Below are 54,570 nucleotides of genomic sequence, written 5' to 3'. Positions count from 1 at the left end.
CGGATCGTCGTAGGTGGCGCTCTGGATATCGATGAGCCCCGGCAATGTCTTCGCATTGTCGTAGAAGAGCCCGGTGCCGCAGTCGGGGCAGAAATGCCGCCTTCCGTGCTCCGACGAGGCGTAGACCCTGGGCGTGCCCTTGGTCACCTTGACCGCATCGTGCGGGTACATCGTCCAGCCCACCATCGGAGCTCCGGAGTGCCGCCGGCAGTCCGTGCAGTGGCACAGCGCGTGGTGGAGGGCGTCGCCCTCGGCCTGATAGCGAATCGCGCCGCAATGGCAGCCACCTGTAATCATCGTGTGCTCTCCTTCGTTGGGATGTCAGTCTACAGCAGCGGTTCGAGGGCCTCGCGCGTGGTCTTGCCCTCGACGACGGGCACGACCTCGAACTCGACGACCTCCTGCCAATCGGCGATCCAGCGCTGGAAGGTCGTGATGTCGTCGGTTTCCATGAGCTGGAAGCAGCGGCCGAGATCGGCCGTCACGTAGCTTGCTACGAAGGTAAGACCGTCCGGCAGCGCGCGGCCCTTGTCGCGCAGCTTGCGATACACGGCCTTGCCGTCCTGGTTCTTCAGTTTCTCGACCACCATGAAGAGCATCTCTGCCTCCCGTTTTGTCTGATGTAGAGTATTGTCGGACGACATTTACGACAGGAACCACACAAATGAAGATCGCCGTCGTCGGCGCCGCCGGGCGCATGGGCCAGATGCTGATCCGACAGATTGCACGCACCGAGGGCGTGTCGCTGGCTGCCGCCAGCGAAGCGCCGAGCAGCAAGGCGATCGGCAAGGATGCCGGCGAAGTCGCAGGTCTCGAGGCCAACGGCATCAAGATCGGCGGCGACAGCGCCGCCGCCATCGCCGCGGCCCAGGTCGTCATCGACTTCACCGTGCCGGCGGCCACAGTGGCCCATGCGAAGGTCGCCCAGGACAAAGGCGTGGCGATGGTGATCGGCACCACAGGCCTCGACCCGCAGCAGACGGCGCTGATCCACGAGGCAGCGAAGAAGGTGCCGATCATGTGGGCGGCCAACATGGCGCTGGGCGTCAACGTGCTGCTGGCGCTGGTCGAGAAGACCGCCGCGCTGCTCGATCCCAGCTACGACATCGAGGTGCTGGAAATGCACCACCGCCACAAGATCGACGCGCCGTCCGGCACGGCGCTGGCGCTGGGCCGTGCCGCTGCGGCCGGCCGCAAGGTCAAGCTCGAGGATGTCTGGCGCAAGACCCGGGACGGCCATACCGGCGCGCGGCCCGTGGGCGAGATCGGCTTCGCTACCCTGCGCGGCGGCGAAGAAGTGGGCGTGCACACGGTCTATTTCGCGACGGGCGGCGAGCGGCTGGAGCTCAATCACCGTTCCTTCAGCCGCGAAGGCTATGCATCAGGGGCCGTCACCGCCGCCAAGTGGCTGGAGGGCAAGAAGCCCGGTCTCTACGGCATGAAGGACGTGCTGGGGCTTTAGCCTCAGCCCGGCTCCTCGTCCCAGGCGTGGCGGTAGCGCGGCGCGCGCATCTCGACCAGCGCCGCCTTGAGCTGTTCGCCCACATGCAGGCGCTCGACCGGCGACAGGAAACGGCCGATCACGGTCCGGTTGCCGCGCGAGCTGACGACCAGACGTTCCTCGGTCAGGTCGATCTTCAGCCAATAGGCATCGAGGCGCTGCTCCTCGCGCTCGCCGTCGGGCGCGACGCGGGACACGATCAATTCGAGGTCGGTCAGCAGCAGGGTCTCGCTGCGCCGTGCGTCGAGGTAGCTGCGCTTGAACAGCCACCACAGCAGCAGGACATCGAGGCCCATGAAGCCGAACACCGGCCAGGCGCCGATGATCATCATGGGCAGGCCGACCAGGAGATTTGCCGCAACGGCGCCCACGATCAGCCAGCGGAAGGCCTCTGGCGGGAGGCTTCGATGCGGCGTGAGCGAAGTGGCGAAATGAACCGCCGGAAGGGGCGTTTCAACCATGGTATGAGGCTATATGGCCCTGATGAAGTCCGCCGTCATCCCCGAGTTTTTTGCCCGCCTGCGGCAGGCAATCCCGGAGCCAGAGACGGAACTGGAATACGATAACGTCTACCAGCTCCTGGTCGCCGTCGTGCTTTCCGCCCAAGCGACGGACGCCGGCGTCAACCGTGCCACCAAGCCCTTGTTCGAAAAGATCAAAACGCCCGCCCAGATGGTGGCACTGGGCGAGAAGAAACTGATCGACTACATCAAGACCATCGGCCTGTTCCGCACCAAGGCCAAGAACGTGATCGCACTCAGCCAGCTGCTGATCGAGCGGCACGGCGGCGAGGTGCCGCACACCCATGCCGAATTGCAGGACCTGCCGGGCGTCGGCCGCAAGACGGCGAACGTGGTGATGAACGTGGCCTATGGCGAGGCGACCATCGCCGTCGACACCCACATCTTCCGTGTCGGCAACCGTACCGGCCTGGCGCCGGGCAAGAACCCGCTGCAGGTCGAGCTGAAGCTGCTGAAGCGCGTGCCCGAGGAATTCCGCCTGCACGCGCATCACTGGCTGATCCTGCACGGCCGCTACACTTGCAAGGCACGCACGCCAATGTGCCCAACCTGCGTCGTGAACGACCTCTGCACCTTCAAAGGCAAGACGGTCGCGGTCTAGCGAACAAACATCGTCGCGATTCGCGATCGCGGCCGGCGCTTGCGATCGGCGCGCCAACCACCTCGACCGCTAGGCTGCCTCGTCGATCTGGCCACTCGCATTGTCGACGATAACCGCCGTCTCGAAGTAACGGATATCCGGCAGTTCGCCGTAGCGCTCGGCGATGTAAGCCCGCCATTGCGGCGTGTAGACCGCCTCGGCATCGATGCGACTCTCCCAGAGATAGACGCCGCCACCGACCCCCGTCTGCTCGTCGAACAGATAGTATTTGCGGACCAAGCCCTTCACACCGCGGTAGTTCGGCGCCGACATCTTGAAGAGCTCGGTCGCCTGCTTAGCATCGATTCCGGCCGGCAACTTGAAGTTCACGATGGCGGTGATCATGGCGGACCTCCTTCAGTGTTTTGCGCGTTCCTCGCGTACGCTCCAGAGCAGGATGAAGCCTAGCACCAGAAAGGCCAGCACGCAGGCCATGCCGATCCGCGTGGACCCGCTCGCCGCGGTGACGATGCCGATGGCGAGCGGCGCCATCCAGGCCGTCGCGCGGCCGGAGAGGGCGAAGAGGCCGTAGAACTCGCCGGTCATCCCTTCGGGCGCAATCCGGCCGATCATGGTCCGGCTGGCCGCCTGCATTGGCCCCATGCAGAAGCCCAGGATCAATGCGAAGCCCATCAGGGTCTTTTCCTGGAGCGAGCCGAACAGACCACGCGTCGGATCAAGGGGTTCTGCGGGAATGACGTAGAAGACGCGATCGGCCGTGACGCCCACGATACCCAGGGTAGCGACGATGACGCCGGCGATGGCGAGCTGGACCGTGCGCTTGCTGCCGATCATGTCGTCGAGGCGGCCGCCCAGGAACGCGCCGGGGATGGCGAACACCGTCAGGATGATGCCGAAGATGCCGAGCGTCACCGTGCTCCAGCCGAAGGTCGCGGCGGCATAGACACCGCCGAAGGCGATGATGGCCGCGAGCCCGTCATTGTAGAGCATGAAGGCGATCAGATAGGTGAGCGCGTTGCGGAAGTGGCCGAGCTTGCGGACTGTCGTCAGCAGCGATGCGCCGCCCTGCTTGGCGGCGACCCACAGCGACTGGCGCCGCGCGCCAGCGGAATCGGGCGTGAACAGGAACATCGGCAGCACGAAGATCGCGAGCCACAGCGCCGAGGCCGGGCCCACCAGCCGTTCGAGTTCGTGCGTCTTGGGATCGAGACCGAACAGCGGCTGATCGCCCGTGCCGAGGCCGAACATCGACGGCATCGAAACCGCCAGCACGATGAACAGCGAGATGAGGCCGCCACAGTAGCCCAGCCCCCAGCCGAAGCCGCTCAGCCAGCCCATGCGCTGGGGCCGCACGATGTTGGGAAGCTGCGCATTGTTGAACACGATCGACATTTCCGCGCCGACCGTCGCCGCGACCACCGCCCAGCTGATCGGCATGATGAGATCTGGCCGGTCGGGATAGGCCCACCACAGGCCGGCGCATCCTGCCGCCAGCAGGAGCTGGAAGGCGAAGATGTAGGGCTTGCGTCGCCCGCCGGCGTCGGCCATGGCGCCGAGAAAGGGACTCATCAGCGCGATCAGGACGCCCGAGGTCGACTGGGTGAAGGCCCAGGCCGACTGGCCCTTCACCGGATCGCCGACCAGCACGTTGGCGAAGTAGGGCGCAAAGATGAAGGTGGTGATGATGGTGAAGAAGGGCTGGTTGGCCCAGTCGAACAGGGCCCAACTGAATTGGCCGAGCTTCGACGCTTCCTTGTGAGCGACGGTCATGTGTCGCCAGTATGCCTCAGAACCCGCCGTTGCAGTTGCCAGATCGCGTCACGGTTCGTGGGCGAGAAGGTCTTTTCCATCGCCTCCTGCCAGGGCAGCCAGAGCTGGTTCGTATGCTCGCTGGGATCGAGGGTGGCCAGGACCGGTTCCGGCACGGTGAAACCGTAGACATGTTCGACATTGTGCGTGACGCCGGGCGCATAGCGGCTCTGCCATTGCGCCCAGATCTCGTAGCGGTTGATGAGCCGCCAGTCGGCAAGCGTGCCCTGGGAAAGGCCCGTCTCTTCCAGAAGCTCGCGGCGGGCCGTTGCTTCGAGGTCGGGATCGTCCGGTTCGCGCGAGCCGGTCACGGACTGCCACAAATCTTGCCCGGCTCTTTCCAGCAGCAGCACGTCGAGCCGCGGCGTGTGGATCACCACCAGCACGGATTCGGGGATCTTGAAGGCCTTCTCGGACAGCATCCGGCCAGCATAGCCGGAACATTGACACCCCGCCCCCCGCCGCTATGGTCCGGCGGCATTTTTCGAGGGATTTCGATGAGCAAGCAGCTTCAAAGCGCAATCGACGCGGCGTGGGAAAAGCGTGATGGCATCAACAGCGCCACCAAGGGCGAGGTCCGCGATGCGGTCGAGGCAGCAATCGCCGGCCTCGACGACGGCACCTTCCGCACCGCCGAGAAGTTCGGCGAGGAATGGGTCGTGCACCAGTGGCTGAAGAAGGCCGTGCTGCTTTCCTTCCGCCTCTACGATTCGGTGCCGATGGATGGCGGCGCTTCTTTCCCGGGCATGGGCGCGGCCCCGTGGTTCGACAAGGTGCCGCTCAAGACCACGGGCTGGGACGCTGCACGCTTCGCCAAAGCTAACTTCCGCGCCGTGCCGGGTTCTGTCGTGCGCCGCGGCTCATACATTGCGCCGTCGGTCGTGCTGATGCCGTCCTTCGTGAACCTCGGCGCCTATGTCGACACCGGCACCATGGTCGATACCTGGGCTACCGTCGGCTCGTGCGCCCAGATCGGCAAGAACTGCCACCTTTCAGGCGGCGTCGGCATTGGTGGCGTCCTTGAGCCGCTGCAGGCCAACCCGGTCATCATCGAGGACAACTGCTTCATCGGCGCGCGCTCGGAAGTGGTCGAAGGCGTGATCGTCGGCACCGGCGCGGTGCTGTCGATGGGCGTGTTCATCAGCGCCACCACCAAGGTGGTCGATCGCGCCACCGGCCAGATCCACATCGGCAAGGTGCCGCCCTATTCGGTCGTGGTGCCAGGCAATATCGGCGGCGGCCCGGACCGGCCCTCGACCTATTGCGCGGTGATCGTGAAGACCGTCGACGAGCGCACGCGCTCGAAGACGTCGATCAACGAACTGCTGCGGGACTAGGCCAGCCTCAGCCGGCGTGGCGTTTCCACTCCGGCTGTTTCTTCAGGTGCGCCCCTTCCTTGGCCAGGATCTTGGAGGTGCGCTCCGGCGAGAAGCCCAGGTCGACGAAGGCAGGACCGACATTGGCGACCTCGCGATATTCGGCGATCTTGCCGTCGCGCAGGCTCATCATCGACACGCCCTCGAAGCCGACCCGCCGGCCCTCGGCTTCGGGCAGCTTCGAGACGTAGCTGAATGTGTAATAGGCATAGAGCAAGCGGCCGTCGCTGACCGGCCGGTGCATGTCCCAGCGGAATTCGTGCGCCGTGCGATAGAACCAGTCGTCGATCAGCTCGGCGATCTTCTCGCGACCGCGGAAGGCTCCGTAAAACACGTCGTGATAGACGCCGTCCTCGGTGAACAGGTTGGCGAAGCTCCTGCCGTCGCGACGCTCCACAGCCGAGCAGAACGCCTTCAGCAACGCTGACGTTTCCATTGATGACCCTCCCGTAGGGCCGCAATCATGACTAAAGTAGCGGCAGCGGCCAAGACCGCCGCCGGGGAGACTTCCGCATGAGCTTCTGGATCGTCATTGGCATTATCGCCGCCATCGGCCTGTGGCTGATCGCCGTCTACAACGGCCTGGTCGGCGCCCGGAACCAGGGCCAGACCGCTTGGAGCCAGATCGACGTCCAGCTCAAGCGCCGGCACGATCTCATTCCAAATCTCGTGCAGGTGGTGAAGGACGCCATGGGCTACGAGCAGGAGACGCTCACCAAGGTGATCCAGGCGCGTAACGCCGCGGTCGCGGCGAGCGGCAACCCGGCGCAGGCCGGCCCCGCCGAGGCGGCATTGTCGGTGGCGACACGCGGCCTGCTCGGCCTGGTCGAGAACTATCCGCAACTCAAGGCCAACGAGAACGTGATGCAGCTCCAGGAAGAGCTGACCACGACGGAGAACAAGATCGCCTTTGCGCGCCAGTTCTACAACGACTCGGTCAACACCTATAACACCCGCCGCCAGAGCTTCCCGGCCGTGCTCGCCGCCGCATCGCTAGGCTTCGGACCGATGGATCTTTTCACCATGCCCGATACCGAGCGCGAAGTGCCCAAGGTCGCGCTGCGCTGAGCGTTCCGTCCGGAAAGGGCGCGCGGCTTTGACGATCAGCACTGCCACCACCGACTTCGTTGCTGCGCAGAGGGTCAATCGGCGCAACACGTTCCTGCTGCTCGCCATCCTGACTCTGCTGGCCGCATCGATTGGCTACCTGGTCGGTTGGTTTCTCGGCGCCGACGACAGGGGCCCGCGATTGTTGAGCCATGGCGGTGTGATCGGGGCCGCGCTGATGGCATCTGCCAGCATCGGCTGGAGCCTGGTATCCCTCGCCGTCAGCGACAAGATGGTCCTCGGCATGGCGAGCGCCAAGGACATCGACAAGGCGGACGCTCCGCAGCTCTTCAATGTGGTCGAGGAAATGTCGATCGCCGCCGGCGTGCCGATGCCTAGGGTCATGGTTCTCGAAACCGATGCGCTCAACGCGTTCGCCACCGGCGCATCGGTTCAACGCGGCACCATCGTCGTGACACGCGGCCTGCTGAATACGCTCAGCCGCGACGAACTGCAGGGCGTCGTGGCGCACGAAATGGCCCATATCGCCAATCTCGATACGCGCTACATGGTGATGGTGGGCGTCACCGTGGGTCTGATCGCCCTAGTCTGCGACATGGCCTTGCGCACGCTCAACTGGGGCGGTTCGGCGCACAACCGCTCTTCCAGCGGCAACAAGAAAGATTCCGGCGGCGCGGCGATCCTGATCATTCTCCTCCTGGTGATCGCCATCCTGGCGCCGCTGGCCGCCAAAGCCGTGCAATTCGCCGTCTCGCGCCAGCGCGAATATCTCGCCGACGCCACGTCGGTGCAGTTCACACGCAATCCCAACGGGCTGATCTCGGCACTGCAGAAGCTCGCCGACAAGGCCGCGCCCTTTCCCGGAGTGAGCCATGCGACGCAGCATCTCTTCATCGTCAATCCCGTCCAGGACTTCACCAAGGACACGCCCGCGCTCCTGGCAACTCACCCCGATATCGAGGATCGCATCGCTCGCCTGCGCAATCTGGGCAGCTAGCGCTGGGTTCGCCGCCGCTTTCGATCTGCAGGGTCATCGCGGCGCCCGCGGCCTCGCGCCCGAGAACACGCTGGCCGGCTTCAAGGCGGCGCTCGACCTTGGCGTCACTACGCTTGAGACCGATCTCGCGATCACCAAGGCCGACGAGGTGATCATCAGCCACGATCCGCTGCTCAATCCCGACCTGACGCGGCAACCGGATGGGCAATGGCTGGCTCGACCCGGCCCGCCGATCCGTACGCTCACCTATGACGAGCTGAAGCGCTACGACATCGGCCGCATCAATCCAGCCAGCAAGTACGCCCAGCAGTTCCCCGAGCAGAAGCCGGTCGACGGCCAGCGCTTCCCGATGCTGGCCGATCTCTTTGCGATGGCGGGGCCTTCCGTGCGCTTCAACATCGAGATCAAGACGGACCCGAACAAACCCGACCTCACGATCGACCCCGTGCGATTTGCCGGCCTCGCCGTCGAGGCGATCCGCAAGGCCGGAATGACGGCGCGCAGCACGGTGCAGTCGTTCGATTGGCGCAGCCTTCTCGAAGTGAAGAAGCTGGCGCCCGAGATCGCCACGGCCTGCCTCACCATCGAGAGCAACAACTTCGACACGGTCGGCCGGAACGGCAGCCGGCCCTCGCCTTGGCTGGCCGGCCTCGACCTGGCCGCGCATGGCGGCTCGGTACCGCGGTTGGCCAAGGCCGCCGGCTGCGCGACCTGGTCGCCCTTCTGGCGCAACGTCACGGCGGACAATGTGAAGGAGGCCCAGGCACTCGGCCTCAAGGTCGTGCCGTGGACGGTGAACGTGCCGGCCGAAATGGCGCGATTGATCGATCTCGGGGTCGATGGGCTGATTACCGACTATCCCGACCGCGCCTTGCCGGTTATCGCATCAAAAGGGCTGAAATACCGCTAGGCGGTTGACTCGCGCGGTCGCGTGTTCTGTATACAGAGATATGCGCCCGATCATTCCCGAACCGGATCTATCCGAACGTATTCACGACTCCGTCCTCGAAGCGATCTGCTCGGGCGAACTGAAATCCGGCGCGCGCATCACGCAGGAAGAGTTGGCGCAGCAGTTCGGCGTGTCGCGCCAGCCGGTCCTGCAGGCGATGATGCTGCTGCGACGCGAGGGCTTCCTGATCGATGCCGGCCGCAAGGGTGTCTGCGTGGCGCCGCTCGACGTCCAGCAGGCGCGCAACCTCTATGCCGTGCGCGCCGCGCTCGACGGCGCGGCCGCTCGCCATGCCGCCGCCAACTACACGCCGCATCTCGTGCAGCGCGGCCGCCAGCTTCTCGATGTCGGCCGCCGCGCCGTGGCGAGCGGCTACGTGCCCTCTGTGATCGAAGCCGATATCGATTTCCATCTCTTCATCTACGAAGCCTCGGGCAATCCGCTGTTCGGGGAAACGGCGCAGCCGCACTGGCAGCATCTGCGGCGCGTGATGGCCGCCGCGCTGAGCGAAGAAGACTTGCGTATCAGCGTCTGGGACGAACACGAAGGCATCCTGCGCGCGCTCGAAGCCGGCCAGGCCGCGGAGGCCGAAGCGCTCTGCCGCGGCCATGCCGAGCAGATGGCCGATATTCTCACGGGACGACTGAAGGTCGTCATTTCACGCGCCGCCTGACAGCGACGCAAACGACAAGGCAAGGAGGAACCGCCATGAAGCTCACCTCTGAGCAGCTCCGGCAATTCGACGAAGAGGGTTATCTCTTCTTTCCCGACTATTTCTCGCCCGAGGAAACGCAGATCCTGAAGAACTCGGTGCCCGAAGTCTTCGCGCAGCGCCGCGAAGAGAATGTGCGGGAGAAGACCGGCGACGTGGTGCGAACCGCCTTCGCCGTCCACACCTATCATCCGGTGTTCGAGGCGTTGATCCATCATCCGCGCTTCGTGGAGCCTGCCGAGCAGCTCCTGAAGGACAAGACCTACATCCACCAGTTCAAGATCAACGGGAAGGCCGCGTTCGACGGCGACGTCTGGCAATGGCATCAGGACTACGGCACCTGGAAAGCCGACGACGACATGCCCGAGGCCCGCGCCATGAACCTCGCGGTGTTCATGGACGAGGTGACGGAGTTCAACGGCCCGCTGTGGTTCATCCCGAAGAGCCACAAGAAGGGCGCGATCGAGGCCAGTCACGACCTCACCACGACCTCCTATCCACTCTGGGTGATCGACAACGACACGATCTCCAAGCTGGTGAAGCAGGGCGGCATCGTCTCGCCCAAGGGCGGACCGGGCTCGGCGATCTTCTTCCATGGCACTCTTGTCCACGGGAGCCCGCCCAACATGTCCCCCTACGACCGCCAGATCATCTACGTGACCTACAACGCGGTCTCCAACGCCATCCGCCGCTTCAAGCGGCCGGACTATATCGCCCATCGCGACTTCACGCCGATCGACGCCTGGGAAGACGACGCCGTCGCGCGCGCCGCCCGGCGCAAGGCCGCCGCGGAATAATCAGAAAAGCTCGGAGGAAACGATGAGTCTCCATCGCATGCTCATGGCGCGCGCGGCCGAAGCCAAGCCGCTGCGCATCGGCGTGATTGGCGCCGGCAAGTTCGGCTCGATGTATCTGTCGCAGATCCCGACGACGCCGGGCATTCATTTGCTGGGCATCGCCGACCTCTCGCCCGACCGCGCCCGCGAAAACCTGGCGCGGCTGGGCTGGAAGCCCGACGTCACGGCCGCCACCTCGTTCGCAGACGCGCGCAAGCACGGCAGCACCTACCTCACCGACGACTGGCGTGCGCTGGTCAGCCATCCCGAAATCGACATCGTGGTTGAATCCACCGGCGATCCCATCGCCGCCGTCGAGCACGCGCTCGAAGCCTTCCGCAACGGCAAGCATGTGGTCATGGTGACGGTCGAGGCCGATGCCTTCTGCGGCCCGCTGCTCGCGCAACGCGCGGCGCAGGCCGGCGTGATCTACAGCCTCGCCTATGGCGATCAGCCGGCGCTGATCTGCGAACTGGTCGACTGGGCGCGCACCTCGGGCTTCGAAGTCACCGCGGCCGGCCGCGGCCACAAGTGGCTGCCGCACTTCGCGCAGTCGACGCCGGAAACCGTATGGAAGTACTGGGGCCTCAACGAGGAGCAGGCCAAGCGCGGCGGCCTGAACCCCAAGATGTTCAACTCCTTCCTCGACGGCTCCAAGCCCGCCATCGAGAGCACGGCCGTGGCCAACGCGACCGGGCTGACGCCGGCGCCGGACGGCCTCGCTTTCCCGCCCTGCTCGGTCGAGGACCTGCCCTTCGTGATGCGGCCGATCTCCGAAGGCGGCCAGCTCCATCACAAGGGCCAGGTCGAAGTGGCCTCGTCGCTGGAGAAGGACGGCCGCGCGATCCCCTACGAAATCCGCAAGGGCGTGTGGGTCGTGTTCGAGGCGGCGACCGAGTACCAGAAGAACTGCTTCGAGGAGTACATGCTCTGCACCGACCCGTCGGGCCGGTACTCGGTCATGTACAAGCGCTGGCATCTGATCGGCCTCGAGGTCGGCATGTCGGTGGCCTCGATAGGCCTGCGCAAGGAGCCGACCGGCTGCCCGATCGGCTTCCATGCCGACGTGATTGCCACCGCCAAGCGCGACCTCAAGCCGGGCGAGATCCTGGACGGCGAGGGCGGTTACACGGTCTACGGCAAGCTGTTCCCGTCGGAGAAGTCGACGGCGCTGGGCAGCCTGCCGCTCGGCCTCGCGCACAACGTCAAGCTCCTGAAGCCGATCAAGGCCGGCCAGTCGCTGACCTACGCCGACGTCGCCATGGACGAGACGCTGACCGCCGTGAAGCTGCGCCGCGAGATGGAGCAGGCCTTCGCGCCGGCCGCTTCCAAGATCGCCGCCCAGTAGGAGTGCCGCAGTAGGGGCCGGGGCGAGTTCATTTGACGTCACCAAATGTTCATGTGAAAGTCATATGAACAAAATGAAGGCCCTGCAGTGTTCATTTGAACATGCAGACTCAACGGGACGGCAAACGGGCTCAGGAATCGGCAATGCTGGCGGAAGAACGCGCGCGCGCGATTGTGGAGCTCGTCCGGAGGGACGGGTTCCAGGCCATCGACGCCCTGGCACTCCAGTTCAGCGTAACGCCGCAGACGATCCGGCGTGACGTCAATCTGCTCTGCGATCGCGGCCTGCTGCGACGACGCCACGGCGGAGTCGAACTGCCGCCCGAGGGCGAGAACCTTGCCTATCCCGCCCGCCAGGTCCTGAACATCGACGCCAAACGCCGCGTCGCGCAGCTTGTCGCACGCGAAGTGCCGGAGGGCGCTTCGCTTTTCTTCGGGATCGGCACCACGCCCGAGCAGTGCGCATTGGCACTTGCCGACCATTCGGGCCTGCGCGTGATGACCAACAATCTCAACGTTGCCCTGGCGTTCAGCCGCAACACCTCGTGCGAGATCACCGTGGCGGGCGGACGCGTGCGCAATCTCGACCGCGACGTGGTGGCGGGCGACGCCCATGGCTTCTTCAGCCGGTTCGCCGTCGACATCGGCATCTACGGCGTGGGCGGCGTCGCCGAAGATGGCACACTGCTCGACTTCAACACCGACGAGGTGACGATGCGCAGCGAGCTGGCCCGGCATTGTCGGCAGCGCTTCCTCGTGCTTGATCATTCCAAGTTCGGCCGCGGTGCCACGGTGCGCGGCGGCCATGTCACCGAAGCGAGCGTGGTGTTCACCGATCGCCCGGTTCCGACCGCCATCGCCGACCAGTTGCGCGATGCCGGCGTGCGTCTTGTTTCCTGGTCCCACGACGTCGCGTCCACAGACACTTCAAGTCAAACAAGGAGGAGGGGCTGATCCCATGTTGAAACATCTCGCTTTCGCCGCCGCGCTCGGCATCGCCGCATTGGCCAACGTCACGGGCGCCGCCGCCCAGCAGCGCGCCATCTGCTACAATTGCCCGCCCGAATGGGCCGACTGGGGCTCGCAGCTCAAGGCCATCCAGGCCAAGCTCGGCATCCAGGTGCCGCCCGACAACAAGAATTCGGGTCAGGCCATCGCCGCGCTGATTGCCGAAAAGAACAATCCCGTCGCGGACGTGACCTATCTCGGTGGCATCGCCGCCGATCCGGCCAAGGATGCGGGCGTGCTGACGCCGTACAAGCCCAAGAACTGGGAGAAGATCCCGGCCGACCTGAAGGACCCCGACGGCAACTGGTTCACGATCCACTCCGGTACGCTCGGCCTGTTCGTGAACAAGGCGGCGCTCGGCAACAAGCCGGTGCCGCAGAGCTGGGCCGACCTGCTGAAGCCCGAATACAAGGGCCTGGTCGGCTATCTCGACCCGACCTCGGCCGCCGTCGGCCAGCTCGGTGTGATGGCGATCAACCTCGCGCTGGGCGGCACCTACGACAACCTCGATCCGGCGATCAAGTTCTTCAAGGAGCTGGCCAAGAACCAGCCGATCGTGCCGAAGCAGACCTCCTACGCCCGCGTCATCTCGGGCGAGATTCCGATCCTGCTCGACTACGACTTCAACGCCTATCGCGGTCAGTACACCGACAAGGCGCCCGTGCAGTTCGTCATCCCGAAGGAAGGCACCTTGGTGTTTCCCTACGTGATGGGTCTGGTGAACAAGGGCCCCAACCCGGACAACGGCAAGAAGGTGCTCGACTTCGTGCTGTCGGACGAAAGCCAGGGCATGTGGGGCAATGCCTACCTGCGCCCGGTGTTCGCCGACAAGCTCTCGCCCGAGGCCAAGGCCAAGTTCCTGCCGGACGCCGAGTACGCGCGCGCCAAGCCCGTGGACCTCAAGGCTCTGGCCAAGGCCCAGCCCCAGATCGTCGAGCGCTACCGCAAGGAAGTGAACTGACCGACGGCCCGACACCGAAGGCGCGGCGGGGCGGCGATGCCGTCGTCCCGCCGGCGCTCGTTTGAGGAAATGCCGACATGCGGCGCGACGCCCAACGATTGATCTTCCTGCTGCTGCCCGCCGGCATCTTCTTCGCGGCCTTCTTCCTGCTGCCCATGGCGAAGCTGTTCTTCATCGGCGGCAGCGGCAAGACCGGCTGGGCGGCCTATGCCGCGATCCTCGTCGACTCCAACTATTTCGGCAGCCTCGTCTCGACGCTCGCGGTGGCCGCGGCGACGACGGTGGCCACGCTGATCATCAGTGGTATCTCCGGCGTGTTCCTGCAACGCCACAAGTTTCCCGGCAATGCCGCCCTCGTCGCTATGCTGACCTTCCCGCTGGCTTTCCCCGGCGTGGTGATCGGCTTCATGGTGATCATGCTGGCCGGCCGCCAGGGCCTGATCGGCCAGGTGACGGAGGCCCTGACCGGCGACAAGCTGGTCTTCGCCTACACCCTGTCCGGCCTGTTCATGGGCTACGTCTACTTCTCCATCCCGCGCACCATCCTCACCGTGATGGCGGCGGCCGAGAAGCTCGATCCGAAGCTGGAGGAAGCGGCCCGCTCGCTCGGCGCCTCGCCCTGGCGCGTCGTGCTGGATGTCATCATTCCCGGCCTGAAGCCCGCCTTCATCTCCGCCGGCGCGATCTGCTTCGCAACGGCCGTCGGCGCCTTCGGCACCGCCTTCACGCTCGCGGCCAGGATCAACGTGCTGCCGATGGTGATCTACACCGAGTTCACCCTGTCGGCGAACATCGCCATGGCGGCCGCGCTGAGCTTCGTGCTGGGCGCGGTCACCTGGATCGTGCTGGCGCTGGCGCGTACGGCCGCCGGCTCCACCGTCGCGGCGGCGGGCTAGGAAGAGGGCAGCGCCATGAAGCATCGCGGCCTCTTCCTGCTGCAGCTCGGGTTCACCCTGCTGGTCACCGCCTTCCTGATCGTGCCGGTCGTCCTGTCGATCCTGGCAGGGCTTACGGTGAACTACTTCGTCGGCCTGGAGAGCGGCCTCACCCTGCGCTGGGTGATCGAGGTCTGGACCGGCTATCGCGAGACGATCTTCCTCTCCATCGGCCTCTCGCTGGCCTGCCTCGTCGTCACCCTGGTGTTAGGCGTGCCGACGGCCTATGTCCTCGCCAAGCGGCAAACCGCCCTGACCCGCGCCATCGAGGAGCTGTTGGTGATGCCGGTCGCCGTGCCGGGGCTGGCAACCGCGCTGGCGCTGATCGTGACCTATGGCAGCGTCTCGGGCTTTCGCACCTCGTGGCTTTTCATCCTGGTGGGCCACGTCCTGTTCACTCTGCCCTTCATGGTGCGCAGCGTACTGGCCGTCCTCAGCGCCATCGACCTGGAGACGCTCGAAGAAGGTGCCGCTTCGCTGGGAGCAAGCTTCTGGCAGCGTTTCTGCCACGTCGTGCTCCCCAACTGCCGGTCAGGCATCCTCGCCGGCTCGCTGATGGTGGTCACGCTGTCGATGGGCGAGTTCAACATGACCTGGCTGCTGCACACGCCGTTGACCAAGACACTGCCCGTCGGCCTCGCCGATGCCTACGCCTCGCTGCGTCTGGAGGTCGGCAGCGCCTACACCCTGGTATTTTTCCTGATGATCATGCCGCTGCTGCTGGCCCTGCAGGCTTTCGCCAAGCCGCGCACGCCGAAATTCGTGGCGGAGGAAGCCGAATGACCGACACAGCCCAACCGCTCGCCATCGCGCTCGAGAACTGCGCGAAGACCTTTGCCGACGGGACGAAGGCGCTCGAACCGCTCGACATGACCATCCACGCCGGCGAGACCATCGTGTTTCTCGGTCCGTCGGGCTGCGGCAAGACGACGACGCTGCGCATCATCGCCGGACTGGAAACGCCCGACGCCGGCGGCAAGGTACTGTTCGACGGCCTCGACGTGACCCGCCAGCCCATCGAGCAGCGCAACGTCGGCATGGTCTTCCAGTCTTACGCGCTGTTTCCCAACATGACGGTGGCCGGGAACATCGGCTACGGCCTGAAGATCCGCCGGACGCCCGAGGCGCAGATCCGTGCCCGCGTGGCCGAGATGCTGGCGATGATGCGCATCGAAAAGCTCGCCGACCGGCAAATCGACCAGCTATCCGGCGGTCAGCGCCAGCGCGTGGCGCTGGCCCGCGCCATCGCCGTACGGCCGCGCGCGTTGCTGCTGGACGAGCCGTTGACGGCCCTGGATGCCAAGCTGCGCGATACGCTTCGCCTCGAGATCGACTCGCTGCTGCGATCGCTCAAGATCACCGCGATCTACGTGACCCACGATCAGGCCGAAGCGATGGCTCTGGGTGACCGCATCGTCGTGATGGACCACGGCCGCGTCGCCCAGATCGGCAAGCCACGCGAGATCTATCAGCGTCCGGCCACCCGCTTCGTCGCCGAGTTCATCGGCACCATGAACCGGCTGTCCGGCGTCGTGCGCAACGGCGCGTTCACTTGCCGCGCCGGCGAACTTCCGTGGGACGCCGCCCGCGGAAATGCGACCGAAATCCTGTTCCGGCCGGAGGATATCCGTGTCGCCGACAGCCAGGAGGCTTCCGGCCTGCAGGGTACGGTGGCAGCCGCCTTCTTCCTCGGCGACCGCACACGATTGTTCGTCGATGTCGGCGAGGCGCAGCCGCTGGTGATCGAAAGCACGGCGCGACGCGATTTCAGCCACGGTGAGACCGTGCGCCTCGCCATCGATCCGCGCGGGCTGCTGGTGCTGTAGAGGAGTTCGCGATGCTGATCGCCCAGATAACCGACACCCACATCAAGCTTCCCGGCAAGCTGGCCTACAAGAAGGTCGACACGGCGGCAATGCTGAAGCGCTGCGTCGACGAACTGCTGACGCTCGACCCGCAACCCGATCTCATCCTGCTGACCGGCGACCTCGTCGATCTGGGCCGGCCGGCGGAATACGACCACCTGAAATCCATCCTGGCGCCGATCCGTCAGCGCATCATCGCCATCCCCGGCAACCACGACGACCGCGAAGCCATGCGCGGCGCCTTCCATGCCGAAGGCTACCTACCGACGGAGGGCAAATTCCTGCAGTTCGTCGTCGAGGACTACCCTCTGCGTATTGTCGGACTGGATACACTGATCCCCGGCGAGGGCGGTGGCGAGCTTTGCGCCGAAAGACTGGAGTGGCTGGACCGGACCCTTGCGCAGAAGCCCGACGTCCCCACGCTCGTCCTGATGCATCACCCGCCCTTCATCACCGGCATCGGCCATATGGACAAGATCGGCCTGAAAGGCTCGGACGGCTTTGCCGCCGTCATGGAACGGCACCGGCACGTCGAGCTGATCCTCTGCGGCCACCTGCATCGGACCATCCATGCCCAGGTCGGCGGCCGGCCGGCAATGACCTGCCCGAGTCCGGCCCATCAGGTTGCGCTCGACATCGACCCCGAAGCGCCCAGTTGCTTCACGATGGAACCGCCGGGCTTCATGCTGCACTGGTGGAACGGACGAAGGCTCGTCACCCACACGGCCGTCATCGGCAGCTACGACGGACCGCACCCGTTCTTCGATGCCAACGGCAAGCTGATCGACTGACGGTCAGCGGGTGAGCTGCCCCCGGGATGGCGGTGGCAGCGACGCCTACAAGGCGTGTTCGGGGTCCTTGGCTTTGACCGAAGGCCTGCCCTCGGCTTCGTCGCGCTCCTTCTCCTTCCGCGCCTTGAGAAGCTTGCGCAGGATCATGTTCCGCTTGAGTGCCGAGATATGGTCGATGAACAGGATGCCATCGAGATGGTCGATCTCGTGCTGCAGGCAGGTGGCGAGCAGACCCTCCGCGGCGATCTCCTGAGTCTTGCCCTCACGATCGAGGTAGCGAACGGTGACCTTCGCCGGGCGAACGACGTCCGAGTAATGCTCCGGCACCGACAGGCAGCCCTCCTCGTAGGAGGCGTCCTCGTCCGACGCGTCGATGATCTCCGGGTTCGCCATGAACAGCGGCCCGGTCTTGGTGTCCTCGCGCTCGATGTCGAGCACCACCACGCGCTTCAGCACGCCGACCTGCGGCGCCGCCAGACCGATGCCGGGCGCGTCGTACATGGTCGCCAGCATGTCGTCCATGAGCTGGCGCACGCCGTCGTCGACAGCCTCGACCGGCAGGGACTTCTTCTTGAGACGCGGATCGGGCGCCGTGAGGATGGGCAAAAGTGCCATGGTGCTTAGATATGCGGCAGATTTGGCGGTTTCAAGATCAGGTGCGGGTAACCATCGTGCCGACGCCGGCCTCGGTGAAGACCTCCAGCAGCAGGGCATGGGGCACCCGGCCATCCATGATCACGGCCGCCTCGACGCCGCTGTTCACGGCATCGATGCAGTTCTCGACCTTGGGGATCATGCCGCCCGAGATGGTGCCGTCGGCGATCAGGGCCCGCGCCTGCTCGACCGTCATGTCCTGGATGAGCTTGCCGTCCTTGTCGAGCACCCCGGGCACGTCGGTCAGGAACAGGAGGCGCTTGGCCTTCATGGCGCCGGCGATGGCGCCCGCCGAGGTGTCGGCATTGATGTTGTAGGTAAGCTCGTCGTCGACGCCGAAGCCGATCGGCGCCACCACGGGAATGACGTCGGCGCGGCGCAGCTGGTCCAGCACCATGACATTGATCCTGGCCGGCTCGCCGACCTGCTTGAGATCGACCTTCAGGAGTTCGCCGGTCTTGGGGTCGCGCATCTCGGTCACCTTGCGCGCCAGGATCAGGTTGCCGTCCTTGCCACAGATGCCGACGGCGATGCCGCCGCATTCGTTGATGTCCGCCACGATCGCTTTGTTGATCGAACCGGCGAGCACCATTTCGACAATTTCCATGGTCTGCGCGTCGGTCACGCGCAGGCCGTTCACGAACGTGCTCTTGATGCCGACCCGCTCCAGCATCTTGTTGATCTGCGGGCCGCCGCCATGGACCACGATCGGATTCATGCCGACCTGCTTCATCAGCACGACGTCGCGGGCGACCAGGTCGCCGAGCTTGGGATCGGTCATGGCGTGGCCGCCATACTTCACCACGAAGGTGGCGTCGTTGTGCCGGCGCATGAAGGGCAGCGCCTTGGAGATGGTCTCCGCCATGCGGATGAGCCGCTTCTGCTCCTTGTCGGTCTGGACCGGCTCGGCCATTTCTTCGCTTCCCGTAATGTCGGCTCAAGTTGGCAAAAGCCCCCTCCCGGTGTGGGAGGGGGCTAAGACGGCATCATATATCAGGCGGGCCGCGGATAGAAGAAGTGCCCAGTCCGCGGCAGGATGTCCGCATGATGGATTATGACGCTTTGGCGGCGCGCGGCTTTGCCGTCGCGCGAAACCTGATCGGCCCGGCGGAGTGCCGTACGCTCGCGGCTCTCTGGCCGGACCAGGCCCAATTTCGCAAGCACATCGTCATGCAGCGCCATGGCTATGGGCAGGGCGAATACCAGTATTTCACCTATCCTCTGCCCGAGCCGGTCGAGCGCCTGCGGCAGGCGCTCTATCCCGAGCTCGCTCGCGTGGCCAATGCATGGAACGAGCAGCTCGGTCGCCCGCAGCGTTTCCCACCGACCCTGAAAGGCTGGTTGCAGCACTGTCACGAAGGCGGTCAGAAGCGGCCGACGCCGTTGCTGCTGCGCTACGGTCCCGGCGACTACAACTGCCTGCACCGCGACCTCTACGGCGAGCTGGTGTTCCCGCTGCAGGCGACGGTCCTGCTGAGTGCTCCGGAGCGCGACTTCTCGGGCGGCGAATTCATGCTGGTCGAACAGCGGCCGCGCATGCAATCCCGCGGCGAGGTGGTTCCTCTCGCGCAGGGAGATGCCATCATCTTCGCCGTGAACGAACGGCCGGTGAAAGGAACGCGCGGCTGGCACCGCACCGCCATGCGTCACGGCGTGTCGAGCGTGCGCGAAGGTCAGCGCTTTACCTTGGGCATCATCTTCCACGACGCGGCGTGAGGAGCGTCAGACGCCGGCGACCGCCTTGATCTCGGCCCGCAGCTCAGGGATTCCGAAGCCGGTTTCGCTGCTGGTCGGCAGCACCACGGGATGGGCGGCGCCATGCTTGCGGGCGACCGCCTCGGCGGCCGCGACGGCCCGCGGCACGTCGGCGGCCTTGAGCTGGTCGACCTTGGTCAGCACGATCTGATACGAGACAGCGGCCTTGTCGAGGTTTCGCATCGTCTCGCGGTCGCTCTCCTTCACGCCGTGGCGCGAATCGATCAGCAGGCAGACCCGCACCAGGGTCGGACGGCCGCGCAGATAGGCCGAGGCGAGATCCTGCCACGTCTCCTTCATCGACCTGGAGACCTGGGCGAAGCCGTACCCCGGCAGGTCGACCAGGACCAGCCGGTTCGCGAGATCGAAGAAATTGATCTGCCGCGTATGGCCGGGCTTGGCCGAGACACGCGCCAGGGTGCGCCGGCCGGTCAGCGCGTTCACGAGGCTGGACTTGCCGACATTGGAGCGGCCGGCAAAGGCCACCTCCGGCCAGGTCGTCGGCGTCAGCGATTCGAGCGACGCCGCGCCCGAAATGAAATCGCAGGGGCCCGCGAAAAGCTTGCGCGCCGCCTCGATTTCCTCCGGGCTGCGCCCCTCCGACGCGTCTCCCTCTCGCTTGTCCCTGGACATCAGCTCTTCTTGCCGGAGCCCTTGCCGCTCTTCTTGTTGCCGCCGGCATCGGCCACCGGCGCCGGCGTGGCCGCGACCGGCGCCTTGCCGCCGCCGATCGGCGTGCCATGGCGACGCATGATCATGTACTGCTGGGCAATCGACAGGATGTTGCTCCACGCCCAGTAGATCACCAGGCCGGCCGAGAACGGCGCCAGCATGAAGGTGAACAGGATCGGCAGGAACTGGAACACGCGTGCCTGCACCGGGTCGGTCGGCTGCGGGTTCAGCTTCTGCTGCAGGTACATCGTGATGCCCATGATGATGGGCCACAGGCCGATGTTGAAGAAGTGCAGGAAGTCCGGCACGTGCCACGAGAAGAGACCGAAGCCGGTCAGGATGGTGAGCGGATCGGGCGCCGCCAGGTCCTTGATCCAGCCGTAGAACGGCTGATGGCGCATTTCGATGGTGGTGTAGAGCACCTTATAGAGCGCGAAGAACACCGGGATCTGCACCAGGATCGGCAAGCAGCCCGCCGCAGGATTCACCTTCTCGCGGCGATAGAGCTGCATCAGCTCCTGGTTCATACGCTGGCGGTCCTCGCCGTAGCGCTCCTTGAGCTTCTCCATCTCGGGCTGCAGCTTCTTCATCTTGCTCATCGCCGCATAGGACTTGTTGGCCAGCGGGAAGAACACGAGCTTGACGATGACGGTCAGCACCAGGATCGACAGGCCGAAGTTGCCGAGTTGCACGTAGAGCCACTCGAGCAGCCAGAACAGCGGCTTGGTGAAGAACCAGAACCAGCCCCAGTCGATCGTGAGATCGAACTTCTCGATGCCGTACTTCTTTTCGTAGTCGTCGATCACGCGCACGATCTTCGCGCCGGCATAGAGGCGGGAGTCCGTCGTCACGGTCGCGCCCGGCGCGGCGGCAATTCCGGCACCGACATAGTCGATCTGGTATTTGAGGTCCGCGCCCGCGCCGGTTTGCTTGATCGAGGCATCGAGCTTGGACTTCTGGTCAGGCACCAGCGTCGCCATCCAGTATTTGTCGGTGATGCCGAGCCAGCCGCCCGTCGTGGCGATCTTCTGCTGCTTGTTGCCCTTGAAGTCGGAGTAGCTGAACTCCTTCAGCGCGCCGTTGAACACGCCGTAAGGGCCTTCGTGCAGGATGTACATGCCTTCGGCATGCGGCTCGCCGTAGCGCACGACAAGGCTCCACGGGAACAAGGTCACCGGCTTGTCGGTCTTGTTCTCGAAGCTCTGCTGCACGTCGAACATAAAGAATTCGTCGATCGACACGGTGAGGCCGAAGATCAGGCCCTGGCCGTTGTCCCAGGTGAGCTTCGCCGGCTTGCCGGGTGCCACCGTCTGGTTGTCCGTCGTCCAGAGCGAGTCGGGACCCGGCACCTTGATCGCGGGATCCGACGAGGACCAGCCGAACTCGGCGTAGTAGGGGTGGGCGCTGCCGACCGGCGAGAGGACCGGAACGGGCGGGCTCTTGGGATCGATGGTCTCGCGATACTTCACGAGCTGCACGTCGTCGATGCGTGCGCCCTTGAGCGAGATCGAGCCGACCAGCTCGGCGGTGTTGAACGTGACGCGCGGGCTCTGGGCCAGCGCCTCGGGGCGGCTGACCACCGGCTGCTGTGCGGGGCCTGCGCCCGGACCCGGCTGCACGCCGGCTGGGCCCGGCTGGCCGGCCGGTGCCTGCGGCGCGCCGGGCTGGGTCGTCGTCTGCTGGGTACCGTTGACCGGCGGCTTGGCCGGCGGGAAGGCCACCTGCCAGCCCACGATGATCAGCACCGAGAGGACGATGGCGACGATGAAATTCTTCTGATCCATTTCAGACGATCTTTCTCAGGCGATCTTTCCGGGCGCTCAGGAGCGCTCAGCGGGTTGGCAGGAAAGGGTTTGGCGCGGACGCCGTGCAGCAGCGGCCGGTGGAACGGGATCCCAGCCGCCGGCGCCCCAGGGGCCACAGCGACAGAGACGGTGCGCAGCGAGCCAGCTTCCCCGCAACGCGCCATGCGTCGTCACCGCCTCGGCCGCATAGGCCGAGCAGGACGGCTCGTAGCGGCAGGCGCCGACGAAGAAGTAAGCGAGCGTGAGCTGATAGAACCGGATCGCGCCACGCAGGACGGAGGACATCATGCGGCCCGGAAACTGGCGACTTAAGCGCGCGGGCGCAAGCAGTCCGTGCAGGTCATGGCGTCGCGACGACCTGCGCCTTGAGCCGCCTCAATGCTTCCTGCAGCTCCCCGCGCATCGCAGCGAAGTCTCGGACGAGGGCACCCTGCCGGCCGACCAGGACATAGTCGAGGTCCGGCCGGGCCTCCGCCGGGATCACCATGCGGGCAATCTCGCGCAGACGCCGGCGCACGCGGTTACGAACCACGGCATTGCCGACCTTGCGGGTCACGGTGAAGCCCACCCGGATGTCGGGCAGGACGATATCGGCGGGAACAGGCGCCACCTGGAGCACGAATCCAGGCATGGCGCAGCGGCGTCCGGCTTGGACGCGCAGAAAATCGCGGCGATTCGGCAAACGCCCGAGGCGCGCCGCAGCCAAAAGAAACTAGGCCGAGAGGCGCTTGCGGCCCGAGCGGCGGCGATTGGCGATGACCTTGCGGCCACCCACCGTCGCCATGCGGGACCGGAAGCCATGCCGACGCTTGCGCACCAGCTTGCTCGGCTGATAGGTGCGTTTCATGACGCAACTCCTCTAAATACAACGCCCCCGCGCGGTGCGCAGGGGCAAATTCCGTGGGCGAGCGTAATAAGCGCGAGACGGCGGCGAGTCAACGAGGGCTAAGATAGCCCATGACACTCTTCCTGCACGGCTACTACTACAGCGTTTACACGAGGATCGCCCGCCTGGCCCTGGCCGAGAAGGGAGTGACCTACGAGAAGGTCGAAGTGAACCCCTTCGCGACGGACTGCCCGCCCGACTATCTGGAACTCCACCCCTTCCGACGGGTCCCGACCCTCGTCCACGGCGATTTCACCCTTTATGAAACCGGGGCGATCACGCGCTATATCGACCGCGCCTTTGCCGGGCCGCCCCTCCAACCGGCCTCGCCTCGGGCTTTGGCGCGGATGGACCAGATCATCGGCGTGGTCGATGCCTATACCTACTGGCCTCTGGTCCGGCAGGTCTTCGTGCACGACGTCTTTCGCCCCCACACCGGCGGTGAGATCGATCCAGTGGAACGCGACAAGGGTCTGGAGGAAGCCGCCCGCGTCCTCCGGGCGCTCGACGCCTTGGCGTCCGGCGATGCCTGTCTCTGCGGCCCCGATGTCTCGCTGGCCGACTTTCACCTCGGCGCCATGGTCGCCTATTTCGTCCTGTCGCCGCGGGGCGCCGCCCTGCTTGCCGAATATCGGCGGCTCGCCGCGTGGTGGGGACGTTTCGGTGCCCGGCCCAGCCTGGCCGCGACCGACCCTGGCTTGCCGGTAACCCAGCCGTGACAGCATGTGCTTTGAGGTCCGAGACGCGCGAGCGATGATCAGGCCAAGGCGATGCGAAAGACGAGATGAACTTGTTGATACTCCGCCGACTGCTGCCTGTGGCGATTCTCCTCGGCGGCTTGGCGGTCTTCCTGCTGCTCGGGCTCGAGCGCTATTTTTCCTACGACCTGCTGTGTCGCCATCAGGTGACACTGACGCAGTGGGTCGCCCGGCACGCCTTGATCTCGGCGGCCGTCTTCGTCCTGGCCTATGCCCTGGTCGTCGCTTTCTCTCTGCCGGTCGCCATGGTCGTCACGCCGGTGGCGGGCTTCCTGTTCGGTACCTGGATGGGTGCCGGTCTTTCGGTGATCGGCGCAACGCTGGGCTCGATCGCCGTCTTCCTCGCCGCCCGCACGGCCTTCCGCGATCTCTTCCGCGCGCGCGCGGGCCCCGCACTGGCTCGCTTCGAGGCAGGCTTCCAACGCAACGACTTCAGCTATCTTCTGTTCCTGCGGCTGGTGCCGGTGTTTCCCTTCTGGTTGATCAACATCGTGCCGGCACTGTTGGGCATGCGGCTCGACCGCTATGCGTTGGCAACCATGATCGGCATTGTTCCGGCCGCGATTGTCTATGCAAGCGTCGGCGCCGGCCTCGGCATCGTGATCGGACGTGGCGAGCGGCCCGATCTCGGGATCATCTTCGAATGGCGCATCCTGCTGCCGCTGCTGGGGCTGGCGGCCCTGTCTCTGGTGCCCGTCGTCTATACCTACCTGCGCAAGCCCAAAGCCACGCCCTGACATGAGCGAACGCCTCACTCCCGATGTCTGCGTCGTCGGCGGCGGTTCGGCGGGCCTGGTCGTCGCCGCGGGTGCGGCGCAGCTCGGCCTCGAGGTCGTGCTGGTCGAACGCGCATTGATGGGGGGCGACTGCCTGAACTTCGGGTGCGTGCCTTCCAAGGCACTGATCGCGGCGGCGAAGGCCGCGCAGGCGCAGCGCAGCGGCGGCGCGTTCGGCATCGCGCCGGTCGAGCCGCGCGTCGACTTCCCCCGCGTGATGGACCATGTGGCCGAAACGATCGCGGCCATCGCGCCCAACGATTCGGTAGAACGCTTCGAGAAGCTCGGCGTGCGGGTTCTCAAGGAAGAGGCGCGCTTCGTCGGCCGCGCCGAGATCCAGGCCGGCCCGCATCGCATCGCGAGCAAACGCATTGTGCTCGCGACCGGCTCGCGCGCCGCCTTGCCACCGATCCCGGGTCTCGCCGACACGCCACACTTCACCAACGAGACGATCTTCGCCAACCGCACCTTGCCGACGCATCTCCTGATCATCGGCGGCGGTCCCATCGGCATCGAGATGGCGCAGGCGTTCCGGCGCCTTGGGTCCCAGGTCACGGTGCTGGAGGCAGCAACGTTCCTCCCCAAGGACGACCAGGAGCTCGCTGCCATCGTCGTTGCACGGCTACGCAAGGAAGGCGTCGATCTACGCGGCAGCGTGAAGATCGACCGCATCGAACGCTCGTCCGACGGCGTCGTCGCCGTTCTTGGCGACGGAACACGAGTTGCCGGATCGCATCTCCTGGTCGCCGCCGGTCGCTCTCCCGTCACCGAGAGCCTCGATCTCGACAAGGCCGGCATCGCCCACACCAAGCACGGCATCACCGTCGATGCCTCGCTGCGCACCTCCAATCGCAACGTCTGGGCGATCGGTGACTGCAACGGGCTCTACGCCTTCACGCATATGGCCGGCTACGAAGCCTCGCTGTTCATCCGCAGCGCGTTGTTTCGAGTGCCCGCGAAACTCGATGCGGCTATCGTGCCCTGGGCAACCTACAGCGATCCGGAGCTGGCACATGTCGGCCTCAGTGAACTTGCGGCGCGAGAAAAACACGGCGATGGCATCCGGGTGCTGCGCTGGAAATTCGCCGAGAACGACCGGGCGCAGGCCGAGCGGGCGACCGACGGTCTGGTCAAGGTCGTCACCGATGCGCGTGGCCGCATCCTGGGCGCGGCCATCGCCGGGCCGCAGGCAGGCGAACTGATCCAGCCATGGTGTCTGGCGATCTCGAAGCGGCTCAAGATTTCAGCCCTCGCCGGCTTCGTGCCGCCCTATCCCACTCTCGGCGAAGCTGGCAAGCGCGCCGCCGGCAGCTACTTCACCGAGACGCTGTTCGGCCCACGCATGCGAGGGCTGGTGCGCTTCCTGGCGCGATTGCCGGTCTGGTAGCCACGAGCCGCGGTCGTCGGACCCGATCGTCGGAGACAGTGCCGCCGCTGTCCGGCTGATCACCGGACCGGAATCGCATCAGGCGTATTCACACGGCACCGGCAAGCATTCACAAAGAAGTGCCCCTGGACTCCTGCCGTTTTCGCCCACCATCGCCGCCGCCCGCTAGGCCCAATGGGGCGACTTGGCTAGACTCCATCCCAATGACCGCCGACGTCTCCGCACCGGCCCAGTCCGTCCGTCCCGCCCGCCGCAACCTAGCCTTCGGATTGTCGTGGCGGATTCTCGGGCTGGTCGTGGCCGCCGTCATGCTGGCGGAAGTGGCGATCTTTTTGCCGTCGATTGCCCGCTTCCGACTGGTCTATCTCGAGCAGCTCGTCGAGCGCGGCGCCCTGGCGGCGCTCGCGCTCGACGCCACGCCAGACAACATGATCAACGAGGACCTGAAGCGCACGCTGCTCGATCATGCACGCGTCGACGCCGTGGCACTGGTCGAGCCCAACCGAGCCAAACGTGCACTGATGAACGTCGAACCGCGGCCGGAGATGCCGGGGTTCAAACTCAAGGACCGCAGCGCACTTGGCCTGATCTGGGACGCACTGTCGGCCATGTCGCACGACGGCTCACGCTACATAAGGGTGGTTGGCGGCTCGATGCGCCTGCCGAAGGCCAAGGTTTGGATCGTCGTCGACGAAATGCCGATGCGCGCCGCGATGTACGACTACGCCGGTCGCATTCTTGTCCTGTCGATCATCGTCGCCCTCTCGACGGCTGCACTGCTTTATCTGGCGCTACGCTGGATGGTGGTCAGGCCGTTGCAGAGCCTCTCCGCCGACATGACGGCCTTTCGCCGCGCGCCGGAGGATGTCGGCACCGAGCGGCCGCCGACCCAACGCAACGACGAAATCGGCGTGGTCGACCGCGAGTTCCAGAATCTGCAGCGCGAGCTGCGCGCCTCCTTGCGCCAGAAGTCGCGCCTCGCCGAGGTCGGTGCCGCAACCAACAAGATCAACCACGACCTGCGCAACATGCTGTCGACGGCACGGCTGCTGTCGGACCGGCTGGCGCGCAGTGACGACGAGCGCACGCGTTCGCTGGCCCCCACCATCCTCAACACGATCGACCGCGCGGCGCGGCTCGCCAGCGACGCCATCGAATATGTGCGGGAACGACCGACACCCAAGCTCGCCGAGGTCGATCTCGCCGATCTGGTCGCCGAAGTTGGCGTCATCTTGCAGGAGCAGGGCGAGGATCGCGATCCCAACCTGCTGCGCGTGTGGCAGAACGAAATCCACAGTGATCGTGTGATGGCCGATCGCGACCTGCTGTATCGCGTGTTCCTCAATCTCGGACGCAATGCCTTCGAGTGCGGCGCGACCTCCGTCACCGTCCGTTGCCGCGCCGATGGCCGCTTCCTGCTGATCGATGTCGTCGACAATGGCCCGGGCATCCCATCCGCGGTCGCCAGCCAGCTCTTCCAGCCCTTTACCACGGGCGGCCGCGCCGGTGGCGCGGGCCTGGGACTGGCGATCGCCCGCGATCTCGTGCGCCTTCACGGCGGCGAGATCACCCTGGCGGAATCGAGCGATCAGGGTACGACCTTCCGCTTCACCCTGCCCTTGGGTTAGGTCTCGGCCTTCACGCGCACGAGGAAGGCACGGATCCGCTCCGCGTTGCCGCCGAGATCCGACTGGCCGATTCGGCTCTTGGAGCGGATGTCGATGCGACTGCCCGCGCCCTGCGGACGGATGCGGACCACGATATCGTCGCGGAAGCCGAACCATTTGCTGGTCGAGATGGCCTCCAGGCGTCCTTCCGCCGGCGCCCGCGCGACGATGTCCCAGCCGAGCGCTTGTGCGGCCTGATCGACGCGACGGAAGGCTTCGGCCGGCGGTACTGCAAGGACCAGTGGCTCAATGTCGGGGAAAGCTGCCTTCTGCAGGGGTGCATTGGCGGGAGGATACGCCGGAGGGTTGGGCGCACCGCGGCGCAGGGGCAGCGTCGCGACCAGCGGCGGCGGGTTGGTCGTGTCGGTCGTGATGTCGTTGATTGCGGGCAGACTGTGCGCCTGCAGGAACCAGCGCAGCGGCACCCAGGACGTCGCGACACCGATGACGATGGCGAGGAAGGCCGCGACGAAGCCGCGCCGCCTGTCGCCCGGACGTGACGGAATGATCGTGGCGAGCCCCAGGGCCACGCCGGCGACCGCCATGTAGAAGCCGTAACGGAAGACGGCGATGGCCGCCTCGACGTCCAGACCGACGAAGCGATGCAACGGGCCCGGGGCGGCCACGATCACGGCAGCCACGCTGGCCAGAATGAAAGCCACACGGGCCAGCCTGTGGCTTATCGGGTTGGTCGGCCGAACAAACATCCACGCTCCGCTGGTGCTATCGTAGCCGCGAAACGAAACTGACGCATCCGCTCGACAATCTGCACTTCATTCTCTATGCGGCGACGATGACTGCTGCCGACACCATCCGGCGCCGCGCCATGGCGGCAGGACTCATCGCCATCGGCCTGTGGGGCATGCTCGCGGCACTCTCGGTGCTGGCCGGCCCCATCCCGCCGTTCCAGATGGTGGGCATGACCTTCGCCGTCGGCGCGACGATCGGAATCGTGCGCGCCCTGAGGCGCGGTGTCGGCTGGGCCGGGCTGGTCGGCTGGCCGGGACGGGTCTGGCTGCTCGGGATCGGCGGCCTCTTTGGTTATCACGCCCTCTATTTCGCAGCCCTTCAGCTCGCGCCGCCGGCCGAGGCCAATCTGGTCAACTATCTCTGGCCGCTGCTGATCGTCCTGCTCTCCGCGCCGCTGGCGGGCGAGAAGCTGGGCTGGCCGCATCTTCTGGGCGCTCTCCTGGGATTTGCCGGCGTGGCGCTGCTCGCCTTCGGGCGCGGCGTTCACTTCGCCGGCGATCATATGCTGGGTTATGCGCTGGCCCTGGGCTGCGCGCTTACCTGGTCGCTCTACTCCGTTCTGTCGCGCCGCTTCGGCGAGACCCCGACCGATGCGATCGCAGCCTTCTGCGCGGCGTCGGCCGCGCTCTCGCTGGTCTGCCACCTCGTCTTCGAAAGCACGGTCTGGCCAGCTACGCCGACCGCCTGGCTTGCCGTGCTGGCGCTCGGCTGTGGCCCGGCCGGTACCGCCTTCTACTTCTGGGATCATGCGGTGAAGCGCGGCGACATCCGGGCTCTGGGGGCACTCTCCTATGCAACGCCGATCCTCTCGACCGCCATCCTGATCGCCTGCGGCCTCGCCGAGCCGACGGGCACGCTTCTGATTGCCGCCCTGCTGGTCACGGTCGGCGCCGTCCTCGCCTCGCGCGAATTGTGGAAGCGCTAACCCGGCATCCAGTCCGGCGGAGCGAGTTCGAAACCGGCGAAGTCGAAAGCCGGCGCCACCGTGCAGCCGACCAAGGTCCAGTTGCCGAGGGAGCGCGCCGCCTGCCAGACGCCGCGTGGCACGACGATCTGCGGTGTCTCGCCGAGACCGAAGTCGCTGCCGAGCCGTAGATGGCGTGCCGTCTTGCCATCGTCGCTCATCGAGAGTTCGAGCGGTGCGCCGGCATAGTGATGCCAGACTTCGTCGGCATCGACGCGATGCCAATGGGAGCGCTCGCCAGCCTTGAGAAGAAAGAAGATCGCCGTGCTCTCGCCGCGGCCGCCCGGGCCGGTGGCATCGGCCGACCGGAAAGTCTCCCGAAAATGTCCGCCCTCGGGGTGCGGCTGCAGTCCGAGGCGGGCAATGATCTCGTCGGCCGTCACGCGATCAAGCCGGCGGCGGAACGGTTGCCTTCATCGACGGCAGTTTGCCGAAAGCCGTGAACCACTTGGCGAGCTTCGGCCGCTTGGCGCGCCAGTCATGGCTGCCGAAACGGAAGTCGAGATAGCCCAGCGCGCAGGCGATGGTGATCGTGCCGATGGTCGGCTTGCCGCGGAGCGCCTTGGCTTCGGCCTCGAGCTGGTCGAGGACGCCGTCGATCTTCTTCATCTGGCCCTTGGTCCAGTCGGGCCAGCGCCGTTCTTCCGGCCGCAGGAAGTCTTCGTAGCGCGCCAGCAGCGCCGCATCGAGCAGGCCGTCGCCCATCGCCTGCTGGCGCAGCGCGACCCAGCGGTCGCGGCCCTTGCGCGGGAACAGTTTGCGGCCCTTGTGCTGATGGTCGAGGTACTCGCAGATCACCGGCGAGTCGAAGAGGTCCATGTTCTTGATCGACAGGGCCGGGATCTTGCCGATCGGATTGTGCTTGTCGACGTCGGCATTGGGCGCCACCGGCGTCAGCGCCACGTTCACCATGTCGATCTTCTTGTCGAGCCCCGTCTCGAGCGCCAGTACCCGAACCTTGCGGGCGTAAGGCGACGACGGGGAGTAATAGAGCCTCATCTTGGCCATGGTCGGTCTCCTGTCTTCCGGTCGCGTCAGGCGCCGGCCATCCGGGGAATCTCGGTATCGTTCAGCCGCACCAGCCGGGCTGTATCGACGAGCTGCTGCCAGGTGGTGGTGTCGATGGGAACGCCGTTCTTCTCGCGATCGAGCTTGCGCGCACGTTCCGGCTCACCGGGCACCAGCACCTCGTCGACGCCGGGCTGCGGCTTGGCCGACTTCACCCAGCCGATGAAATTGTCGACCTCGTCCTCGTAGAAAGCGGTGCCGCCCATCGCATCGGGATCGATGATGATCGACAGCATGTTGTTGATGATGTCGGTGCCGTCCTTCTTGATCGTCCGCGGGCTGTGGGTGCGGCCGCCGGTGAGCGCACCGGCCAGCAGGTCGCAGATCACCGCGAGGCCACCGCCCTTGTGCAGACCGAATGGCAGGATGGCGCCGTAGGGCGGGTTGTACATGACGCCCGGCTCGGTCGTGGCGTTGCCCGCCGCGTCGATCAGCAGGCCGGGTTCCATCTGGATCTTCTTGTTGTTGGCGACACGCACCTTGCCCATCGCCACCTGGCTCGTGGCGAAGTCGAGCACGATCGGCTCCCGGCCCTTGCGCGGAATGGCCGTGCAGTACGGGTTGGTGGTGAAGCGCGCCTCGGCACCACCGAACGGCGCCACCAGCGACTTGTGGCCATGCACGTTGACCCAGTGCGTGCTCACTAGACCGGCGCGGGCGCATTGCTCGCCCCAATGGCCGATGCGGCCGATATGATGCGAATTCTTCAATCCGACGACGCAGACACCGTGCTTCTTCGCGCGTTCGATGCCGATGTCCATCGCCTCCTTGGCGATCACCTGGCCATAACCGGCGCCGCCGTCGACCACGATCACTGCGCCGTTGTCGCGGTCGATCTTGGCGTGGTGGTTGCGCTTGCAGGCGCCGTTCATGGTGTTCTGGATGTAGTGCGGCATCATGCCGACGCCGTGGCTGTCGTGGCCGAAAAGGTTGGCGAGCACGAGGTGGTCGGCGACCAGCTTCGCTTCTTCCGCCGAGCTGCCGTCCGCGCGGCAGATTGCCATCGTGAAGCCGTGCAGGCGGTCAGGTTCGATCCGGACCTCACCCACAGAGCTCTGCCCTTCGGCCATATCTACTTCTCCCCCGATTCACGCTTTCGGCGCGCAAGGTTCCGCGTCGTCCAGGCCCTGTCAACGACGAAGCGCCACCCCTTGAACACCTTGGAAAAAGACGCCCTGATTTCGCCCATCTGGCCGCCCAAACACCGCCGGATCATCGCCTGGGGTCTCTGCCCGTGGTAGTGAGCAAGAAAATCCTCTCTCGTTCTCCGGGAATCGCGCATCGAATGCGATCTCTAGCCCGCCTCGCCTTGTTCCTGCTGCTGCTGGTCGGTGTTGCGGACACAGCTTCGGCCCAAATGGCGCCGCAGCAGCCCCAGCGCCCGTTCGGCCAACTCACCGACCTGTGGACGCGTCAGCTCGACCGCATTGCCACCCGTACGGAGCAGGCGGGCCTGCTGCCAGTCGAAATCGACGCGCTGCGCGAGCAGGCTACAGACGTGCGGACCGCGGCGATGGCGGCGGCGACGCTGGCGCGCAACGACCTCGCCGATACCAAGAAGCTGCTGGCGCCGCTGGAGATCAAGCCGGGCACCGATGCGCCGCCCGAAACCGACGACCTGAAGGAGGAACGCAGGCGGCTGACCGACCAGGCGACGCTCAACGAAAGCCGGCTCAAACAGTGCGAAGTGGTGATCGCACGCGCCGACCAGCTGCTTGAACGCCTGACCAAGGTGCGCGGCGCGCTGGTATTCCAGAATTTGATGCGACGCGATCTCTCGCCGCTGTCGGGGGAGGTCTGGACGAAGATCGGACCACAGCTCGGCGATGCAATCGAAACGCTGGGCACGGCTATCGCGACCTGGACCCGCAACGGCCTTACCCCTCTCCGCAACCAGGACCTCGTGCCGCTGGCCTTCTGGGCGGCGATCACCATCGGCCTCTGGTGGTTCGGCCGGGCGCTGCGCCAGCGCTTCGGCCGTAGTGGCTCGCACGTCAACCTGCAGCGCTATCGCACCATCGCCACGGCCATCGACGGGCTCGGCCTGGTGCTGGTGCCGATCCTTGCGGTCTGGCTGGTCAGCAAGCTCCTTCTCGCGACAGCGCCGCCGGCGCCTCTCGACAGGCTGGTACCGGAAGTAGCGATCCGCTTGATCTGGCTTCTCCTGGTCTTCGGCATGACGGGTGCCGGCCTGTCGCCGGGCCGGCCGGAATGGCGGTTCATGCCGCTGACAGACGACAGTGCGCAGTATCTGTCGCAGGCGTTGCGCCGCTTGATGACGGTCGGCGTGCTGCTCGATCTCATCTACATCGGGCTTAGCCGTGGCGAAGATCACAGTGCGATTGCTCCCGTCGGGGCCCTGATCCTCACCACGTCGGTGGCGCTGCTGGCACTGCCAGCACTCTCCAACCGTTCCTGGCAGGCCGCACGTCCCGAGGGGTCGGATCTGCCACCGATGATCGGCGGCACCTGGTGGTCGGTCACGCGCCTGGCGTTGACCGTGCTGGTCCTTTCGTCGATCGCCTTCGCCCTGGCAGGCTACGCAACGCTCGCCTCGCATCTTCATGCCGCGATCTCGGCCAGCTGCGCCCTGATCGCGATCGCACTGCTGCTGCATCAGCTGGTCGCCGATCTGCTCGAAGCCGCCGCCGCACCGGATACGCCGCCGGGCGCCTGGGTCCGCCGCCGCTTCGGCCTGCCGGCCGACTCCACCATCCGCGGACAGCACCTGCTGCTGCTGGTGTTCGATACGGCACTGGTGCTGCTGCTGGCGATCGCCATTCCGGCGGCGTGGAACGTCGATATCGACGCCATCCTCGACGGCTTCGGCCAGCTGCTGCGCGGCGTGAAGGTCGGGGGCGTCACCATCTCGCTCGGCAATGTCGGCATGGCGATCATCGCCTTCGCCGTCTGCATGCTGCTCGCCCGCCTGGTACGCAGCATCGTGCGCGACCGCGTGCTGCCGACCGTCGACGCGCCCTTGCCGTTGCGCCAGTCGATCGATGCCGGCCTCAACTATGTCGGCGTCATCGTCGCCATCCTGATCGGCATCGGCGCGCTCGGCGTCGATTTCACCAACCTCGCGATCGTCCTCGGCGCGCTGTCGGTCGGCATCGGCCTCGGCCTGCAGAATATCGCGAACAACGTGATCTCCGGCGTCATCCTGCTGGTCGAACGGCCGATCAAGGCGGGGGACTGGATCATCGTGAACGGCCATGAGGGCTTCGTCCGGCGCATCAACATCCGCGCCACCGAAATCGAAACCTTCCAGCGCACGCATGTCATCGTGCCCAACAGCGCCTTCCTGCAGAATCCGGTCGTCAACCGCACCTATTCGGACACGTCGAGCCGCATCGAGCTCAAGCTCACCGTGCCGCTCAACACCGATGTCGCCGTCATCGAAGGCCTGCTGCGCGAGGCCGCCCTGGAGCATGCCCGCGTGCTGCGTGTGCCGGCGCCGATCGTTCGCTTCGTCAGGATTGCATCGAATGGGCTCGAGTTTGAGCTTTTCGTCTTCGTGGCCCGGCTGGAAGACCGGCAGGTCGTGACCAACGACCTGAACCGCACGTTGCTCGCCAGGTTGATCGAAAAGAAGATCATCGATCCGGCCCCCGCGTCGGAGCTCACGCTGCGTGGTCTCGATCGTATCGGTGTCGCACTGTTGCAGGGCGATGCCGGGGCGGACCCGAAGAGCGGCCACAAGGACGGCCTCCCGGAAAAACCTGCGGAGAAGTCGGGCGATGCCGACGCGCCGCCGAAGGTCTGAGGCGCCACCGCGCCGCTGGCCGCTCTATGCCCTGTTCGCCGCGGGCGTGCTGGCGGGCGTGGCCCTCTGGGCCTATGCGCCATCGTTGCCTGCCGAAACATTGATCGCGCGCTACGCCAACGACCGCTCGCACTTCATCGATGTCGGTGGCGTGCGTGCGCATGTCCGCGACCAGGGCAATCCCGCCGGTGTGCCAATGCTGCTGATCCACGGCTCGAACGGATCGCTGCAGGTATGGGAGAGCTGGGCGCGCGAGCTGGGCGCGGACGCCCGCGTGATCTCCGTCGACCTGCCGGGCCATGGCCTGACCGGCACCTGGCCGCGCGACGAATATACGGTCGAAGCCTACGCCGACTTCATCGAGGTGCTGATCGACAATCTCCACCTCGACAAGGTCGTCCTCGTGGGCCACTCGCTGGGCGGCGCCGTCGCCTGGACCTTTGCCGCGACACGCCCCGATCGCGTCATCCAGCTCGTCCTGGTCGATTCTGCAGGCTATCCGCGGCAGGACAACGAAGTGCCGCTGATGACGCGGCTGGCACGTACGCCAGTGCTGGGCGACATCGGCATTTACTTTAAACCCGAGAGCCTGGTGCGACGCTCGCTGCGCGATGCCTATGCCGATCCGGCGCAGGCGACACCCGAACGGATCAAGCGCATGGCCGAGCTGCAACGCTTCCCCGGCAATCGCGAAGCCACTCTCCAGCGGGCCCGCACGCAGGAGCCGCTCGACCCCACACCGCTGCGCCGCATGGACGTACCGACCCTGATCCTGTGGGGTGGCAAGGATCGCTGGGTGCCGGCCGCCGATGCCTTCCGCTTCCAGAACGACATCAAGGGCGCCACGCTCGAGATCTTCGGAAACCTCGGCCACAACCCGATGGAGGAGGATCCGAAGGCGACCGCTGCCGCCGTCGCCGCGTTCATTGCCGGTGCCCCGCTGCCGCCGCAGCCCACGGAACCCATACCGCCGCCAGAACCGGACCCTGCTGGAGCCGATCACGCGGTGCAGCCTTCGGTGATGCCGGAAAAGGACTAAGCTTCGAGCAGGGCCTCGACCTGAGCATCGACGAACGCGGCATCCGTGGGATTGTCGCGGGGATTGCCGGCGCGATGGCCCCATACCGAAGGGATCTCGACCAGCTTGCCGTACTTGAGATGCGGCAGCTCGGCGCGATTGTCGTCGGTCTGAAAATAGAGATCGGTGGCCGACGGCATCAGCAGCACCTTCGCCTTGATGCCAGCCAGCGCCATCTCGAGGTCGCCGCGGTAGAGATCGTTGGCCGAGATGTCGCCATTCTGCCAGGTCCAGAGCTGGGCCAGCAGGTCGCGCGCGTCGCGCCGCAGGAAGTTCGCCTCCCAGGAACGCACGAGGAAATCCTCCAGGCTGTCGAAGCCCAGCCCGCGCCACATCTCCCGACGATAGAAGGTCTGGCTGAGCGCCCAGCCGGCGTAGATGCGCCCCATGGCGCGCAGCCCGTCCTCGGGTGTGCGGGCCCCCAGCAACGTGGTGCGGATGCCTTCGAGAAAGACGAAGTTGTGCGGCGCCGTGCGTGCCGAGCCGCAGTTCACCACGATGCGCTCGACGGCATCGCCGAACAACGCGGCCCAGTGATAGGCCTGCTGCGCGCCCATCGACCAGCCATAGACCATCTTCAGCCGGTCGACGCCGAACAGCTCGTTCAACAGGCGGCGCTGCTGCAGGACGTTGTCGTAGGTCGTGACCTGTGGGAATTCCCCCGGCGTGTTCGACGGCGACGAGGAGAGGCCATTGGTGAACATGTTGGGAATGACGACGAAATAGCGGCTGGGGTCGAGGCAGTGTTCCGGGTCGACCAGCCATTCGATGTCGGTGTGGTGGGCGCCGTAGCTCGTGGGATAGAGAATGACGTTGTCGCGGCGCGGCGAGAGCGTTCCGAACGTCTTGTAGACGATACGTGCATCGCGCAGCGTGCCGCCGCGTTGCAGCGGAAGGTCGCCGCACTCGAAGACACCCTGGCTGCTTCTCATATGCCTGCGGCCTAGGAGATCGGCGCCCACAGCCCTTCCCTGTAGGCATGCTCTGTGGCGGCTTCGCGCTGCTTCTTCTCTTCCTCCGAAAGGCCGACCTGGTCGCCGACCATGCGGCTGATCGACGGGAAGGTGCCCTTGGGCTGGGCATAGTCGCCGGTCCACAGCCGCGACCGCAGCAGCGCCTTGGCGCAATGGAGGTAGGCCTGCCGCACCGAGACCACGATGGCGCATTTCGGAGCCTTGCCCTGCACCGCCATCGACTCCAGCAGCGCCGGATCGACCGAAAGACGGGCGGTGCCCGCAATCCGTACCGTCTCGCTGACGCCAGGAAGCAGGAAGATCAGGGCGATCTCGGGATTCTCGAGCAGGTTCTTCAACGTATCGAGACGGTTGTTGCCGGGTCGGTCGGCGATCGCGACCGTCTTCTCGTCGAGCACCTTGAAGGCACCGGGCGGATCGCCGCGTGGGGTGACGTCCTGCATGCCCGAAGCGTCGGCCGTGGCGATCAGGCAAATCGGCGACAGCCCGATGAAGCGACCCATATGGACGTCGATCCGGCCGATGTCCTTTACCGCGGCGGTCTTGGAGACCGGCGCATAGGAGCCGACCAGGGCCGCCGCGCCATCGGCATCGAGCAGGGCAGGTTCCCGCGGCGGCGCAGAAAATGGCATCGAATCAGGCATTTGTCAGACCTCCAACCTAGGCAGGGGAAGGCTATCAGCCATGTCATTCCTTGGAAACCATTGCCCCCGACGAGTCGTTGGTCTGACGGACATCCAAGAGAGAGGAGGACCAGATGAGCGACTACAACCCCAACGATCTGGGTCCCAACCGCGGCCGTTATGGTCAGGAACCGGGATACCAGACCGAGAGCGGCAACTCGGGATTCGCGCTTTTGGCCATTCTGGCCGGCGTCGCCTTGGTAGGCGGGTTCCTTTACTTCGCCAATCCGCAGAATGCCAACGAGCAGCAGGCCCAGTCACCGCCAGCTACCGAACGGTCGCTGACCCAGCCACCGGGCGCAAACCCGAACACGGTCCCGGGCATCGACACGCCCAAGCCGCCGGCTTCGGCAGCGCCGATGGTCCCGGCCACGCCGGCCGAGCCGCGCCCGTCGCCGCAGGAGTAGGGTATGGCGAGTGACGATCTCCGTCCGCCCAGCCGAGGCCTCTACCTCGTCTTGGGGGTAGTCGCGGTCCTCGTGATTGTGGTCGGCATGCTGTTCATGTCGGGCACAGTCGACATCCGCAAAGACACGGCCCGCGCTCCGCTCGATCCGGCGCCGACCGTATTGCCTGCCGACGAGCCGCGGACGCCGGCGATTCCCATGCGTCCGGCTCCGACGGAGACCACGCCGACCCCCGACCGACCCGCACAGCAGTAGGCGGGGATACGCAATAGGACAGGTAGGGTGGAACAAAAAAAGAGCCCGATCGCGAGTTCCGCGATCGGGCGCACAGGCCTTAATCTCTGCATGTTCGAGTTAGCAGTTTGTCGGACGACGGACCAGACGGTCCGCCATTTTTTTCGTGCATAGCTTGATTGCATCTTATCGACGCCAAGCGCCCATCATCCGGAAGTGGGTGTCACCGGAGCAGGCGGCACAACGATGGGGCGGGCGACCCGGCCACTGTCGACGGTAAGCCGCCAGGGAATCGGAGCGGAGCGGCCCATGGCCGCTCCCTGGGCGGCCAGGCAGCGCTGGAAGACCGGATCGAACATGTCGTCATTGCCGCCACCGCCGCCGATGCGGCAGGGACCGGGCGGCGGCATGCCGGGCTGCGGGACTTTTGCCCCATAGTCGATCAGCGAAGCGGCATCGATGTAACGCGCAACATTGCCGCGCTGTCGGCCGACGGTGAGCAGCGACTCGACGCTGGAACGCAGGAGCTGGTCGATGGCGATGGAGGCCGTGCGACCGGCGATACTCAAAAGGTCGAGACCGTCCTTGCCGGTGCAATCGCGGCCGACCTTCATGTCGCCGCTGACCACGATGGTGACGTCGAGCCGACGGCCCTGCAGCGCCGCCTGCAGTTCGCGCGTAAAGAAGACATGCAGGCGCACACCGCCGTCGACGTAGAGGTTGTTGTCGATGAACTCCGGCGGAAAGCCGATGGGAAGCGCCGCCGAGGCCATGATCGCGGCCACCATGCGCTGCCGCTTCTGCGCCATCGTCATGTCCTGGCGCGCTGCAATCGCCGTAAGGTCGAAGACTTCCGGCACGCCACTGTCGAGATTGGTCGCCATGACGGCAAGCGTACGCGTCGCATTCTCGGCGGCGATCGCCTCGACCATCTCCTCGTCCAGGATCTCCTCGACCTTCCTCCTCAGTGGCGCGTTGTCGTAGAGCGACGTGGCGGTGAGCAGCGAGAGCGCCCCGCGCGAGGTGAAGACATCTTTGTTGCTGAGATTGGAGTACATCTCGCGCAGCTTGGCCATGCGTTTGGCGTCGCCGAGGAAGATCACGGGCGCGACCATCGAGCCGGTGCTGACGCCGGTGACTACGTCGAACTTGGGCCGCGGCTCCGCGCCGTTTTCGCCCCAGCCTTCGAGGAACCCAGCCGAGAAAGCCCCCCACGCCCCGCCCGCCGAAACCGAAAGAATGCGCGTCGGCGGCGGTGGGGGTGGCGCGGTCAGGCGTGGTGCCACCATGGGCGGCGGGGCCGGCGCCAGTGCCCGCTGGCGTGCATCGGCCTGAGCCGCGATCTTGTCGCGGAAAGCGGCTGTGCGCGGCGTAGCGGGCGGCGGCGGTGGAGGCGGCGCCGGGGCGGCAGCGACAGGACCACCACCAGGCGGCACAGGCGGGAGCTGCGCCTGCGCGTCGATGACACTCTGATAGATATCCGGCCAGGGATAGGGCGAATGCCCTGCCGTGGCGATCGACTTGCAGACTTCGCCCTGCAACGACTCCGGTCGCGGTGAACCGCAGCCAACCAACATCAACGCCATGGCCACGATGGCGATCCGACCTACCGACATGTCCCTCTCCCCAGAGGATTTGAACTTAAGCGTGCGGACTAGGCGGGCCGGGCATTCGATGCCCAGCCCGCACATCTCAACTGTCAGGATTTCTTCTTCTTTGCCGCCGTCTTTCTGGTGGCTTTCCTCTTGGCGGCCTTCTTCTTCGTCACCTTCCTCTTTGCCGCCTTCTTGGCTGCCTTCTTCTTGGCTGTCTTCTTCTTGGCGGCGTAGTTGCCGGCCACAATTCTGGCCCTCGCCATATTCGGCGCGAAAGGATCTTCGTCAGGCGGATCCTCGCCACCCGAGCCCGGATCGTCTTCCTCGGTACCGTCGGTTTCAGGCGTCTGCAGGACGATCAGGGTGATGTACTTGGCGGGGTCCTGCGGCAGAGGGATGGCATTGGCCACCACACGCAGATCCGTTCCCGTCACGGCGGCGAACTTGATCGACTGACAGTCCACTCCCAGCAGCGCGGTCTTGATGTACCTCTTGATGTCTTCGGCGGCATCGGGTCCGCCGCCGGGAGCACTGTTCGCCTTGGTGTGCAGGACTTTGAGGAAGCCCCACCATCGCTTTGATTTGGGCGTGGCGGGCCCACCCGAATCGCCCCAGATACGCATGCGTCGCGCGATCTTGTGCAGTTTGAGTCCCGCGGTGCCCGCGTCGAAGCGCTTCAGGCGCGCGGGCGTCGTTCGAATTTTGTTGATGCCGCTGTTCGGACCCGTGTCGCTGAACTTGAAATCCAGCCTGGAGACAATCCTCTGGATCTGCTTGTCGTTGAGCCAAAGTCCCATCGTCTGATCCCCCGCTCGAACTATGAACGCGCGACTCTCATTGCCTCGCGACGGCCGACGGTCGCGTAGCGACGGCCGAGCGATCTGCCAAAGACGGTCCGCAAGCCGCCGGTCGCGGCCCATTCGTCGGCGCGCTCCTCGGAGCTCAACCAGAAGTAATGAGGATGGGCGGGAGCGCCGCCCAGATGGTGTCCGGTTTCGTGCGCCATCACCCAGGCGATGCCCGCGACCGAGAGACGGCGATGCCGTGCGAGACCGCCGTAGAGGCGAATCCGTTTCCGGCCATCCAGCACGAAGGCCTGCGCGTTGCATGTCGACGACGTCCAGAGGATGTCGAAACGGATGTCGGGGAAGCGCGCGGCGAAGCGCCCGACGATCCCTTCGACCCGGGTGCGATGCCTATAATCCAGTAAAGATCGTAAATTACGCTTCGGCGTTACTGAGCCCAGGATCATGCCAAGGTCTCCACCGATCGATGCCGGACCTTAGGGCGAGGTCAGGAGAGAGTCTACAATCTCGACGATTCTCCAATGAGACTCCCTTCCTGGCGAAAGGCCCGCTAAGCTAGACTTGCGCTGCACCACCGTCGGGGGAAGACGATGCGTTGCACGAGTTGTGAAGCCGACAACACAGCGGACAGCCGTTTCTGCATCTCCTGCGGTGCGGCCCTTGGGCAGTTGTGCCCGGCGTGCAATCACCTCAATGCTGCAACCGCCCGGTACTGCACCCAGTGCGGCACGGCCGTGCAGCGCTCGCCGACGGCCGCTTCCCACAACACCTTCACCATTCGGGGCGAGCTGAAGCAGATCACCGTGCTGTTCGCCGACGTCTTCGGCTCGACGGAATTGATCGAAGCGCTCGACCCCGAGGAAGCCGACCGTCGTCTTGCCCCCTGCATCGAGACGATGAAAGAGGCCGTGCATCGCTTCGACGGTACCGTCGTCAAGATTCAGGGCGATGGCGTCATGGCGCTGTTCGGTGCGCCCAACCCGCAGGAAGATCATGCCGTGCGCGCCTGCTGCGCCGCCCTGGCTATGCAGGCCGCTTTCAGAGCCTTGCCGGCAGAGGCGCCGCCCGTCCGGGTCGGCATACACTCGGGCGAGGTGCTGGCGCGGGTGATCGCCAACGATTTCTCCAACGAGTTCGATGCGACCGGCCTCACGGTGCATATCGCCAATCGCCTGCAGAACCTGGCGCCTCCCGGCGGCATCGCGCTCTCGTCGGCGACTCTGCGCGGCGCCCGTCAGTTCGTATCCGTCGAGTCGCTCGGCACGCAGCCGATTCGCGGCCTTTCGGCGCCACTCGAGATCTTCCTGCTGACCGGCCTGCGGCGCGGCCCCAACAGCCAGCGGTTCAGCAACGAGATCGGCCGCTCGGAATTCGTCGGACGCGACACCGAGATGGCGGTGCTCGAACGTGGCCTGGAACGGGCCGACGAAGGCGACGGATGCGCGGTCGGCCTGGTGGCCGACGCCGGTATCGGCAAGAGCCGGCTCTGTTTCGAATTCACCGAACGCTGCCGCGCACGCGGCATCCGCGTGCTCGAAGGCCTCGCGCTCGCGCACAGTCGCGCGACCCCCTTCGAGCCGGTCATCGACGTGATGAAGGCTCTCTTCGAGATGACGCCGGACGACGAACCGGAACGGGCCCGCGAGAAGATCATCACGGTGCTGCAGTCGCTGGGTGTCGACCTCGGCGCCGACCTGGCACTGCTGTTCGATTTCCTGGGCGTTGCCGATCCGGCCACGAAGCTCTCCCGCGCCGATCCGGTCGTGCGGCGCGAACGGCTGAACGGCCTGTTCCGCCGGCTCATTCGCACCGCCGGCGCAACGACGCCCGCCGTCATCCTGCTCGAGGATTTGCACTTCCTCGATTCCGGCAGCGAATCGCTTCTCGAGGTATTGGCCGAGTCGCTGCCCGGCACGCGCATCCTGCTCGTGGTCAACTTTCGCCCCGGCTATGCCGCGGCCTGGATGCATGGCGACCACTACGACCAGGTCTCGCTGGCGCCGTTGCGGCGAGGAGCGGCAGATCAACTGGCGGCACAACTTCTCGGCGACGACGAATCGGTGGCGCCATTGCTGTCGTTGATGGCCGACCGCGCCCGCGGCAATCCGCTGTTCATCGAGGAACTGGTGCGCAAGTTCGAGGAGAGTGGCGACCTCGTGGGCGAACGTGGCGTCTATCGATTGCGCCGATCGCCCGACATGCGGCTGGTGCCCGACACGGTGCAGGCGATCATTGGCGCGCGCATCGATGGGCAACCGGAGGCCGAGAAGTCGATCCTGCAGACAGCCGCGGTCATCGGCCGCGAATTCGCCCTGCCCGTGCTGGCGCGGCTGGTCGGGGGGCTCGCCTCCCAACTCGGCAATGTGATGCATCGCCTGGCCAGCGCCGGCCTGGTCTACGAGGCCGGCGCCGGCGGCGACGACCTCTACGCCTTCCGGCATCCGATGGTCCAGGACGTCGCCTATCACTCGCTGCTTTCCGAGAAGCGCCGCAACTTGCATGCCGCCGTGGCCGCCGAACTCGAGAAGACCCTGCCCGATCCCAACGGCGCCCAGGCAGGCTTCATCGCCTATCACTGGGAGGAGGCCGGCAACCCGCTGCAGGCCGCCTCGTACAGCATGAAGGCGGGAACCTGGCACGGCACGCGCGACGCCGCCCAAGCCCTGCAGGCCTGGAAGCGCGCGCATCGTCTGTTGAGCGGCCTGTCCCTGCAGGGGCAGCAGCGGTATCCGCTGCTGATGGCCAGCGGTCAGATCGTGAACCTCGCCTGGCGCGAAGGGCTGACGGCCGTCGATATCGAGCCTTACTACACCGAGGCCCTGACGATCGCCCGCGAGCTGGGCGACATGCGGGCCATCACGCTGCTGACGGCGGCATATGGCCGGGTCCTGGCGGCCAGCGGCTCAGCCGAGGACTATGTAGCCACCGTCGACGACGTGCTAGCGACGGTCGACGACAGTGTGCGCAACGCCAGCCTGCGCGTCGTCCTGACGGCGATCCTGTGCCACGCCCTCAGGCTGTCGGGAAGCCTGTCGCGCGCGCTCGAAGCCAACGATCGCGCCTTGGCGCGCGTGAAGGACATCGACGACATCGATCAGCAGACGCTGGGCTTCAGTATCGCCATCTGGATCAACGGCATGCGCGCCCAGATCCTTGCCATGATGGGACGGTTCGACGAGGCGAGGCCGCTGCTCGACGCACTGATCGCAGCCGACGAGACGACGGTGGACGTGTTGCACAGGCTGCTGGCCCACGCGACCCAGTGCGACATCGCGTGGGCGCTGGGCGATCTGGAGTTGCTCGACTTTCACAGCAAGCAGGCGCTGCAGCTCGCGGAGCGCAGCGGCAATCCCTACCTGTTGGTCTACGGCAAGGGCTATGCCGGGCTGGCACAGGCCATACGCGGCGCCCATTCCGACGCGACGACGACGCTCAGCGATGCTCTGGCCTACGCGCGCCGCCGCAATGCCGGGCTGGAGAACGAAGCGCGCCTGCTGGCCGATCTCGCCCATGTCCAGCTCCGCGCCGGCCTCGTCGATCGCGCGCGCGACACCGCCGAGGAAGCAGCCGCGGTGGCACGCCGGCGCGGTGCGAAGGTCTGGCTGGCCTACAGCGAGTGGCTGATCGGCGGCCCGGCGTCGGCGTCTTTCAACAGTCTGGTCGAAGCGACGGGCGCCGAGCTGCTGCGACGTCTCTCGCATCCGCGCGCGTAGAGCGTCCCTCTACAGGAACAGACGAAGCGCCTCGCCCAACCGACGAAAGGTTTCTTTGCGCGCGGAGGTGCGCCGCCAGACAAGTCCGATACGGCGATGCTGAGTGCCGTCTGCCATCGGCCGCACCGTGACGTCGAGGCCTCTAACGATGCCGGCGTCCAGCGCCATCTGCGGCATCAGGGTGACGCCCAACCCGTTGGCGACCATCTGCACAAGCGTGTGCAGGCTGGTCCCGTTGAAGGCGGTGTTGCGCCGCGCGCTTTCGAGTTCGCAGGCCGCCAGCGCCTGGTCGCGCAGGCAGTGGCCATCCTCCAGCAGCAGCAGGTTCTCGCGCGCGATGTCGGCGGGCGTCGCCGCGCCGGTCGCCGGCAGGCGATGATCCGCGGGATAGACGACGGAGAAGCGATCCTCGCCGAGATCCATGACCTCGAGATCGCCCAGCGCATAGGGCAGGGCCAGCAGCACGGCATCGAGTTCGCCGGCATCCAGCCGTTCGAGCAGCCGCGCGGTCTGGTCCTCGCGCAGGTAGAGCTGCAGCTTGGGAAAGGTCTCGCGTAACCGAGGCAGGGCGCGTGGCAGCAGGAAGGGGCCCACGGTCGGGATGACGCCGAGACGCAGCGGCCCGGCCATGGGCTCGCGCGCCGCCTGCGCCACGTCCATCAGTTCCTCGGCACCCTTCAGCAGGTCGCGCGACCGATCCGCCACGTCGCGGCCCAGCGCCGTGGGGACGACCGTACGTTTGGTGCGCTCCAACAGGGGAGCGCCCAACAGGTCTTCCAGCTCCTGGATGCCGGCGCTCAGGGTCGACTGGCTGACGTTGCAGGCCGCCGCCGCCTGGCCGAAATGGCAACGGTCGACCACGGCAACCAGATACCGCAATTGCCGCAAGGTCGGGACGGCCCTCATGGTTAGCATATAATCGCTTTTTCCGATTAATCAATTCGGTATTTTGCGGTTTGATAAATATTAGAACGATCCTAAGTATTAGTCCGACGCCGGGTTCAGCCGTCGCCCTCCCGGCGCGACCGAACACTCAAGGAGTACCGATATGTCTCTGATCAACACCGAAATTAAGCCATTCAAGGCGACCGCCTATCAGAAGGGCAAGTTCGTCGACGTGACCGACGCCAACCTCAAGGGGAAGGGCAAGTGGTCTGTCGTGTTCTTCTACCCGGCCGACTTCACTTTCGTCTGCCCGACCGAACTCGAGGACTTGGCCGACAACTATGCCGAGTTCAAGAAGCTGGGCGTCGAGATCTACAGCGTCTCGACCGACACCCACTTCAGCCACAAGGCCTGGCACGACACCTCGGACGCCATCAAGAAGATCGACTACGTGATGGTCGGTGACCCGACCGGCACGATCACCCGCAACTTCGGCGTGATGATCGAGGAAGCCGGCCTCGCGGACCGCGGCACCTTCGTCGTCGACCCCGAGGGCAAGATCCAGATCGTCGAGATCACCGCAGGCGGCATCGGCCGCGACGCCAAGGAGCTGCTGCGCAAGATCAAGGCCGCCCAGTACGTCGCCGCCCATCCGGGCGAAGTCTGCCCCGCCGCCTGGAAGGAAGGCGAGAAGACCCTGGCCCCGAGCCTCGACCTGGTCGGCAAGATCTAACGACGGCATCTCACCCAACCTCTCCCCCGATGGCGGGGGAGAGGATCGTGACCAGATTTTTTCCGGAGTACCTTCATGTTGGACGCCAACCTCAAGACACAGTTGCAGGGATATCTCGAGCGCCTGACGCAGCCGGTGGAGCTGGTGGCGTCTCTCGACGACAGCGCCAAGTCGCGCGAGCTGCAGGAACTGCTGGAAGAGATCGCCACGCTCTCCGACAAGGTGACTTGCGTGCGCCGCGACGACGACGCGCGCCGACCCTCCTTCGCCATCGTCCGCGCGGGTACCGACATCTCCGTGCGCTTCGCCGGCCTGCCGATGGGCCATGAATTCACGTCTCTTGTGCTGGCGCTGCTGCAGGTCGGCGGTCATCCCAGCAAGGAGACGCAGGAGACGATCGCCCGCATCCAGGGTCTGGAGGGTGAGCGGACGTTCGAGACCTATTTCTCGCTCTCCTGCCAGAACTGCCCCGACGTGGTGCAGGCGCTGAACCTGATGAGCGTACTCAATCCCAAGATCCGCCACACCGCGATCGACGGCGCGCTGTTCCAGGACGAGGTCGAGAAGCGTGGCGTGATGGCCGTGCCCTCTGTGTTCCTGAACGGCGAACCTTTCGCGCAGGGTCGCATGAGCCTGGAGCAGATCCTGGCCAAGCTCGACACCGGAGCAAGCGAGCGCGCCGCCGAAGAGATCGCGGCCAAGGCGGCCTTCGACGTGCTGGTCATCGGCGGCGGCCCGGCGGGCGCCGCGGCGGCGATTTATGCCGCTCGCAAGGGCATCCGTACCGGCGTCGCCTCCGAGCGCTTCGGCGGCCAGGTGCTGGACACGATGGGCATCGAGAACTTCATTTCCGTTTCCCATACCGAGGGTCCGAAGATGGCCGCGGCGCTGGAGAGCCACGTGAAGGACTACGAGGTCGATGTGATGGACCTGCAGACCGCCACGAAGCTGATCCCGGCCTCGCAGCCCGGCGGGCTGGCCGAGGTGCAGCTCAAGAACGGCGCCAGCCTCAAGGCGCGCACCGTGGTGCTCTCGCCCGGCGCACGCTGGAGACAGATGAACGTTCCGGGCGAGGCCGAATATCGCAACAAGGGCGTGGCCTACTGCCCGCACTGCGATGGCCCGCTGTTCAAGGGCAAGCGGGTGGCGGTGATCGGCGGCGGCAACTCCGGCGTCGAGGCGGCAATCGACCTCGCGGGCATCGTGGCGCACGTCACCTTGATCGAGTTCGACAGCCAGCTGCGGGCCGACGCGGTGCTGCAGGCCAAGCTCGCCTCGCTGTCCAACGTCACGACGCTCGTCTCCGCGCAGACGACGGAAGTGCATGGCGACGGCGCCAAGGTGACGGGCCTCTCCTACAAGGACCGGCAAAGCGGCGAGACGAAGCAGGTCGAGCTGGACGGCATCTTCGTGCAGATCGGCCTGGTGCCCAACACCGAATGGCTGAAGGGCGCTATCGCGCTCAGTCCGCGCGGCGAGATCGAGGTCGACGCCCGCGGCGCCACCTCCGCCACCGGCGTGTTCGCTGCCGGCGATGCGACGACCGTGCCCTACAAGCAGATCGTCATCGCCATGGGCGAAGGGGCGAAGGCCGCGCTGTCGGCGTTCGACTACCTGATCCGCAACGAGCCGGTGAACCTCGCCAAGGCCGCCTAGAGGCCGCCGCACCGATCGAAGGAAAGGAAGGCGCGGCCTCGGTCGAGACCGCGCCTCCTACTGTTCGGACGATCAGCCCGGCATCTTGTCGATGAACCCGACCACCGAGGCGAGCCGGCCATCCGGCGCCAGCGTGCAGAAGTCGACACCCTCGACGACCGCCGGCCCCGCCGCCGGCCCCAGCGACCAGGTGAAGCGCAGCGCGCCGTTGTGGTGGTCGACCTTGGACGTCCGCTTCAGCACGAAGCCCGGAAACTTCGCCTGAACCCCCGCCAGCATGGCATCGATCCCGCCGGGACCGTCGCCCGCCATCACCGGATCGCGATAGGTCGCCTTTTCGGCAAAGGACCTGGCAACAGCCGCACCGCGACGGCCGGCATCGGTCTCGTTCCAGGCCGCGACGTAGGTCTCGACGACGGCATCGGGCGACGAAGGGAAGTTCGACATGGCTTGCTCCTTGGGATGGTTTGTCCGCGAAGGAGATAAGCGCGAGACCGGGCCGCCGGCGATTTCCTGGGAGGTAATCGGCAGGACTAGGTCGACACGGGTTGCGCGACGGCCTCGGTCGAGCCGGGCGCCGCCTCCGGCAGCATCACCGTGAACCTGGCCCCGCCTTCCGGCTTGTTCGCGGCGACAATGGAGCCACCCATTTCCTCGACGATGCGCTGGCAGACGGCAAGGCCCAGGCCAGTGCCCTTGGTGCGCGGCTTGGTCGTGACGAACATCTCGAACAGGCGCGGCAGGACGTCGGCGGCGATGCCGGGGCCGTTATCGTCGACAGTTATGCGCACGGCGTTGCCGCGCGGCGTCGGCACAGCGCGCGCGGTAACGGTGATCACCATGTCGCGACGCAGCCCCTCGGGATCGCTCTCGACGAGAGCGTCGCGGGCATTGTTGATCAAATTGATCATCACCTGCTCCAGCCGGCCGACATGACCCAGCACCAATGGCAGGTCGTCTGCCTGGTCCAGGGTGAGCGCGATGCCGGCATGACGTGCAGGCGCAGCCGTGAGATCGACGGCACTGGCCAGCGCCCCACGCACATCGAACGCCGCAGGCTTCTCTGCAGCCGTAGCCCGCGAGAAGGCTCGCAGCTCGCTGGTGATGCGCACCATGCGATCCACCTGCTTCAGGACACGCTCGAACTTGGCGGCAACGGGCGCTGGTTCGACCGAACGGCGGGCAAGCGTTGCGGCTTCCAGATCTTCCAGCGCGGATTCGGCGGCGAGCGTGATCACTTGCAGCGGCTGGTTGACCTCATGGATCACTGTGGCGGCGATGGTGCCGACGCTCTTCAGGCGCTCGGCGTCGAACAAGGCACGCTCGGTCTCGCGGCGCACCGTGTCGTCGACGCCCACGAAAACGATCTGACGCACCAGGCCTTCGGCGTTCAGCACTGGTCTGGCGGTGACTTCGACCACGCGTTCCCGACCCTCGGCATCCACCACCGTGAGCGTGCCGCGCGCGGCCGTCAGCGCCTTCTCGGTCCACGACCGATCGAGCCAGCCCGCCAGGATGAAGGGATCGATCGGTCGGGCGAAGACCGTGTGCAGCGAACGGCCGACGGCCTGCTCGGACGAAAGCCCGCTGAAAACCGAGAATTCGTGGTTCACCATCAGAATGTCGAGGTTGCGGTCGGTCAGCACGACCAGCGCTGCACTCGAGTCGATGATCGAGCGCAGGCGGGCGCGTTCCTGCTCCAGCCGGCGCGCCAACCGCACCTCGCCGTCGACATCGCGAACGACGCCGCTGACGATCGCCGTGCCATCGTCGCGCACGAGCCGGCGATAGCGGGCTTCGACGTAGCGCACCACATTCGCACCCTCGGCGCTCGCCTGCAGGACACGGAAGCCGATCTGGTGCACCTCGCCCTCGCCGCTGTGCAGCTCCCGACGTACGGCGTCGCGCAGCAGCTCGCGATCCTCGGCATGGACATGGTTGAGCAGTACCGTACCCACCATTTCGGCGGCCGGCAGGCCGAACAGGTCGGCGGCGGCGGCACTCACGAAGATCAGCGCGCCACTTGCGATATCGACTTCGAAGACCACATCGGCAAGCGACTCGACGAGACGCTGATACTCCCGGCGAGCCTTGTCGCTTTGCAGCTGCAGCGTCTTGATATGCGTGACGTCGATGCGCAGGCCGACGGTACGGTCGGAAGCCGTCTTCTTCTCCGACCATTCGTACCAACGGCCATTGGGCATCCGCTGCGTCTGCGGCATGCCTTTGGCACGAAAACGTTGCAGCCAGACCTGCACCCTCTCGCGTTGCTGCGCAGGATCTCCACCACGCGCTGCGGCCGCGCGCGCGGCCAGTTCGGTATAGGTCAGACCGATCGCGTCGGGTGCTGTCAGCACCGAGCTGATCTCGCGGGCGGCGGCGTTGAAAAGCATCAGCCGTTCCTCGCTGTCGTACACGGTGAGACCAGCGGGCAGCGCCTCGATGGTTTCCGAAAGGAGCGCCTCGGCCTCCCTCGCCTGGGTGTAGAGGGCATGGCGCTCCAGCGCGGCGCGTCCCACCAGCAGCAGCAGCACCAGACCCGACGCGATGAAGCCGAGCGTGCTGAGCGCCAGCACGGCCAGGGCCGTCTGATAACGTTCGATCACGCGGTCGATGACGGTTTCGAGCTCCGTTGCGACCACTGTGCCGGCCCGGTTCAGCTCGGCGTGGGCCACCAGGACGCGGTGCATTTCGTCGTGGCCGAACAGCGGAGGGTCTTCGGCCAGGATCGGGGCCAGCACTTCGCGCAGTAGCCAGGCATCGGTGCAGACCACGCCGCCGGGCAGAAGGCATTTGCGGTTGAGCTGCGCGTCGAAGCTCCGCCAGGCATCGCGCAGCGCCGGTAAGGCATGCACGGAATGACGGCCGCCGTCGGTATAGGCCTGCACGGCGTAAACGAGCTCCCCGCCGACATGAACGAGTTCGAGCACTTCGGCCGACTTGCGACGTGCCGCCACCGTTTCGTTTTGGTGCAGCGCAAGCCAGAGATACAGGAAGGAGGCGAGGCAGCAGACAAGGAAGAGCAGCGCCGCACCCGTCGCCCAGGCGACACCGATGGTGCCCAGCCCGCGGCGGACCAGCATCGGAAAGGAACGCAGCAACCCCGTCAGCGACAGCGGTCGCGGACGCGACGCCGTCCCTGGACGGGAACCCACATCGGACATGTCGACGAAGCCTTTTACAGCAAACGGCGCTTCGGTGCTGCCCCAACGCGGCCGGCGATATCGGCCAAAGCCATGACATCGCCGTGGGGAGTGCCGTCGCATGCGACACCATCGGCTCCGGTTGGGGGGGGGGATCTGCCCGGTCTGCGCGCCGACGCGACGAGAAGGGCCTATGCCGGCAGGCTCTCGATCCAGCGACGCCCTTTTTCCAGATCGGTGAAGAGGCGCATCGGCCGGTCCGCGGTGGCGAGAATGCCGAGCGTTCGCGAGATCGGCTCCGCGTGTGTTTCGGATACGATGAGCGCCAGCGCGCCGACAGGGCCGCGCCGGTGGTAGCCGCGGAACAGGGTGCCGACGGCCAGCATGTCGTTGTGATCCATGGCGGGCCGGCCGTGACGGGCATCGAACAGCTTGCGCCAGGCCACGGCGCCGCCGCCGTCCACAGCCTTGAGATAGGCTTCGACGTCGGAGCGGGTGCAATCGCCCTCAACCGTCGCCGTGACCAGTCGCGTTCGCGAGTCGATGATCCAATGAAGCGGCATCTCTTCCAGTTCTCGCCCTGTCACGACACGCCCGGGGTGTCCGGGCAGGCCGCCCTTACTTCTCGGTTTCCTTGATCCGCTCTTCGAGCATCGGGCGGATCGGCGCGTCGGCCGGCAGCAGGGCCAGCAACGTCTTCCAGCGGCGCGCCGCCGCCGGCTTGTCGCCCGCGGCAAAGGCAGCCGCACCGAGATAGAACAGCGCCAGCGCATTGCGTGGCTCGACTTTCTCCAACCGCTCCAGCACCTGCACCGCATCGGCCGAAGGCGGCGTGCCCGGCGTGATCTGCCGCACATGCGCCTCGGCCCAGTCGGCCAAAATGCGCGCATCGACCGGCCCCAACGTGTCCGCCTGGCGATAGGCGGCGGCGGCGCGGGGATTGTCGCCCAACACCTTCCAGGCATTGGCCAGCCGCAGCCAGCCCGCACGGTCTTGCGGGTTCTGTTCGAGACGCGCGGCCAGCCCTTCGACCATGGAACGGATCGCCTGTTCGCGATCAGCAGGCGCGAGGGCCGCCATCGCCTCCTGCTGTTCGCGGCTGGGCTGCGGCATGGCCGAGGGAGGTGCGGCCGGCGCCGAGGGCACCTCGATGCCAGCTGCTTTGGCGACCCTTGCGATCTCGGCGCGCAGCAGGCCGAGCCAGGGCGCATCGGGAGGGCTGTTGGCTTCGAGCTTCTGCCAGCGGGTGATCGCGGCGCGGCTGTTGCCGCTCTGCGCCTCGTGCAGGCCGAGATAGTATTGAGCCCGCGGATCGTCGGGCAGCTTCTGCAGTGCTTTGGTGAAGGCTTGCACTGCCGGTTGGGTGACGATGCCCTCGGCTTCGAGAGTGAGCCCTTCGCCCAGCGCGGCCAGCGCCTCGGCGTCCTCGGGATCCTGCGCAAGCTTTGCCCGCGCGTCGGCCAGCAGGCGCAAGACGTCGAGGGGACGGTCGGAGTCCTGACCTGCGATCTGGCTGCGGTCGAAGGGTGCGGACGGCAGACCCGGTCGGCCCATCTGCAAGTAGACGCCCAACGCCAGCAGCGGCACCAGCAGCGAGAGAGCCGGCGGAAGAAACTTGTGCAGCCTCGGAGCGGCAGACGATGCACCGACTTTTTCCGCTGCTGCACCGGCGGCCAGGATGCGCCGCTCGATCTCGACCCGAGCGGCCGTCGCATCGGACTCGCTCACCGCGCCTGCCGCCCGCTCGCGCTCCAGTTCGGCAAGCTGATCGCGATAGATCGCGAGTTCGCCGCTCAGCCGGTCGCGATGATCGACGCGCGTCTTCAGCAGCGGCCCGAGCAGCGCGCCGACAGTCGCCGTGGTGAGGAGAGCGAGCAGGAACTCCAGCAACGCCGCTATCCCTTCAGCAACGAGTCGAGACGGCGCTGCTCCTCGTCGCTCAACGGTTGGGGCGCCACGACCGCCTTGCGCCGGCGTGCCGCAAGCAGCAGGGCGCTGCCGGCAATCAACAGCACCAGCGGGGCGCCGAGCCAGAGAATGAGCGTGCGCGCCTTGAAGGGTGGATTGAGCAGCACGTAGTCGCCATAGCGCGCCACCATGAAGTCGAACACGGCGGCATCGTTGTCGCCGGCGACCAGCCGCTCGCGCACAGCGCGGCGCATGTCGCGCGCGACCTCGGCATTCGAGTCGTCGATCGACTGGTTCTGGCAGACGACGCAGCGCAAGGCCCGGCCGATCTCGCGCGCGCGGGTTTCCAGCGCAGGATCGGGCAGGACCTCCGAGGGATCGACCGCGAAGGCCGGGAAAGCGAACACCAGCAGCAGAAGGGCGAGGACGGCTTTCATTTCGCGCCCTTCAATGCCGGCAGGATGCGCTCGTTGAGATCGCGTTCGGTGATCGGGCCACGGAAATGCAGCCGCACGATGCCCTGGCCATCGACGAGGTAGGTCTCGGGCACGCCGGAAAGACCCCAGTCGAGGCCGGTGCGGCCTTCGAGATCGAGGCCGGCATACTTGAACGGATCGCCCAGGCGCTTCAGCCACTTCAGCGCATCGTCACGCTTGTTCTTCCAGGCAATGCCGATGATGGTCGCGCCGTCGCGCTCGGCAAGCCGCGTGAACAGCGGATGCTCGGCGAGGCAGGGCGTGCACCAGCTCGCAAAGAAATTGACCAGCACGGGCTTGCCGGACTTCAGCAGCGCATCCGTCAGCGCCGGCTCGCCTTCGCGCAAAGCAACAAGGTCGAGCTTGGGTGCCGGCCGGCCCACCATCACCGAACCGATCGACGCAGGATCGCGGCCCGAGGTCAGCGACCAGGCGAAGAACCCGGCCATCAGGGCCAAAGTCAGCAACGGCAGGATAAAGATTGCGCGGCGCATCGCTATTCGGCGGGCTGCGCGGCCGGGCGGCGTGTCTTGCTGCTGCGCGGCGCGCCGATCCTCAGTCGCCGATCCGACAACGAAACGAAGCCGCCGAACGCCATGAAGGCCGCGCCCAGCCAGATCCACGGCGCGAGCGGGTTGAGATAGAGGCGGATCACCCAGCCCTGGCTGGGATCGCCCTCACCCAGGGTCGCATAGAAGTCGCGCAGGAAGTTGGTCTGGATGGCCGTCTCGGCGACCTGGCGGCGCTGCACCGTAAACAGCCGGCGCTCTGGTTGGAGCACGGTGTAGGGCTTGCCGCCGACGGTGACGTTGAGCGTGGCCCGCTCGGCGACGTAGTTGGGGCCCTGCACCTGGTCGATCCTGTCGAGCTGGACGGCATAGCCTGCAAAGGAAAGGCGGTCGCCAGGCTTCATGGTCTGCATCACCTCGGTGTGCCAGGCGGACGTCGCGACCGACCCCAGCACCACGATGCCCAGCGAAGCGTGCGCGATGACCATGCCGAGCGTCGCCCGCGGCGTGGTGCGCAAGGTGCCCTGCTTGAGGCGATCCGCCAGCGCCCACAGGCTGCCGACGATCAGCCAGACGCCGAAGCCGAAGGCCAGTGCGGCGAGCGTGCTGCGGCTGTCGATCATCGTCATGGCGATCAACGCGGCCGCCAGAGCCACGACAAAGGCCACGCGGAGCCTCATCAAGGCCGGCCAGAGTTCGGCGCGCTTCCAGCCCAGGAACGGGCCGACACAGAGGGCCGCGAACAACGGCGCGCAGATCGGTACGAAGGTGGCGTTGAAGAAGGGCGGACCGACCGAGACCTTGTCTCCGGTCAACAGGTCGAGGAACAGCGGATAGAGCGTCCCCAGCAGCACGGTGACCGTCAGGGTGCAGAGCAGCAGGTTGTTCAGGATCAGCCCGCCTTCGCGACTGATCGGCTGGAACAGGCCGCCGCCCTGAAGCTGAGGCGCGCGCCAGGCGTAGAGCGCGAGACCGCCGCCCGTCACCGTCAGCAGGAAGCCGAGGATGTAGAGGCCGCGCGCCGGGTCCTGTGCGAAGGCATGCACCGACGTCAGCACGCCGGAACGCACCAGGAAGGTGCCCAGCAGCGACAGCGAGAAGGCGAGGATCGCCAGCAGCACCGTCCAGCTCTTCAGCGCATCGCGCTTCTCCACGACGATGGCGGAGTGCAGCAACGCCGTACCGGCAAGCCAGGGCATCAGCGACGCATTCTCGACCGGATCCCAGAACCAGAAGCCGCCCCAGCCGAGGATGTAATAGGCCCACCAGCTTCCCAGCGCGATGCCGAGGGTCAGGAAGCACCAGGCCGCAAGCGTCCACGGCCGCACCCAGCGCGCCCAGGCCGCATCGACACGGCCCTCGAGGAGCGCGGCGACGGCGAAGGCATAGGTAACGGAGAAGCCGACATAGCCCAGGTAGAGCAGCGGCGGATGGAAAGCGAGACCGGGGTCCTGCAGCAGCGGATTGAGGCCATTGCCGTCGGCCGGCGCGGGAAAGACGCGCTCGAAGGGGTTCGAGGTGAACAGCAGGAACGCGAGGAAGCCGACTCCGATCAACGCCTGGATGGCCAGCACGCGGCTGCGCA

Annotated in this window: 59 protein-coding genes and 1 pseudogene (2 of these 60 cut by a window edge); 29 read left to right on the top strand and 31 right to left on the bottom strand. The window is 66.0% G+C overall.

All coding sequences use genetic code 11. The features are described from left to right. Both BN60_RS24920 and BN60_RS24915 read right to left on the bottom strand, forming a co-directional pair. Positions 1 to 297, bottom strand: partial view of a GFA family protein gene (locus tag BN60_RS24920; RefSeq protein ID WP_043284325.1) — the 5' portion only. The gene continues 105 nt to the left of window position 1, outside the view; only the first 297 of its 402 coding nucleotides appear in the window; it begins with the start codon at positions 295 to 297; its stop codon lies beyond the left edge, outside the window. A gap of 29 nt (positions 298 to 326) precedes the next feature. Then, a complete protein-coding gene (locus tag BN60_RS24915; protein WP_020698902.1) occupies positions 327 to 599 on the bottom strand; it encodes a DUF3303 domain-containing protein in 273 nt (90 codons plus the stop codon). A 65-nt stretch (positions 600 to 664) separates the two neighbouring features. On the opposite strand from BN60_RS24915, the gene dapB reads away from it, so the two are divergent. Then, positions 665 to 1,462: a 4-hydroxy-tetrahydrodipicolinate reductase gene (dapB, locus tag BN60_RS24910; protein ID WP_020698901.1), complete on the top strand. Its 798-nt coding sequence runs from the start codon at positions 665 to 667 to the stop codon at positions 1,460 to 1,462. A 2-nt stretch (positions 1,463 to 1,464) separates the two neighbouring features. Here the strand turns inward: dapB and BN60_RS24905 are convergent, their stop codons facing one another. Next, positions 1,465 to 1,962 (bottom strand): DUF2244 domain-containing protein, encoded by a 498-nt coding sequence (locus BN60_RS24905; protein ID WP_020698900.1) that lies wholly within the window; start codon positions 1,960 to 1,962, stop codon positions 1,465 to 1,467. Positions 1,963 to 1,975: 13 nt separating this feature from the next. On the opposite strand from BN60_RS24905, the gene nth reads away from it, so the two are divergent. After that, positions 1,976 to 2,623: an endonuclease III gene (gene nth / locus BN60_RS24900; RefSeq protein ID WP_020698899.1), complete on the top strand. Its 648-nt coding sequence runs from the start codon at positions 1,976 to 1,978 to the stop codon at positions 2,621 to 2,623. A 69-nt stretch (positions 2,624 to 2,692) separates the two neighbouring features. Here the strand turns inward: nth and BN60_RS24895 are convergent, their stop codons facing one another. From BN60_RS24895 to nudB, 3 genes are read right to left on the bottom strand one after another with little or no spacing between them, the layout of a single operon-like run. Beyond that, positions 2,693 to 3,007, bottom strand: a complete 315-nt coding sequence (locus tag BN60_RS24895) for a hypothetical protein (RefSeq protein WP_020698898.1) — start codon at positions 3,005 to 3,007, stop codon at positions 2,693 to 2,695. A 12-nt stretch (positions 3,008 to 3,019) separates the two neighbouring features. Beyond that, positions 3,020 to 4,393: an MFS transporter gene (locus BN60_RS24890; RefSeq protein WP_020698897.1), complete on the bottom strand. Its 1,374-nt coding sequence runs from the start codon at positions 4,391 to 4,393 to the stop codon at positions 3,020 to 3,022. Beyond that, positions 4,390 to 4,854 carry a dihydroneopterin triphosphate diphosphatase gene (gene nudB / locus BN60_RS24885; RefSeq protein ID WP_020698896.1) on the bottom strand — a complete coding sequence of 155 codons (465 nt, stop codon included), beginning with the start codon at positions 4,852 to 4,854 and terminating at the stop codon, positions 4,390 to 4,392. The genes BN60_RS24890 and nudB overlap by 4 nt, the downstream gene beginning before the upstream one ends. A 75-nt stretch (positions 4,855 to 4,929) precedes the next feature. On the opposite strand from nudB, the gene dapD reads away from it, so the two are divergent. Further along, positions 4,930 to 5,769: a 2,3,4,5-tetrahydropyridine-2,6-dicarboxylate N-succinyltransferase gene (dapD, locus tag BN60_RS24880; protein WP_020698895.1), complete on the top strand. Its 840-nt coding sequence runs from the start codon at positions 4,930 to 4,932 to the stop codon at positions 5,767 to 5,769. Between the two features lie 7 nt (positions 5,770 to 5,776). On the opposite strand, the gene BN60_RS24875 is transcribed toward dapD, so the two are convergent. After that, complete coding sequence (locus tag BN60_RS24875; RefSeq protein ID WP_043284322.1) at positions 5,777 to 6,244, bottom strand: nuclear transport factor 2 family protein; 468 nt, start codon at positions 6,242 to 6,244, stop codon at positions 5,777 to 5,779. Between the two features lie 77 nt (positions 6,245 to 6,321). Here BN60_RS24875 and BN60_RS24870 point away from each other — a divergent pair, with 77 nt between their 5' ends. The 12 genes from BN60_RS24870 to BN60_RS24815 all read left to right on the top strand — a co-directional run bounded on the left by BN60_RS24870 (position 6,322) and on the right by BN60_RS24815 (position 17,277). Further along, on the top strand, positions 6,322 to 6,876 hold the full coding sequence (locus BN60_RS24870) for a LemA family protein (protein WP_020698893.1): 555 nt from the start codon (positions 6,322 to 6,324) through the stop codon (positions 6,874 to 6,876). A 28-nt stretch (positions 6,877 to 6,904) separates the two neighbouring features. Further along, entirely contained in the window at positions 6,905 to 7,873 is a 969-nt protein-coding gene (locus BN60_RS31540; protein WP_020698892.1) for a M48 family metallopeptidase, read from the top strand. Further along, positions 7,761 to 8,783: a glycerophosphodiester phosphodiesterase gene (locus BN60_RS24860; protein ID WP_245539878.1), complete on the top strand. Its 1,023-nt coding sequence runs from the start codon at positions 7,761 to 7,763 to the stop codon at positions 8,781 to 8,783. Before BN60_RS31540 ends, BN60_RS24860 begins: the two co-directional genes overlap by 113 nt. A 40-nt stretch (positions 8,784 to 8,823) precedes the next feature. Beyond that, complete coding sequence (locus tag BN60_RS24855) at positions 8,824 to 9,495, top strand: GntR family transcriptional regulator (protein ID WP_020698890.1); 672 nt, start codon at positions 8,824 to 8,826, stop codon at positions 9,493 to 9,495. A 35-nt stretch (positions 9,496 to 9,530) separates the two neighbouring features. Beyond that, on the top strand, positions 9,531 to 10,331 hold the full coding sequence (locus BN60_RS24850; protein ID WP_020698889.1) for a phytanoyl-CoA dioxygenase family protein: 801 nt from the start codon (positions 9,531 to 9,533) through the stop codon (positions 10,329 to 10,331). A gap of 22 nt (positions 10,332 to 10,353) precedes the next feature. Beyond that, positions 10,354 to 11,718, top strand: coding sequence for an NAD(P)H-dependent oxidoreductase (locus tag BN60_RS24845; protein WP_020698888.1), 1,365 nt, complete (start codon positions 10,354 to 10,356; stop codon positions 11,716 to 11,718). Between the two features lie 143 nt (positions 11,719 to 11,861). After that, complete coding sequence (locus tag BN60_RS24840; RefSeq protein WP_020698887.1) at positions 11,862 to 12,671, top strand: DeoR/GlpR family DNA-binding transcription regulator; 810 nt, start codon at positions 11,862 to 11,864, stop codon at positions 12,669 to 12,671. A 4-nt stretch (positions 12,672 to 12,675) separates the two neighbouring features. After that, positions 12,676 to 13,686 carry an extracellular solute-binding protein gene (locus tag BN60_RS24835; protein WP_020698886.1) on the top strand — a complete coding sequence of 337 codons (1,011 nt, stop codon included), beginning with the start codon at positions 12,676 to 12,678 and terminating at the stop codon, positions 13,684 to 13,686. A 77-nt stretch (positions 13,687 to 13,763) separates the two neighbouring features. After that, a complete protein-coding gene (locus BN60_RS24830; RefSeq protein ID WP_020698885.1) occupies positions 13,764 to 14,582 on the top strand; it encodes an ABC transporter permease in 819 nt (272 codons plus the stop codon). A 15-nt stretch (positions 14,583 to 14,597) separates the two neighbouring features. Then, complete coding sequence (locus BN60_RS24825) at positions 14,598 to 15,404, top strand: ABC transporter permease (RefSeq protein ID WP_020698884.1); 807 nt, start codon at positions 14,598 to 14,600, stop codon at positions 15,402 to 15,404. Further along, positions 15,401 to 16,447, top strand: coding sequence for an ABC transporter ATP-binding protein (locus BN60_RS24820; RefSeq protein WP_020698883.1), 1,047 nt, complete (start codon positions 15,401 to 15,403; stop codon positions 16,445 to 16,447). Before BN60_RS24825 ends, BN60_RS24820 begins: the two co-directional genes overlap by 4 nt. 11 nt (positions 16,448 to 16,458) lie before the next feature. After that, the gene (locus tag BN60_RS24815; protein ID WP_020698882.1) at positions 16,459 to 17,277 is read left to right on the top strand and encodes a phosphodiesterase; all 819 of its coding nucleotides are present in this window, start codon (positions 16,459 to 16,461) and stop codon (positions 17,275 to 17,277) included. Between the two features lie 45 nt (positions 17,278 to 17,322). Here BN60_RS24815 and def read toward each other — a convergent pair whose 3' ends face one another. Both def and argB read right to left on the bottom strand, forming a co-directional pair. Continuing rightward, complete coding sequence (gene def, locus BN60_RS24810; protein WP_020698881.1) at positions 17,323 to 17,892, bottom strand: peptide deformylase; 570 nt, start codon at positions 17,890 to 17,892, stop codon at positions 17,323 to 17,325. Between the two features lie 37 nt (positions 17,893 to 17,929). Next, positions 17,930 to 18,844 carry an acetylglutamate kinase gene (gene argB / locus BN60_RS24805; RefSeq protein ID WP_020698880.1) on the bottom strand — a complete coding sequence of 305 codons (915 nt, stop codon included), beginning with the start codon at positions 18,842 to 18,844 and terminating at the stop codon, positions 17,930 to 17,932. A 131-nt stretch (positions 18,845 to 18,975) separates the two neighbouring features. Here argB and BN60_RS24800 point away from each other — a divergent pair, with 131 nt between their 5' ends. Further along, positions 18,976 to 19,647 carry a 2OG-Fe(II) oxygenase gene (locus BN60_RS24800; RefSeq protein WP_020698879.1) on the top strand — a complete coding sequence of 224 codons (672 nt, stop codon included), beginning with the start codon at positions 18,976 to 18,978 and terminating at the stop codon, positions 19,645 to 19,647. 6 nt (positions 19,648 to 19,653) lie between these two features. Here BN60_RS24800 and yihA read toward each other — a convergent pair whose 3' ends face one another. From yihA to rpmH, 5 genes are read right to left on the bottom strand one after another with little or no spacing between them, the layout of a single operon-like run. Continuing rightward, entirely contained in the window at positions 19,654 to 20,319 is a 666-nt protein-coding gene (gene yihA, locus BN60_RS24795; RefSeq protein ID WP_020698878.1) for a ribosome biogenesis GTP-binding protein YihA/YsxC, read from the bottom strand. Then, entirely contained in the window at positions 20,319 to 22,142 is a 1,824-nt protein-coding gene (yidC, locus tag BN60_RS24790) for a membrane protein insertase YidC (RefSeq protein WP_020698877.1), read from the bottom strand. The genes yihA and yidC overlap by 1 nt, the downstream gene beginning before the upstream one ends. A gap of 36 nt (positions 22,143 to 22,178) precedes the next feature. Next, a complete protein-coding gene (gene yidD / locus BN60_RS30025) occupies positions 22,179 to 22,451 on the bottom strand; it encodes a membrane protein insertion efficiency factor YidD (RefSeq protein ID WP_083856275.1) in 273 nt (90 codons plus the stop codon). 52 nt (positions 22,452 to 22,503) lie between these two features. Continuing rightward, on the bottom strand, positions 22,504 to 22,845 hold the full coding sequence (gene rnpA / locus BN60_RS24785) for a ribonuclease P protein component (protein ID WP_020698876.1): 342 nt from the start codon (positions 22,843 to 22,845) through the stop codon (positions 22,504 to 22,506). Between the two features lie 30 nt (positions 22,846 to 22,875). Then, entirely contained in the window at positions 22,876 to 23,010 is a 135-nt protein-coding gene (gene rpmH, locus BN60_RS24780) for a 50S ribosomal protein L34 (protein WP_020698875.1), read from the bottom strand. Between the two features lie 110 nt (positions 23,011 to 23,120). On the opposite strand from rpmH, the gene BN60_RS24775 reads away from it, so the two are divergent. The 4 genes from BN60_RS24775 (at position 23,121) to BN60_RS24760 (ending at position 27,598) form a co-directional block, all read left to right on the top strand. After that, positions 23,121 to 23,768 carry a glutathione S-transferase family protein gene (locus BN60_RS24775; protein ID WP_020698874.1) on the top strand — a complete coding sequence of 216 codons (648 nt, stop codon included), beginning with the start codon at positions 23,121 to 23,123 and terminating at the stop codon, positions 23,766 to 23,768. Positions 23,769 to 23,833: 65 nt separating this feature from the next. Then, positions 23,834 to 24,544: a TVP38/TMEM64 family protein gene (locus tag BN60_RS24770; RefSeq protein ID WP_020698873.1), complete on the top strand. Its 711-nt coding sequence runs from the start codon at positions 23,834 to 23,836 to the stop codon at positions 24,542 to 24,544. A gap of 1 nt (position 24,545) precedes the next feature. Continuing rightward, positions 24,546 to 25,970, top strand: coding sequence for a dihydrolipoyl dehydrogenase family protein (locus BN60_RS24765; protein WP_020698872.1), 1,425 nt, complete (start codon positions 24,546 to 24,548; stop codon positions 25,968 to 25,970). Positions 25,971 to 26,173: 203 nt separating this feature from the next. Further along, the gene (locus BN60_RS24760) at positions 26,174 to 27,598 is read left to right on the top strand and encodes a sensor histidine kinase (RefSeq protein WP_020698871.1); all 1,425 of its coding nucleotides are present in this window, start codon (positions 26,174 to 26,176) and stop codon (positions 27,596 to 27,598) included. On the opposite strand, the gene BN60_RS24755 is transcribed toward BN60_RS24760, so the two are convergent. Continuing rightward, complete coding sequence (locus BN60_RS24755) at positions 27,595 to 28,299, bottom strand: DUF1499 domain-containing protein (RefSeq protein WP_215905938.1); 705 nt, start codon at positions 28,297 to 28,299, stop codon at positions 27,595 to 27,597. The genes BN60_RS24760 and BN60_RS24755 overlap by 4 nt on opposite strands. A gap of 131 nt (positions 28,300 to 28,430) precedes the next feature. Here BN60_RS24755 and yddG point away from each other — a divergent pair, with 131 nt between their 5' ends. Continuing rightward, positions 28,431 to 29,312, top strand: a complete 882-nt coding sequence (gene yddG / locus BN60_RS24750) for an aromatic amino acid exporter YddG (RefSeq protein ID WP_020698869.1) — start codon at positions 28,431 to 28,433, stop codon at positions 29,310 to 29,312. Here the strand turns inward: yddG and BN60_RS24745 are convergent. Genes BN60_RS24745 through BN60_RS24735 form a run of 3 tightly spaced genes read right to left on the bottom strand, consistent with a single transcriptional unit; the run spans position 29,309 to position 31,489 of the window. Beyond that, a complete protein-coding gene (locus BN60_RS24745; RefSeq protein ID WP_020698868.1) occupies positions 29,309 to 29,734 on the bottom strand; it encodes a cupin domain-containing protein in 426 nt (141 codons plus the stop codon). The two genes, yddG and BN60_RS24745, sit on opposite strands and share 4 nt — an antisense overlap. A gap of 4 nt (positions 29,735 to 29,738) precedes the next feature. Next, positions 29,739 to 30,359 carry a glutathione S-transferase gene (locus tag BN60_RS24740; protein WP_020698867.1) on the bottom strand — a complete coding sequence of 207 codons (621 nt, stop codon included), beginning with the start codon at positions 30,357 to 30,359 and terminating at the stop codon, positions 29,739 to 29,741. A gap of 26 nt (positions 30,360 to 30,385) precedes the next feature. Beyond that, a complete protein-coding gene (locus BN60_RS24735) occupies positions 30,386 to 31,489 on the bottom strand; it encodes a malate/lactate/ureidoglycolate dehydrogenase (protein WP_020698866.1) in 1,104 nt (367 codons plus the stop codon). A 215-nt stretch (positions 31,490 to 31,704) separates the two neighbouring features. On the opposite strand from BN60_RS24735, the gene BN60_RS24725 reads away from it, so the two are divergent. Beyond that, positions 31,705 to 34,185, top strand: coding sequence for a DUF3772 domain-containing protein (locus BN60_RS24725; protein ID WP_083856274.1), 2,481 nt, complete (start codon positions 31,705 to 31,707; stop codon positions 34,183 to 34,185). After that, positions 34,160 to 35,224, top strand: a complete 1,065-nt coding sequence (locus BN60_RS24720; protein ID WP_020698864.1) for an alpha/beta fold hydrolase — start codon at positions 34,160 to 34,162, stop codon at positions 35,222 to 35,224. Before BN60_RS24725 ends, BN60_RS24720 begins: the two co-directional genes overlap by 26 nt. Here BN60_RS24720 and BN60_RS24715 read toward each other — a convergent pair. Together BN60_RS24715 and BN60_RS24710 are read right to left on the bottom strand one after the other, a co-directional pair. Continuing rightward, entirely contained in the window at positions 35,221 to 36,195 is a 975-nt protein-coding gene (locus BN60_RS24715) for an alpha/beta fold hydrolase (protein WP_020698863.1), read from the bottom strand. The genes BN60_RS24720 and BN60_RS24715 overlap by 4 nt on opposite strands. Before the next feature lie 11 nt (positions 36,196 to 36,206). Continuing rightward, a complete protein-coding gene (locus BN60_RS24710; protein WP_020698862.1) occupies positions 36,207 to 36,881 on the bottom strand; it encodes an MSMEG_1061 family FMN-dependent PPOX-type flavoprotein in 675 nt (224 codons plus the stop codon). Positions 36,882 to 36,994: 113 nt separating this feature from the next. Here BN60_RS24710 and BN60_RS24705 point away from each other — a divergent pair, with 113 nt between their 5' ends. Both BN60_RS24705 and BN60_RS24700 read left to right on the top strand, forming a co-directional pair. Continuing rightward, a complete protein-coding gene (locus BN60_RS24705; RefSeq protein ID WP_020698861.1) occupies positions 36,995 to 37,327 on the top strand; it encodes a hypothetical protein in 333 nt (110 codons plus the stop codon). 3 nt (positions 37,328 to 37,330) lie between these two features. After that, positions 37,331 to 37,582 (top strand): hypothetical protein, encoded by a 252-nt coding sequence (locus tag BN60_RS24700; protein WP_020698860.1) that lies wholly within the window; start codon positions 37,331 to 37,333, stop codon positions 37,580 to 37,582. A 185-nt stretch (positions 37,583 to 37,767) separates the two neighbouring features. Here BN60_RS24700 and BN60_RS29255 read toward each other — a convergent pair whose 3' ends face one another. From BN60_RS29255 to BN60_RS24685, 3 genes are all read right to left on the bottom strand, one after another. Next, on the bottom strand, positions 37,768 to 39,177 hold the full coding sequence (locus BN60_RS29255; protein ID WP_020698859.1) for a patatin-like phospholipase family protein: 1,410 nt from the start codon (positions 39,175 to 39,177) through the stop codon (positions 37,768 to 37,770). A gap of 83 nt (positions 39,178 to 39,260) precedes the next feature. Next, the gene (locus BN60_RS31075) at positions 39,261 to 40,076 is read right to left on the bottom strand and encodes a hypothetical protein (protein WP_177324860.1); all 816 of its coding nucleotides are present in this window, start codon (positions 40,074 to 40,076) and stop codon (positions 39,261 to 39,263) included. Beyond that, positions 39,974 to 40,408: a hypothetical protein gene (locus BN60_RS24685; protein WP_020698857.1), complete on the bottom strand. Its 435-nt coding sequence runs from the start codon at positions 40,406 to 40,408 to the stop codon at positions 39,974 to 39,976. Before BN60_RS24685 ends, BN60_RS31075 begins: the two co-directional genes overlap by 103 nt. Before the next feature lie 144 nt (positions 40,409 to 40,552). Here BN60_RS24685 and BN60_RS31860 point away from each other — a divergent pair. Both BN60_RS31860 and BN60_RS24680 read left to right on the top strand, forming a co-directional pair. Beyond that, a pseudogene (locus BN60_RS31860) lies at positions 40,553 to 40,678 on the top strand (zinc-ribbon domain-containing protein); the annotation flags it as partial. A gap of 18 nt (positions 40,679 to 40,696) precedes the next feature. Then, entirely contained in the window at positions 40,697 to 43,675 is a 2,979-nt protein-coding gene (locus tag BN60_RS24680; protein ID WP_020698856.1) for an ATP-binding protein, read from the top strand. A gap of 9 nt (positions 43,676 to 43,684) precedes the next feature. Here the strand turns inward: BN60_RS24680 and BN60_RS24675 are convergent, their stop codons facing one another. Then, positions 43,685 to 44,581: a hydrogen peroxide-inducible genes activator gene (locus tag BN60_RS24675; protein ID WP_020698855.1), complete on the bottom strand. Its 897-nt coding sequence runs from the start codon at positions 44,579 to 44,581 to the stop codon at positions 43,685 to 43,687. Between the two features lie 142 nt (positions 44,582 to 44,723). On the opposite strand from BN60_RS24675, the gene ahpC reads away from it, so the two are divergent. Together ahpC and ahpF are read left to right on the top strand one after the other, a co-directional pair. Continuing rightward, entirely contained in the window at positions 44,724 to 45,293 is a 570-nt protein-coding gene (gene ahpC, locus BN60_RS24670) for an alkyl hydroperoxide reductase subunit C (protein ID WP_020698854.1), read from the top strand. 75 nt (positions 45,294 to 45,368) lie between these two features. Further along, positions 45,369 to 46,949 carry an alkyl hydroperoxide reductase subunit F gene (gene ahpF, locus BN60_RS24665; protein WP_020698853.1) on the top strand — a complete coding sequence of 527 codons (1,581 nt, stop codon included), beginning with the start codon at positions 45,369 to 45,371 and terminating at the stop codon, positions 46,947 to 46,949. Between the two features lie 72 nt (positions 46,950 to 47,021). Here the strand turns inward: ahpF and BN60_RS24660 are convergent, their stop codons facing one another. The 7 genes from BN60_RS24660 to BN60_RS24630 all read right to left on the bottom strand — a co-directional run. Next, a complete protein-coding gene (locus BN60_RS24660) occupies positions 47,022 to 47,396 on the bottom strand; it encodes a nuclear transport factor 2 family protein (protein WP_020698852.1) in 375 nt (124 codons plus the stop codon). Positions 47,397 to 47,482: 86 nt separating this feature from the next. Beyond that, the gene (locus BN60_RS24655; RefSeq protein WP_177324859.1) at positions 47,483 to 50,113 is read right to left on the bottom strand and encodes a PAS domain-containing sensor histidine kinase; all 2,631 of its coding nucleotides are present in this window, start codon (positions 50,111 to 50,113) and stop codon (positions 47,483 to 47,485) included. Between the two features lie 170 nt (positions 50,114 to 50,283). Next, positions 50,284 to 50,655, bottom strand: coding sequence for a hypothetical protein (locus BN60_RS24650; RefSeq protein WP_020698850.1), 372 nt, complete (start codon positions 50,653 to 50,655; stop codon positions 50,284 to 50,286). A 55-nt stretch (positions 50,656 to 50,710) separates the two neighbouring features. Further along, entirely contained in the window at positions 50,711 to 51,982 is a 1,272-nt protein-coding gene (gene ccmI / locus BN60_RS24645) for a c-type cytochrome biogenesis protein CcmI (RefSeq protein ID WP_020698849.1), read from the bottom strand. Positions 51,983 to 51,987: 5 nt separating this feature from the next. Beyond that, positions 51,988 to 52,437: a cytochrome c-type biogenesis protein gene (locus tag BN60_RS24640; RefSeq protein WP_020698848.1), complete on the bottom strand. Its 450-nt coding sequence runs from the start codon at positions 52,435 to 52,437 to the stop codon at positions 51,988 to 51,990. Continuing rightward, positions 52,434 to 52,970, bottom strand: coding sequence for a DsbE family thiol:disulfide interchange protein (locus tag BN60_RS24635; RefSeq protein ID WP_020698847.1), 537 nt, complete (start codon positions 52,968 to 52,970; stop codon positions 52,434 to 52,436). Before BN60_RS24635 ends, BN60_RS24640 begins: the two co-directional genes overlap by 4 nt. A gap of 2 nt (positions 52,971 to 52,972) precedes the next feature. Next, positions 52,973 to 54,570 carry the 3' portion of a heme lyase CcmF/NrfE family subunit gene (locus tag BN60_RS24630; protein ID WP_020698846.1) on the bottom strand. 361 nt of this gene lie beyond the right edge of the window, so only the last 1,598 of its 1,959 coding nucleotides appear in the window; the start codon falls outside the window, past its right edge; it ends in the stop codon at positions 52,973 to 52,975.

Origin of the sequence: Reyranella massiliensis 521 (genome assembly GCF_000312425.1) — a bacterium.
Classification (GTDB): Bacteria; Pseudomonadota; Alphaproteobacteria; order Reyranellales; family Reyranellaceae; genus Reyranella; species Reyranella massiliensis.
Note: the sequence above shows the minus strand (reverse complement) of the source record. Positions and strands in the feature narration are given on the sequence as shown.

Excerpts from the sequence above, each read along its gene's own strand:
- BN60_RS24915 (WP_020698902.1), bottom strand. The coding sequence starts at position 599 with ATGCTCTTCATGGTGGTCGAGAAACTGAAGAACCAGGACGGCAAGGCC.
- dapB (WP_020698901.1), top strand. The coding sequence starts at position 665 with ATGAAGATCGCCGTCGTCGGCGCCGCCGGGCGCATGGGCCAGATGCTG.
- BN60_RS24905 (WP_020698900.1), bottom strand. The coding sequence starts at position 1,962 with ATGGTTGAAACGCCCCTTCCGGCGGTTCATTTCGCCACTTCGCTCACG.
- nth (WP_020698899.1), top strand. The coding sequence starts at position 1,976 with ATGGCCCTGATGAAGTCCGCCGTCATCCCCGAGTTTTTTGCCCGCCTG.
- BN60_RS24895 (WP_020698898.1), bottom strand. The coding sequence starts at position 3,007 with ATGATCACCGCCATCGTGAACTTCAAGTTGCCGGCCGGAATCGATGCT.
- BN60_RS24890 (WP_020698897.1), bottom strand. The coding sequence starts at position 4,393 with ATGACCGTCGCTCACAAGGAAGCGTCGAAGCTCGGCCAATTCAGTTGG.
- nudB (WP_020698896.1), bottom strand. The coding sequence starts at position 4,854 with ATGCTGTCCGAGAAGGCCTTCAAGATCCCCGAATCCGTGCTGGTGGTG.
- dapD (WP_020698895.1), top strand. The coding sequence starts at position 4,930 with ATGAGCAAGCAGCTTCAAAGCGCAATCGACGCGGCGTGGGAAAAGCGT.
- BN60_RS24875 (WP_043284322.1), bottom strand. The coding sequence starts at position 6,244 with ATGGAAACGTCAGCGTTGCTGAAGGCGTTCTGCTCGGCTGTGGAGCGT.
- BN60_RS24870 (WP_020698893.1), top strand. The coding sequence starts at position 6,322 with ATGAGCTTCTGGATCGTCATTGGCATTATCGCCGCCATCGGCCTGTGG.
- BN60_RS24855 (WP_020698890.1), top strand. The coding sequence starts at position 8,824 with ATGCGCCCGATCATTCCCGAACCGGATCTATCCGAACGTATTCACGAC.
- BN60_RS24850 (WP_020698889.1), top strand. The coding sequence starts at position 9,531 with ATGAAGCTCACCTCTGAGCAGCTCCGGCAATTCGACGAAGAGGGTTAT.
- BN60_RS24845 (WP_020698888.1), top strand. The coding sequence starts at position 10,354 with ATGAGTCTCCATCGCATGCTCATGGCGCGCGCGGCCGAAGCCAAGCCG.
- BN60_RS24840 (WP_020698887.1), top strand. The coding sequence starts at position 11,862 with ATGCTGGCGGAAGAACGCGCGCGCGCGATTGTGGAGCTCGTCCGGAGG.
- BN60_RS24835 (WP_020698886.1), top strand. The coding sequence starts at position 12,676 with ATGTTGAAACATCTCGCTTTCGCCGCCGCGCTCGGCATCGCCGCATTG.
- BN60_RS24830 (WP_020698885.1), top strand. The coding sequence starts at position 13,764 with ATGCGGCGCGACGCCCAACGATTGATCTTCCTGCTGCTGCCCGCCGGC.
- BN60_RS24825 (WP_020698884.1), top strand. The coding sequence starts at position 14,598 with ATGAAGCATCGCGGCCTCTTCCTGCTGCAGCTCGGGTTCACCCTGCTG.
- BN60_RS24820 (WP_020698883.1), top strand. The coding sequence starts at position 15,401 with ATGACCGACACAGCCCAACCGCTCGCCATCGCGCTCGAGAACTGCGCG.
- BN60_RS24815 (WP_020698882.1), top strand. The coding sequence starts at position 16,459 with ATGCTGATCGCCCAGATAACCGACACCCACATCAAGCTTCCCGGCAAG.
- def (WP_020698881.1), bottom strand. The coding sequence starts at position 17,892 with ATGGCACTTTTGCCCATCCTCACGGCGCCCGATCCGCGTCTCAAGAAG.
- argB (WP_020698880.1), bottom strand. The coding sequence starts at position 18,844 with ATGGCCGAGCCGGTCCAGACCGACAAGGAGCAGAAGCGGCTCATCCGC.
- BN60_RS24800 (WP_020698879.1), top strand. The coding sequence starts at position 18,976 with ATGATGGATTATGACGCTTTGGCGGCGCGCGGCTTTGCCGTCGCGCGA.
- yihA (WP_020698878.1), bottom strand. The coding sequence starts at position 20,319 with ATGTCCAGGGACAAGCGAGAGGGAGACGCGTCGGAGGGGCGCAGCCCG.
- yidC (WP_020698877.1), bottom strand. The coding sequence starts at position 22,142 with ATGGATCAGAAGAATTTCATCGTCGCCATCGTCCTCTCGGTGCTGATC.
- yidD (WP_083856275.1), bottom strand. The coding sequence starts at position 22,451 with ATGATGTCCTCCGTCCTGCGTGGCGCGATCCGGTTCTATCAGCTCACG.
- rpmH (WP_020698875.1), bottom strand. The coding sequence starts at position 23,010 with ATGAAACGCACCTATCAGCCGAGCAAGCTGGTGCGCAAGCGTCGGCAT.
- BN60_RS24775 (WP_020698874.1), top strand. The coding sequence starts at position 23,121 with ATGACACTCTTCCTGCACGGCTACTACTACAGCGTTTACACGAGGATC.
- BN60_RS24770 (WP_020698873.1), top strand. The coding sequence starts at position 23,834 with ATGAACTTGTTGATACTCCGCCGACTGCTGCCTGTGGCGATTCTCCTC.
- BN60_RS24765 (WP_020698872.1), top strand. The coding sequence starts at position 24,546 with ATGAGCGAACGCCTCACTCCCGATGTCTGCGTCGTCGGCGGCGGTTCG.
- BN60_RS24760 (WP_020698871.1), top strand. The coding sequence starts at position 26,174 with ATGACCGCCGACGTCTCCGCACCGGCCCAGTCCGTCCGTCCCGCCCGC.
- yddG (WP_020698869.1), top strand. The coding sequence starts at position 28,431 with ATGACTGCTGCCGACACCATCCGGCGCCGCGCCATGGCGGCAGGACTC.
- BN60_RS24740 (WP_020698867.1), bottom strand. The coding sequence starts at position 30,359 with ATGGCCAAGATGAGGCTCTATTACTCCCCGTCGTCGCCTTACGCCCGC.
- BN60_RS24735 (WP_020698866.1), bottom strand. The coding sequence starts at position 31,489 with ATGGCCGAAGGGCAGAGCTCTGTGGGTGAGGTCCGGATCGAACCTGAC.
- BN60_RS24725 (WP_083856274.1), top strand. The coding sequence starts at position 31,705 with ATGCGATCTCTAGCCCGCCTCGCCTTGTTCCTGCTGCTGCTGGTCGGT.
- BN60_RS24720 (WP_020698864.1), top strand. The coding sequence starts at position 34,160 with ATGCCGACGCGCCGCCGAAGGTCTGAGGCGCCACCGCGCCGCTGGCCG.
- BN60_RS24715 (WP_020698863.1), bottom strand. The coding sequence starts at position 36,195 with ATGAGAAGCAGCCAGGGTGTCTTCGAGTGCGGCGACCTTCCGCTGCAA.
- BN60_RS24710 (WP_020698862.1), bottom strand. The coding sequence starts at position 36,881 with ATGCCTGATTCGATGCCATTTTCTGCGCCGCCGCGGGAACCTGCCCTG.
- BN60_RS24705 (WP_020698861.1), top strand. The coding sequence starts at position 36,995 with ATGAGCGACTACAACCCCAACGATCTGGGTCCCAACCGCGGCCGTTAT.
- BN60_RS24700 (WP_020698860.1), top strand. The coding sequence starts at position 37,331 with ATGGCGAGTGACGATCTCCGTCCGCCCAGCCGAGGCCTCTACCTCGTC.
- BN60_RS29255 (WP_020698859.1), bottom strand. The coding sequence starts at position 39,177 with ATGTCGGTAGGTCGGATCGCCATCGTGGCCATGGCGTTGATGTTGGTT.
- BN60_RS31075 (WP_177324860.1), bottom strand. The coding sequence starts at position 40,076 with ATGGGCCGCGACCGGCGGCTTGCGGACCGTCTTTGGCAGATCGCTCGG.
- BN60_RS24685 (WP_020698857.1), bottom strand. The coding sequence starts at position 40,408 with ATGATCCTGGGCTCAGTAACGCCGAAGCGTAATTTACGATCTTTACTG.
- BN60_RS24675 (WP_020698855.1), bottom strand. The coding sequence starts at position 44,581 with ATGAGGGCCGTCCCGACCTTGCGGCAATTGCGGTATCTGGTTGCCGTG.
- ahpC (WP_020698854.1), top strand. The coding sequence starts at position 44,724 with ATGTCTCTGATCAACACCGAAATTAAGCCATTCAAGGCGACCGCCTAT.
- ahpF (WP_020698853.1), top strand. The coding sequence starts at position 45,369 with ATGTTGGACGCCAACCTCAAGACACAGTTGCAGGGATATCTCGAGCGC.
- BN60_RS24660 (WP_020698852.1), bottom strand. The coding sequence starts at position 47,396 with ATGTCGAACTTCCCTTCGTCGCCCGATGCCGTCGTCGAGACCTACGTC.
- BN60_RS24655 (WP_177324859.1), bottom strand. The coding sequence starts at position 50,113 with ATGTCCGATGTGGGTTCCCGTCCAGGGACGGCGTCGCGTCCGCGACCG.
- BN60_RS24650 (WP_020698850.1), bottom strand. The coding sequence starts at position 50,655 with ATGCCGCTTCATTGGATCATCGACTCGCGAACGCGACTGGTCACGGCG.
- BN60_RS24640 (WP_020698848.1), bottom strand. The coding sequence starts at position 52,437 with ATGAAAGCCGTCCTCGCCCTTCTGCTGCTGGTGTTCGCTTTCCCGGCC.
- BN60_RS24635 (WP_020698847.1), bottom strand. The coding sequence starts at position 52,970 with ATGCGCCGCGCAATCTTTATCCTGCCGTTGCTGACTTTGGCCCTGATG.